At 43.9% G+C, this 43650-nt stretch carries 24 protein-coding genes and 2 tRNA genes (1 of these 26 only partly in view); 7 read left to right on the top strand and 19 right to left on the bottom strand.

The genetic code is table 11. From position 1 onward, the window contains the following. Positions 1-263 (bottom strand): transposase (locus tag BLS28_RS21745; protein WP_143020840.1); only part of this gene is annotated, 263 nt, incomplete at its 3' end. A 209-nt stretch (positions 264-472) separates the two neighbouring features. Between BLS28_RS21745 and BLS28_RS21740 the strand changes: the two genes are divergently transcribed. Both BLS28_RS21740 and BLS28_RS21735 read left to right on the top strand, forming a co-directional pair. Further along, positions 473-1075, top strand: coding sequence for a DUF1684 domain-containing protein (locus tag BLS28_RS21740; protein WP_091172283.1), 603 nt, complete (start codon positions 473-475; stop codon positions 1073-1075). Between the two features lie 406 nt (positions 1076-1481). Beyond that, the gene (locus BLS28_RS21735; RefSeq protein ID WP_091172280.1) at positions 1482-2369 is read left to right on the top strand and encodes a dienelactone hydrolase family protein; all 888 of its coding nucleotides are present in this window, start codon (positions 1482-1484) and stop codon (positions 2367-2369) included. 52 nt (positions 2370-2421) lie between these two features. On the opposite strand, the gene BLS28_RS21730 is transcribed toward BLS28_RS21735, so the two are convergent. From BLS28_RS21730 to BLS28_RS21720, 3 genes are all read right to left on the bottom strand, one after another. Next, a complete protein-coding gene (locus BLS28_RS21730) occupies positions 2422-2688 on the bottom strand; it encodes a DUF4342 domain-containing protein (protein WP_090534028.1) in 267 nt (88 codons plus the stop codon). A gap of 284 nt (positions 2689-2972) precedes the next feature. Further along, entirely contained in the window at positions 2973-4091 is a 1119-nt protein-coding gene (locus tag BLS28_RS21725; protein WP_091172279.1) for a Gfo/Idh/MocA family protein, read from the bottom strand. A gap of 131 nt (positions 4092-4222) precedes the next feature. Further along, positions 4223-6514, bottom strand: a complete 2292-nt coding sequence (locus BLS28_RS21720; RefSeq protein WP_091172277.1) for a GH92 family glycosyl hydrolase — start codon at positions 6512-6514, stop codon at positions 4223-4225. Positions 6515-6844: 330 nt separating this feature from the next. On the opposite strand from BLS28_RS21720, the gene BLS28_RS21715 reads away from it, so the two are divergent. Together BLS28_RS21715 and BLS28_RS21710 are read left to right on the top strand one after the other, a co-directional pair. Further along, entirely contained in the window at positions 6845-7903 is a 1059-nt protein-coding gene (locus tag BLS28_RS21715) for an alpha/beta fold hydrolase (protein ID WP_091172275.1), read from the top strand. Between the two features lie 511 nt (positions 7904-8414). Beyond that, positions 8415-8810: a DoxX family protein gene (locus tag BLS28_RS21710; RefSeq protein WP_091172274.1), complete on the top strand. Its 396-nt coding sequence runs from the start codon at positions 8415-8417 to the stop codon at positions 8808-8810. A 152-nt stretch (positions 8811-8962) separates the two neighbouring features. Here the strand turns inward: BLS28_RS21710 and BLS28_RS21705 are convergent, their stop codons facing one another. The 7 genes from BLS28_RS21705 to BLS28_RS21675 all read right to left on the bottom strand — a co-directional run bounded on the left by BLS28_RS21705 (position 8963) and on the right by BLS28_RS21675 (position 21262). After that, positions 8963-9379: an acyl-CoA thioesterase gene (locus BLS28_RS21705; protein ID WP_091172272.1), complete on the bottom strand. Its 417-nt coding sequence runs from the start codon at positions 9377-9379 to the stop codon at positions 8963-8965. A gap of 238 nt (positions 9380-9617) precedes the next feature. Continuing rightward, a complete protein-coding gene (locus BLS28_RS21700; RefSeq protein ID WP_091172270.1) occupies positions 9618-13880 on the bottom strand; it encodes an NACHT domain-containing protein in 4263 nt (1420 codons plus the stop codon). Between the two features lie 196 nt (positions 13881-14076). Continuing rightward, a tRNA-Asn gene (locus BLS28_RS21695) sits at positions 14077-14150 on the bottom strand. A gap of 87 nt (positions 14151-14237) precedes the next feature. After that, a complete protein-coding gene (locus BLS28_RS21690) occupies positions 14238-18386 on the bottom strand; it encodes a hybrid sensor histidine kinase/response regulator (RefSeq protein ID WP_091172268.1) in 4149 nt (1382 codons plus the stop codon). 342 nt (positions 18387-18728) lie between these two features. Then, positions 18729-19538 (bottom strand): 3-keto-disaccharide hydrolase, encoded by an 810-nt coding sequence (locus tag BLS28_RS21685; RefSeq protein ID WP_091172266.1) that lies wholly within the window; start codon positions 19536-19538, stop codon positions 18729-18731. A 224-nt stretch (positions 19539-19762) separates the two neighbouring features. Continuing rightward, positions 19763-20869: an acyltransferase family protein gene (locus tag BLS28_RS21680; RefSeq protein ID WP_091172264.1), complete on the bottom strand. Its 1107-nt coding sequence runs from the start codon at positions 20867-20869 to the stop codon at positions 19763-19765. A gap of 319 nt (positions 20870-21188) precedes the next feature. Continuing rightward, a tRNA-Asn gene (locus BLS28_RS21675) sits at positions 21189-21262 on the bottom strand. A gap of 316 nt (positions 21263-21578) precedes the next feature. Here BLS28_RS21675 and BLS28_RS21670 point away from each other — a divergent pair. After that, complete coding sequence (locus BLS28_RS21670) at positions 21579-22493, top strand: PfkB family carbohydrate kinase (protein ID WP_091172319.1); 915 nt, start codon at positions 21579-21581, stop codon at positions 22491-22493. A 279-nt stretch (positions 22494-22772) separates the two neighbouring features. Here BLS28_RS21670 and BLS28_RS21665 read toward each other — a convergent pair whose 3' ends face one another. The 8 genes from BLS28_RS21665 to BLS28_RS21630 all read right to left on the bottom strand — a co-directional run bounded on the left by BLS28_RS21665 (position 22773) and on the right by BLS28_RS21630 (position 36490). Then, positions 22773-23954: an acyl-CoA dehydrogenase gene (locus BLS28_RS21665; RefSeq protein WP_091172317.1), complete on the bottom strand. Its 1182-nt coding sequence runs from the start codon at positions 23952-23954 to the stop codon at positions 22773-22775. Positions 23955-24324: 370 nt separating this feature from the next. Beyond that, on the bottom strand, positions 24325-26757 hold the full coding sequence (locus BLS28_RS21660) for a bifunctional YncE family protein/alkaline phosphatase family protein (protein ID WP_256337506.1): 2433 nt from the start codon (positions 26755-26757) through the stop codon (positions 24325-24327). 262 nt (positions 26758-27019) lie between these two features. Further along, positions 27020-28009: a family 43 glycosylhydrolase gene (locus BLS28_RS21655; protein ID WP_218134493.1), complete on the bottom strand. Its 990-nt coding sequence runs from the start codon at positions 28007-28009 to the stop codon at positions 27020-27022. Between the two features lie 40 nt (positions 28010-28049). Further along, on the bottom strand, positions 28050-28634 hold the full coding sequence (locus tag BLS28_RS21650) for an RNA polymerase sigma factor (RefSeq protein ID WP_091172259.1): 585 nt from the start codon (positions 28632-28634) through the stop codon (positions 28050-28052). A 253-nt stretch (positions 28635-28887) separates the two neighbouring features. Further along, positions 28888-32994: a hybrid sensor histidine kinase/response regulator gene (locus BLS28_RS21645; RefSeq protein WP_091172258.1), complete on the bottom strand. Its 4107-nt coding sequence runs from the start codon at positions 32992-32994 to the stop codon at positions 28888-28890. A gap of 97 nt (positions 32995-33091) precedes the next feature. Further along, a complete protein-coding gene (locus BLS28_RS21640) occupies positions 33092-33352 on the bottom strand; it encodes a hypothetical protein (protein WP_143020838.1) in 261 nt (86 codons plus the stop codon). A 158-nt stretch (positions 33353-33510) separates the two neighbouring features. Next, entirely contained in the window at positions 33511-34533 is a 1023-nt protein-coding gene (locus BLS28_RS21635) for a substrate-binding domain-containing protein (RefSeq protein WP_091172254.1), read from the bottom strand. Positions 34534-34609: 76 nt separating this feature from the next. After that, entirely contained in the window at positions 34610-36490 is a 1881-nt protein-coding gene (locus tag BLS28_RS21630) for a glycoside hydrolase family 97 protein (RefSeq protein ID WP_091172252.1), read from the bottom strand. Positions 36491-36699: 209 nt separating this feature from the next. Between BLS28_RS21630 and BLS28_RS21625 the strand changes: the two genes are divergently transcribed. Both BLS28_RS21625 and BLS28_RS21620 read left to right on the top strand, forming a co-directional pair. Beyond that, the gene (locus BLS28_RS21625) at positions 36700-38184 is read left to right on the top strand and encodes a glycosyl hydrolase family 28 protein (RefSeq protein ID WP_176844533.1); all 1485 of its coding nucleotides are present in this window, start codon (positions 36700-36702) and stop codon (positions 38182-38184) included. Between the two features lie 572 nt (positions 38185-38756). Then, positions 38757-43650, top strand: partial view of a cellulose binding domain-containing protein gene (locus tag BLS28_RS21620; protein ID WP_091172248.1) — the 5' portion only. The gene runs 2276 nt beyond the window's last position; the window shows 4894 of its 7170 coding nt (coding positions 1-4894); its start codon is at positions 38757-38759; its stop codon lies off the right edge, out of view.

Below are 43650 nucleotides of genomic sequence, written 5' to 3'. Positions count from 1 at the left end.
CTTTCCTGCTCCACTTCTCGCAGACGTACCTTCATTCGTTCATATTCTTCTACCGATACAATCGGCGTTTCTGACCCTGGCGATTTCAGCGCCGATGATCCCGTTGTTTCTTTATAACGGCTTTTCCATTTGTGGATCAAATTCTCCCTGATCCCCAACGAAGCGGCCACGTCCACAACCGAACGACCACTAAAAACCATCTTCAATACATCCGACCTAAAATCCGCATCGTAAACACGGCGGCTTGACTTTTTCTTGTCCATTGATTTGCTAAGTTAAGCATCTCGACTGTCCGGCTTTACCGATGCATCTCACATGTTATGTTATTGTCTCCCGTCACAGTCTGTCCCATCAGGGTCCTCTGCGAGAGACCCTGATGGGACAGAAGCCTGGAATTGCTTCGTGCTTCGCAAATGACGCTTTTTTTTGAATTGTATCTAAGTTATCTTTGAGCCTAATCCCTGCACCACACATGAAATATTTCATTGTCCTTTTATTTATCTTTTTCATTGGCCAACACAGTTTTGCACAAACTCATAAAGAGCAAATTGCTGCCTTCAGGCAAAATTATAAGGATGATTTTTTAAAAGACCCGCGATCTCCGCTTAAACAGGATGACCTGCAATTTTTAAGGTTTTATGATGCCGATAGTATCTACCGCGTAACTGCTAAAGCTGAATTATTGACTAATCAATCAACTTTTATTATACCTACCTTCAGCGGTGCAGGTAGCCAATATGTACGTTATGCACAACTTTCGTTTAAGCTTAAGGGTAAACCAATGCAGTTAACCATTTATAAAAGCATCGCCCTGTCGCAAAACCCTGCTTTCAGCAATTACCTGTTCCTGCCTTTTACCAATGCTACAAACGGCTCTGAAACCTATGGCGGAGGCCGCTATATCGACCTTACCACCAAAGACATTAAAAACGGATCGATTGTTATAGATTTCAATAAAGCCTACAACCCATACTGCGCTTTCAGCAGCGGCTACTCATGCCCTAAACCGCCTGACGAAAACCGGATTGATATGGCTGTTGAAGCGGGTGAAAAAAACTTTGGGAAAGGGCATTGATCCAAATCTGCATTAAATAAGCACATTAATTGTTTTTACCTTATAAAGATACCTGCATCGATGTGCGCTCCCGGTGATGAAGATGAAAGGTTCAGGTAATCTTTTGGTATGCCTCTGGTTTGTACTTCGCTCAGGGCAACTTTTCCAACTTTTTGGATATTTTGTTCTATAGGTTTATTTAGCCGGTCGGGCTTTCCAGATCGCCAATATAAACAGTGCCGTTAGTGCCGTTCTGCATTTATAATACGATAATTTCTTTCTTTTCTTCAGGCGTCCCGTAGCGGGTAAACATTTCGGCCATAACGGTGGTTGGCCTGGCAATCAACACAAAAAACATTACCGGTAACGAGACTGTTACACCCTAAACAAAACCTAACCGGTAAATTTGAACAAAGCCTCCGGAAATATGAACCAAATCAGCAAAGAAGATATCAAACAGGAAGTGTTCGACCTGTATGATGATTACGCACATAGCCGCCTCGACAGGCGCTCCTTTGTGCAAAAGCTCTCCATGTATGCAGTGGGCGGCCTGACCGTAACCGCATTAATGAGTTTCCTGATGCCCGATTATCAGGGTGCCATACAGGTAAAATCCGACGATCCACGTTTAAAATCGGGCTATATTAATTACCCTTCGCCCAAAGGCGGCGGTACAATTAAAGGCCTGTTATCAGAGCCCGCAGATGCAAAGAAGAAACTGGGTGGCATAGTGGTAGTTCACGAAAACCGGGGCTTAAACCCTTATATTGAAGATGTGGCGAGAAGAGCTGCCCTTGCAGGGTTTATTACCCTTGCACCCGACGCCCTAACACCGCTTGGCGGCTATCCCGGCAATGATGACGAAGGGCGTACCATGCAGGCCAAACGAAATAAAGGCGAAATGGAGGAAGATTTTATAGCTGCCTATGAATACCTGAAAAACCATAAAGATTGCAATGGTAAGGTAGGTGTTGTAGGCTTTTGTTTTGGCGGAGGAATTGCCAATATGATGGCTGTACGTGTTCCCGATTTGGCTGCCGCCGTTCCATTTTATGGAAGTCAGCCGGCTGTTGAGGATGTCCCTAAAATTAAAGCGCCGCTATTGCTGCATTACGCGGCCCTGGATACCCGGATTACAGATGGCTGGCCGGTATACGAAAAAGCGCTTAAAGAGAATGGCAAAAAATACCAGGCTTATATCTATGAAAACGCAAACCACGGCTTTCATAATAATACAACTCCACGTTATGACAAAGCCGCGGCAGAACTGGCCTGGAAAAGGACTATAGATTTTTTTAATGAGAATTTAAACTAAAGACCTGAAGTTTCAGGTCTTTAGTTTCGCAGGATCATATTGTGAAGATACCTTATTCTTTGGGGGTATCTTCTTTGTCTTCCTCTTCCCGTTCTACCGTTATAGTACATTCTGTAACCAGTGCGGCCAGGGTACCTACGGCAGCAAAAACCGGTGCCAGGATCATCCCGAAAAGGCCAACACTTAACGGAAAAGTCATTAGCTCTTTACCGTGCTTGTCTGAAATGGTGATCCTGCTGGCTTTACCTTCGTTAATTATCTCTTTTATCTTTCCCAATAACGCTTCACCGTTAATTGAAAATGTTTCTTTGGTGCTCATGTTTTTTCTAAGTTTTTATATTTAGATGAGCATACCAGCGGCTTGTTACAGGTTTGGCTAAATATGCCAATAGCAGGTGGAATATTAATTTCCTTACTGCAAAGGCTTCTCAATTGGTTACAAAAAAGCAAACCCGTCATGTCGAATTTATTTCGGCACCCCATTTCCAAAGTAAGCGACGGACAGGTCTGCAAGAATTAATTGTGAAACCTGGCAAGCGTGAATATCCAGTGAGGTATCGAAATAAATTCGGCACCTACGTATGTTTTTACCTTTAAATGTTATTAAACACTTACCTCCACCTTCTTCCCGGTTTTAACAGCAAGGTAAATGGCATCAATAATTTTAAGGTCTTTCACTCCTTCTTCGCCGTTTACCGGTACAACGGGCTTTTTATTATTAAATATAATCTCGCACATTTCATCCATCTGTACGGTTTGGTGTGTGGTAACAGGCTGGTTAAGTTCGCCCAAATGGGTGCGGCCTTTAATTGGCCCGTAGCCGGTAGAAGGCTGCATTTCGGCAAAGCCTTTTTCTCCATCAAGAAAAAATCGGTCGAGATTGTTCATATTGTAGGTTGACAGACAGGACGCAACGGCCCCGCTTGGGAAGCCGAACTGGAACTGGATGGTTTCATCAACCCCCTCTTTAAATTTCACTGTATCGGTTTTAGTTTCCTGGGCGGTAACCCATATCGGTTCTTCACCGGTCATATAGCGGGATCCGTTGATGGCATAGATCCCAATATCCATCATAGAGCCGCCACCGGCAAGCTTTTTATTCAACCGCCATTGTGTGGGATCGCCGATGGTAAACCCGCATTGCCCCTGAAAAAACCTGATCTTCCCAAACTCGCCGTTTTGCCTCATCCTGATCACTTCAAGTGTTTTTGGTTCAAAATGCATCCGGTAGCCAACCAACAGCTTTACATTGGCCTTTTTACAGGCATCAACCATCTCCTGCCCCTCTTTGGCATTCACGGCCATTGGCTTTTCGCATATAGCGTGTTTACCGGCTGCAGCTACCCTGATCACAAAATCGTGGTGCAAGCCATTGGGTGTAATAACGTATACCGCGTCGATATCGGAGTTATTTTTGATGTTGTCGAAATTCTCATAGTTGTAGCAATTTTTTTCGGGGATGCCATATTTGCTTTGCCATGCTTTAACTTTTGATGGGGTTCCGCTAATTACCCCAACCAGTTTAGCTTTGGTACATTTCCGCATAGCTTCTGCAACTATGGTTCCATAGCCTCCAAGTCCCATAATAGCCACGCGCAATACCGGGCCGTCATAAACCTGTTCGGTTTTATCTGTTCCTGCCGCCCATCCTGAGTATGGCACAAGTTGCAGGGCCAGGGCCGATAAGCCCAACTTTTGTAAAAAATCACGACGAGAATTCATAGGTATGTTTTTTGGTTTATGACAATTTACATATTTCCGGGTAAACTGCACCTACGTCATCTGATTTTTACTTAATCTGCCCAATGAACATTTCTGGGTTAAGGAATAAAAAACGCGGGATTGCGCATTTATCACATCCCCTTAGGTTGATTTAATGGTTTAACTGCCCAGTTATTTCCCGGTTGATCGTTCAGATATATTTCGAGCTTACCGCCTTTGCTGATATCGTTGTAACGGATAAAATTATTAGGCATTATTTTACCATTCAATTTTACCGAGCGGATATACATTGATCTGGGGCCCGGTTTATGACAGATGATCTCGAACTTTTTGCCATTTTGAAGCGTGATAGCAATTCTATCAAACAAAGGTGAACACAACAGGTACTCACCCGAAACCGGGTTTACCGGGTAAAAACCCATCGCAGCGAACAGATACCAGGCCGACATTTGGCCGGCATCATCATTCCCTCCCAAACCACCCGGACCATCACTGTATTCTGTCGCCAGGATCTTGCGTACGGCGGCTTGCGTTTTCCATGGCGATGATGTGTAATTATACATAAAAGGGATCTGGTGTCCCGGCTCATTGCCATGCCAGTATTCGCCTTTTTCAAACAGGCTATCTAACGACTGTTCCAGTTTCTTCGCACCACCCATCAACTTTGCCAAACCGGGTACATCCTGCGGTACATAAAAGGTGTATTGACGTGCGGTACCTTCTGTAATATAAGTCGCCTTTTTATCAGGATCAAAGGGGGATATCCATGTACCATCAGCATGCTTGCCGCGAACAAAGCCACTTGTAGCATCAAATACATTGGCATAATATTTTGCCCGTTTGGTGAGCGTGATATAGTCAGCAGATTTTTTTAAAGCTTTTGCAAATTGCGCCAGCGCGTAATCATCATAAGCATACTCCATTGTGCGGCTTACCTGTTCCATTTTATGAAAGGCATCGCGTACGCTATCTTCCAAGGGGATGTATCGGTATTTTAAATAACTACCCAATGCCCTGCGGCCCTTGCCTTCTACATAGTCGACCCGGTTGGCAGGTAGTTCAAACGCGTTATGCCTTAAAATTTGGTAAGCTTCTTTAGCGTCAAGATCAGTGATCCCCTTTAAATATGCCGAACTGATTACAGAAGCCGTATGATCGCCGATCATTTCGGATGTATAGCTATTCCAGCAGGGGAAAACAGGCATCCACCCGCCTTGTTTACCTTTCAAAATCAGTGATTTTGCCAGGTTATTGATTAAAGATGGGTTCAGGATCTCAAACAGCGGCAACTGTGCCCGGTAAATATCCCACATCGAAAAATCATCATAATAATTGCCGCCTGATAATTGTTCAATTTGATAATCGCCGGCAAAACGGGGGTATCTGCCATCAACATCATTAAAAAGACGCGGATGCTGCATGGCATGGTAAAATGACGTATAAAAGATCCGTTTATCCTGCTCATTTTTAGTTGAAATGTTGATTTGCCCTAAGGCCTTTTCCCATTTTACCCTGCTGCTTTCTACCATCTTATGAAAATCAAACCCCGGCATCTCGGCCTGCAGGTTTTTGCGGGCGCCTTCCAAACTGGCAAACGAAGTGCCTATCCTGATCGTTAGCTTTTCGCCTTTATTGAGCTTAAATCCGGCATAAACCCCTGTACCAGCATCGTTTTTGATACTATCTGCAATAAATATTTTATCGCCATCAAAAGTGCCCGTTTTACCTAAACTCCGTTCAAACCTGATCACAAAGAAACCGCTGAAACCTGCGCTTTTCCCCCATCCCTGGTAAATACGGTGAGCAGGATTATAACCCGATATTTCGCCTTTTTGTTGATCCACTTTTACAAAGCCTTCATGATAATCGCTATTAGCTTTGATCAATAAATAAAGGCTGTCGGCCTGCTGCATGGTAAACTGCATCATGCCGCAACGCTCTGTGGAGGTTACCGCAGCATTCACTTTATACTGATTAAGATTTATGCTATAAAGGTACGGCGACGATAGTTCATCAACATGTTTAAATGCAGCACTATAATTAGCTGTTGTTAGCTTGCCTGTGATGGGCATAATGGTAAAGCTGCCATAGTCCTGCGTACATGAACCGCTTAACCAGTGCGAACCACGGAGGCCGTTGAACAGGCTGTCTTTATAATAATATGGAGGTACGCACTTGGTTTCGCCGCTCTCGGTTTCGGGTGTCCATTGTGTCATGGCAAAGGGGGCAGTAACCGCGGGAATAGTGTTGGCAAACCGCGTATCAGCCGCCTGTCCATGTTTTAGTGCGGAAGCTGTAGTGGCAATAGCTGTACCGGCCATGGGCTGTACATATCTAACCAGGTTTTGGGCAAAAACCGGCCACGGAAACAACAAGAAAATTATATAAATAAACCGGTTTGCAATTTTGGAGATGAACTTCATTTTCAGACAGCGTATTAACAAGAAAATTTCAGCAAAATACAGCAATCATTGCTAATTGTTACACGCACGAGCAAAATAATGAGGTATAAACAACCTGGCCATACTGTAAACCGTAAGGATTAGTCGTTACTGCGCTCCAACCAGCACTGCCACTTCCAACTAATTTCAGATAATGGCAAATCTGGCGGGGAATATGTCCAACTGAAGTCACCATTTGCCCGGTTCATGCATCAACCACTTCCATAATCCTGGTACTGGTGTACTTTTGTTATGCCCGACGATGAGGAAAGCATCTAAAGGCGAAATATTAATCAAACCAATCCGAAAAACATGAACAACGAAACAACATTCAGCCGTCGCCGCTTTCTGGGTATCTCCGCATTAACAGTTGCAGCAGCAGAGTTAGGCGGTCTCGGTATACTTAAAGCCGAAACCAAACAGGCAGATTCACCGGCACGGCAAAACAATACTCTTTTTTCTACAGCTTCTTTCGACTCGATCAAACAGATAAATGCAGGCCTGCTTAATATTGGCTACGCAGAAAGCGGCCCGGCAAACGGACAGCCTGTTATCCTGCTTCATGGGTGGCCATATGATATACATAGCTATACTGAAGTATCAGCCATACTTGCCAAAGCCGGCTACAGGGTTATTGTGCCTCATTTGCGCGGCCATGGCACAACACAATTCCTTTCGGCACAAACTTTCAGGAATGGGCAACAGGCAGCAATAGCTACCGATGTTATCACGCTGATGGACGCCCTGAAAATAGACCGTGCAATTATTGGCGGGTTTGACTGGGGCGCGCGTACAGCAAATATCGTGGCAGCATTATGGCCCGAGCGCTGCAAAGCAATGGTTTCGGTAAGCGGTTACCTGATAGGCAGCCAGGAAGCAAATAAAAAACCATTGCCGCCCAAAGCAGAACTATCATGGTGGTACCAGTTTTATTTTAGTACCGAGCGCGGCCAATTGGGCTACGAGGCAAACAGGCGTGACTTTAACCGGCTCATCTGGGAAACAGCATCACCTAAGTGGAAATTTGACGACGCTACTTTCGCGCAAACCGCCCCGTCTTTTGACAACCCCGACCATGTTGCTATCGTGATCCATAATTATCGCTGGCGCCTGGGCCTTGCCCAAGGTGAGGCAAAATATGATGACATGGAAAGAAAATTAGCAACCGCGCCTCCTATAACTGTACCTTCCGTAACCCTTGAAGGCGATGCCAACGGTGCTCCTCATCCTAAGCCTGCTGATTATGCTGCCCGCTTTAAAGGTAAATATGCACATCACACTATTACCGGGGGAGTAGGCCACAACCTACCGCAGGAAGCCCCTAAAGCTTTTGCTGACGCCATTATAGAAGCCGAAAGTTTTGCCAGATAAATAATCCCTCTTTTGAAATAACACGGTAACCAGGATAGGAAATGTTAAAAACGCATTTCCTATCCTGGTTTTTTGTTTACTTAAAAGCAGGTGCTCACACCTTTCTGCCTTTCTAAAACCCTTTTGCACCTCTGGTGCAAACATCGTTGAGCTCAAGTGCTTTAACCCGACAAAGAAGTGCCTGAACCGGACATTTCAAACATTGAAAAATTAGGCCCGGGCATTGCATGTTAATCCATTTAACTGCAGGATAAAACCCGTCTTTCCGCCCCCGTCGTGTTTGGTTTATACGCCTATCACCAGGATCGCTACAACCATTATCGACAGGACAAAAAGCTTTATGTCAGGCTTCAATTAGCATATTGAAGCAGTTTGTATCAATGACATATGCAAGTTGGGGCCCGGATTGTCCGGCCGGCAGCTCGGTTTGTCTGCTTCATCCCGAAAGTGGTTAGATCTCCGTTGATTTTGCCACAATTTTGAGCCATCAAACAACTCAAAACTACATATCATGACAACAAAAACAGTAAAAACAATCTATTGGATAGGAACAGCAATGACTTCATTATGGTTTGCAGCAAGCGGATTTGGCGAGCTGACCAAAAACCAGTTTGTGTGGGATATCACCTTAAAACTGGGCTATCCTCCACACTTTATTTATATTCTTGGTGTCGCTAAACTATCGGGAGTAGCAGTTCTTTTAACACCTAACATATTGCTTAGATTAAAAGAATGGGTATTTGCAGGTATTTTCTTCGATATTATATTTGCTTTTTTGTCTAAAATCGCTGTGCTCGGTTTTCCTGCCACCATAGATGCCATCGTTGCATTTATCATGGTAACGGTTACCTACCTGATGTTCCGTAAACTTTATCCGGCTACATACACAGCTCCTGCCGCTGCATAAAATGCTAAGTTGCAGCAGGCCGATTCATAATACATCGGTTATTTCAGGCTTTAAGCAATCTCAAAAGAGGCTATCCCCATAGATAGCCTCTTTTGCATACACATTACCCTGCCGCATGATTATCCGGCAAGGGCCGGCGCTCTGCCGGTCGCTTAATCTTCAAGAACAGGGGCATCCTTTATTTTTTCCAATACCGAGGCCGGTAAATACGGTCTGCCGCCTGTTGCCGGCACACAGGTGCCCGTAAATACAGCTTTAGTCATTACCTTATTGTTGCATATTATCGATTGTTTAAAGTGCAACTTGGGTAAGCCCCCTTTATCAGTATACAAGGTGCAGGTAACTTTAAATTCATCACCCTTTTTAAGTGATCTGAGAAAGCTGATGCTATAATTTGAAAGTACCATGTAAATGCCGTTTTTAGCTTCGGCTTCAAAATCAAACCCCAATATTTCCCTGATATAATCATGCCTGCAATATTCCATATAAAACGGATAATATAAACCATCCATGATCTCCTGTACATCTATATGCTCATCTTTGGCAATATATGTTTTTGAGTATTCCATAATAATTAACCTTTTTGTTGGATTGCAAAGCTATTGAACCTTTTGGTTTCAGGAAACGGGAGATCTGAATTTTAATAGATCAATCCGGGCTTTTTCAATGTAAACTGGGGCGCTCAATTCCTTGTTCGAAAGTAAAAATAATAATGATTATCAATGCTTTTATATAATATTTTGTCAGAGTACTTTGATATTTAAACATATATTACCCATTACATCTTCATGGTAAGACTGTATTGTATTATTGATACAGTTTAGCCACTTCAGATAAGGCATCTTGTATATCATTTGATTGCGACTGAGCCAAATAGAAGTTAAACTCCATTCGCTCAATCATTGGATGAAGAAAATTAACGTTCTTAATTTGTCCGTCGTTATTCTTAATGAAATCTTCAAGCGCAGTTTTTACTTTGGACAGGTTTTCCTCAGAAGTTAATCCAAGGTTATATAAAGTGTCAGAAACGATACTATCAAAACGATTAAAGTCATCCTGCTTAAATTCTTCCTGATTGGCTTTTTTAAGTAATTCCAATAAGATAGGGAGAAATTCAATGTCCTTGATTTGACGCATTATCTGCGATTGATGATAAAAATCAAAATTTGGACTGGCAGTTTCAAGAAGATAGTTTAAATAGGAAGCTGTACCCTCCTTATCGCCTTTCTCTGTTAAGTAAGTGGCGGCACGAAACTTTTCTTGTGGCTGAAGATAACCATTAGTTAACTTTTCACTTAAAAACTTCCGCAAATCGGCATCGATAGCTGTGTAGTCTTTGATTTCACGCACAATGTCCCACAACATATCGCTGTTGGGCGTCATTTTTAATCCAACCAATAACAGTTCCGGGTTGCCACCCTGTTGCAAAAATATTTTTAATACCGCTCGTCGAGAATATTCAGATTTGCGATTATCAAACAAACTGTTAATAATACTTCCGATCGTATTTGGAATGTTATTTTCGAGCGCATATATCGCGTTATTTCGCCAAGACTGATCGTATTCAATCCCTGCTAATAAATTATCATGTACCCGGGCTTGTACCGCATCTTTACCCAACTGATTTTCAATTGCACTAAATTCTAACCCTTGATATTCGTTGTTTCTAACTTCATCGAACAAAGTAAAGTCAAGTAGCTTCTCTGCGACTACAGGGATTTTATAATTTTTTATAAACGCCCATAGTACCATCGCTAACTTACTGTAAGTAGTACGGTTACTACTTTCAACTCTGATCGCGTTAGCAATATCTGTATTCACAATTACGTGTTGTACCCAAGCTGTAATTGTCTCTATCTGTTCTTCGCTAACTAAAATATCTGGCCGGCTGTTAATCTTGTCTTTAATTTTTGAAAATCTATAATTAGCAAAACGTTCTTCATCGTTCACAAATTTCAATACCGATGCTAAATCAGCACTTTGTTTATCACGGGTAAACTCTATTAATAATTCATGAATAGCTTCGGGAACGTGATAATTTCTATCATTACGATTATATTGAAATTGCCATAAGGTATCCCAATCCAAGTCAGTAATTTCATTTGTCTGAAAAAATTGAACAAGTTCATTGGTGAAAGCGTCTACATTAAAATATAAGTCAAAGCTCTTTTGCTCATTTTCTAACCGAATCTTAGCATAATCAATATCATTAAAATTGTTGAGTACCTGCGTTTCTTCATTCAATTTCTCAGTAAGATATTCCAATTCAGCGTTCTTATCCGTTCGGTATATATTCCACCGAAGATTATTATAGAATTTTAACAAATCTTCATTAGTGGCGTTGTGTGTGTTATATTGGTCAATGACATAATCGATATTTTCTTGATTAACTAAATGCCTCAGTAGTAAACCTTTTTCGTAATCCTCGATTTTCTTATCGCTAAAGATCCGCTGAAAAACAGCATTAGTTTGCCCGGTTTTTTGAAAATATACTGATATGGCTTGCGCGGTAAATTCTTCTGAATGCCGGCCATAAGCTAGATAAGTTCTGTAGACATCTTCAGAGAGTTCAGGGTGGGCTTTATAGATGCTTGCAGCCCTCCCGATTAAATTTTCAAGTATTTTGTTTTTCTCAAAAAAGTTTATGATGCGACGGTCATAAGGGTTCTCAAACAACTCAAGTAATTTTTTAATGTTCGCAGCATCTTTAATGTTAGTTAAACCCTCTCTTAACAGTATATCTTCGTCCATCAAACTTACTTGTCCACGATCGTTTGGGTCTAATTCATCCACAAAACCACTTATAAAGTATTCTACATAATCATCGACCATACCAGTTTCAATGATAACCCGGTATAAGGCTGAACGAATATATTGATTACTGCGTTTGCCGAACAGTTTCATCAATTCGGCAATCATTTCTGCATTTACTACCCCCAAGGAATCTAACGCATAAATACCGCTGTGTACGATATGTTGATCGTCTGTATTTTCAATAATATGTTGCCATATCGCATCCTTTGTTTTGTTGAGATAATCGCCGCTCAGCTTAAAATACTTAAGAATATTCATCGCGTTGAAGCGGGTTGTATGTGCATTTTCGTTGTTATTAAGTTCAGCAACCAAAAAATCAACCGCGTCGTCACTTTCGCCAAATGTTGCTAACTCTAGATCGGAAAATTTATTAGAGCGCAACCACACACGTTGCGCTTTGTAGTGATTGAAAATCGTTTTAAAAATCTCGAACCTTGTAGCTGAACTTACTTTGTCAGGTTCTACACGTACTAACACTTCAGGTTCAATGGTCAATATCCAGTCGATCAAATCATTCCGCTTGGCGTCTGGTAATAAACTTATTAGAAAAAATAATGTATTTAACCAACTTGGTTTGATACGCTCGTTTTTGAAGGATAGAAAAGTCTTTATACGCTCCAAATCGAAAGCTAGCAGCGCTTTCGCCGCAAGGAACTCTTGAATATTATTATGTTCAAAACCCCAATTATTCGTGCCATCCTCCATGCTACGGAATGCTGTTGAAAATTTTACCAATTGCAGATCTTCAGGGGTTGGCAGCACTTTCAATAGTTCATTAAATGAAAGAAAATTACGCCCTAAATATTCCATACAAAGCGCAATCTTTTGAAGTAGCTGTAAGATATGTTCCTTATGGTCTTTCAGGTTGGTGGTTAATTCAAAATGTTGTTGATCCAGCGTAATACGTTCGTCTAATAGTATATTAAGCAAATCAACACGATTAAGAGCCAAATCGCCCCGTTTCTTAAATTGCTCTAATAATATTCTTAAGAAGAACGGTTGGCTCGTGAACTCCTGGAACCCACGATCATAAGCTCCCTTTCTAAACGCTTGATAGTCCAGTTGATATTGTTCTTCCGCAAACCCTTTTGTTTGCGCGTCACTAACTTGTGCCAGAAAATAGATGCCAAAATCAGGCAAAGTACCACCCGAATGCTTATCCGGTAAATGATAAAAATTGGTTCTGCAAGACACTACGATATGTGCATTTGGAAAGTCTTCTATAAAACTTAAAATTTTCCTGACTGCCGTGTTAAAATGCTTAGGCTGAACTTCATCCAATCCATCCAAGATTATCAGTGCGGTATTTTCTGGAATATCAGCCCAACCAGTTGGAAGAAAATCCCGGATATCTTCTTCTACATAAGTATTCATCCGACTGTAGACAGGTATAAATGGAGTTTTTTCGGTAGCATAAAAGTGAGCCAATTTTGCTAATTCGGTTGATTTTCCTGAACCAGCATTACCTAATAGAACGACTAGTTTTTTTTCCTTGACCAACTTAATTAATTCCAGGTCACCAGTTCGTTCTATGTAAGCTGTTACAGGATCTTTCTGTCCCTCAAACGATAATAATATCCGGGGTATAGTCGTGTCTATTTTGGGTGCCTTAGTGATAAACTCTGCAGGATTTCGTAGAGTAGCCGGCATAGCTTCAGATGAGTGTGTACTTAGAAATGCGGCTTTTTCATTGATAAGCTCTTGCTGATCTACTTGTTCCGCGCGGTTCATTAAAATCGTAGAGATCTTATTATAAAAATCATGCGTCGGTGTAATCGGGAATTTCATAACCCACCCCAAATTGCAAACCTCTTCATAAAACTCCTGAACCTGCAAAAGTTGTCTGGTTTCTGAAGCCCCGCCTTTAATAGCGCTCGGCGCTTTGAATAAAAGGTAAACATTTATGTTTTCGCCTGCCTGCTTACGTTGATAAGCAAAGCGAAATTCTTCTTCAGTACCGCTTAAATAGGCTTTACCTGTTAGTGGATCATCTGCTCCACTTGGAGTACCAAAACGCATCCATAACAGACCAATATAAATATCATAGTCCGAGAAAATCATATTGATTTGTTCTTGGGGTCGGCCATCCATATCGGCAACAATATCCCTGAAATCTAACACCCGAAACCTGACCTTCCGTTTGTTATTCATATTGAAGTTATTCAGGTTCTCACAAATCGCTTTAATAGTATCTTTCTCCGGTGTAACATCACTAGGACAAGAGACAAAAACTTTTATTTCGAGGGTATCGACCATGACAGGTTTACATTTCTGGTAAAGATAGCTGTTTTGGGATGTTTCTAACTATCTCCTAAAGTTCAGTATACATCCACACATTGTTATTAATCTATGAATGGTTAATTTTAGGTTTTCGCGCGTAAAAACGTAATTAGCGATCATTTACGGAAAAAAAGAAGGGCAAGCGACCGTTTTTCGTGCTTGCCCATTAAGGCTCCTGAGGCTGGGCTCGAACCAGCGACCCTCTGATTAACAGTCAGATGCTCTAACCGGCTGAGCTACTCAGGAGTGTTGTCCGGTTGGGGATTGCAAAAGTATAATTTTCATTGATATTTCACAATTTTATTCAACTTGTTATATTCTGCTGTTTCAGCGTTACGTGGCACTTGTATTCTTCCCTGCCCATTTTACAAGTTTTTTAACCAGATCATCCAATTTAAATGGTTTACTTATATAATCGTCCATACCTGCATCTATACAAATTTGCAGATCGGATTGGAGGGCATTGGCCGTCATCGCTATAATAAAAGGCCGTTCGGGGAAACGTTTCTTTATTATTCGCGTGGCTTCCAGGCCGTCCATTTTGGGCATTTGTACATCCATTAAAATAACATCGAATATTTTTTTATTAACTAAATCCAAAACCTCCAGGCCGTCTGCTGCCAAAGCGGCTTCATATCCTAACTTACTCAATATCTTCATGATCAGTTTTTGGTTCATCCGGTTATCTTCGGCAACCAAAATCCTCAATGGGTAACTTTCTGAAAAATTATCAGGCAGTTTATGATTTGCAGTATCGCTGTGCAGCGGCTCATGAGTGGTAGAATTTACATGCTTGCCAAGTTCCTTTATAATGTGCTTGTATAAGTTATGCTGTTTTGCAGGTTTGGTTAGTATAGAACAAAACAAACCGGGGTTATCTTTATGGAAAACATAGCTGATGGAGCTCAACAGCATTATAGGTAATTCGGGGTATTTGGCCCGTATTAAGGTTGCCAGTTCAATCCCATCCATAAAGGGCATTTGCATATCGGTAATAACAAGCTTAAAATCATGCTGCTGCCGCGCCAGGATCTCAAGAGCCTGTTCGCCTGATTTGGCTACTACCGGGCTTAGTTGCCACTGCTCCAGCTGAGCTTTTAAAATCCGGCAATTGGTATCATTATCATCAACAACCAAAATTTCACTCTTTTCAAAACCCTGCATGGTGTGGTTTATTTGTACAGAGTCCTGCAGTAAACTTTTTTGCGAGTGAATAGAGAACCTGAACGTACTTCCTTTATCAACTTCACTTTCTACGCTGATTTTGCCGCCCATTAATTTTACAAGTTGTTCGCTTATAACCAGGCCAAGGCCTGTACCTCCGTATTGCCGGGTGGTTGACGAGTCAACCTGCGAAAATGCTTTAAATAAACGGTGCAGCTTATCGGCAGAAATACCAATGCCGGTATCTTTTATCTCAAAACCTAATTCGATGTGGTTATCATCCGATATGCTGAGCAAATGCACGGCTACATAAATTTCACCCTTTTTGGTAAACTTGATAGCGTTACTGATTAAATTGATCAGGATCTGGCGAAGCCTTAAACTGTCGCCAATAATTTGCGCCGGTACATCATAGTCAATCTGGTAAACCAGGTCCAGCTTTAGGTGGGCCGCTTTTAAGGCAAAAACATCAAAAACTTCTTCAATACAGGTGCGCAGGCTAAAATCCTTTTCCTCCAGCTCCATATTGCCCGATTCTATTTTCGAAAAATCTAAAATATCGTTAATCACCGCCAGCAGATCTTCACCGCAGGTTTGTATAGATTCGGCAAAAGTTCGCTGCTCCTCGTCCAAAGGAGTTTCGGCCAGCAAGGAAGCCATTCCGATTACCCCATTCATAGGTGTGCGGATCTCATGGCTCATCGTAGCCAAAAATATGCTTTTAGCCTTGTTAGCTTCTTCGGCCTCAAGGGCTAATTTTTTTTCAACTTCTATGGCACGGGCCAGCTGCCCGGTACGTTCTTCTACCTGGCGCTCAAGCTCGGCCTTTTGCTTTAATATAGTACGTGTGCGGATAAGATAAAATGCCGGGCCGCTGATAATAAACATTAAAGCCACAATTAATTTAAACCACCAGGTAAGCCAAAAAGGAGGCTTAATATTGATGATGATAAATGTGCCTTTGTTATTCCATTTGCCATCATTATTTGATGCCTTAACCCTGAACGTGTAACTACCCGGATCAAGGTTGGTGTAAGTGGCCGTTCTTTTATTGCCAACATCATTCCATTCTTTATCAAATCCTTCCAGCTTGTAGGCATATTGGTTTTTTTCGGGGATGGTATAATTCAGGGCCGCAAACTCAAATGTAAGTACCGATTGTTTGTACGATAGGTTTATGGAGTCTGTTTCGCTGATATCTTTTTGAAGCGGGGAGTTTTTAGCCCCGGCGTTTACCTCCTTATTGAAAATCTGCAGCCCGGTAATATAAACAGGAGGTACGAAGTCATTATCTTTTAAACTATCGGGATAAAAAGTACTGAATCCGTTTACGCCGCCAAAAAACATTTCCCCGTCGGCAGTTTGAAAACACGAATGGCCTTTAAATTCATCTCCCTGCAATCCGTCAGAAATGTCATAGTTTCTGATGGCTTTTGTTTTCGGATTAAACCGCGAGATCCCCTTGTTGGTGCTTAACCAGAGGTTACCTTTGCGGTCTTTCAAAATCGCATAGATCACATTATTAGGCAAACCCTCTCTTTCGGTGTATATAGTAAATGTTTGGTTATGCTTGTTAAACAGGTTAAGGCCGCCGCCGTTGGTACCTATCCATATATCACCGTTATCGGTTTCGATAATCGACTCGACAGTGTTGTTTGATAAGCTGTGTTTATCCCTTTCATCGTGCGTGTAGTGCGTAAAGCGGCCAGTTTTAGGGTTAAATACATTCAACCCGTTATCATCAGTGCCTATCCAGATATTGCCCTGTTTATCCTGAAACACCGATGTAACAATATCACTGCTTATGCTGTTGTTATCTTCCGGGTTGTTCCTGTACCGTGTAAAGAGACCGGTTTTTACGTTATAATGATTAAGGCCCCCTTTCCAGGTCCCTAACCATATATTGCCGTCACGGTCTTTATACATATTGTTGATATCTGAAAGGGAGAGGCTACGCGGATTATTTGCCTGGGGCATGTGATGTATAAAGGTTCTCTTTTTTTTATCAAACAGGTCAAACCCGCCAATGTGATAACCAATACCAATAACATCTTTATTTATTGGTACTATAGCCATTACATAATTATTACTTATGGTGTTGCTGTTATTATCACTATGCAGGTAATGAACAAAGGTCTTTTTCTTGCGATTAAATAAATTAAGGCCGCCCCCATCGGTGCCTATCCAAATATTTTCGTCACTATCATCACCGGAGATGGCCAGCACGTTGTTGTTGCTCAAACTATTCGGGTTGTTGGGGTTTTGACTGTAGGAACTAAATTTATCGCCAAAGCCAGGCAAAAAATCAACACCGCCCGAATAAGTGCCTATCCAGGTATTCCCTGTATCATCTTTATATAAACAATAAACCGAGTTACTGCTCAGGCTGTGATGGTCGTTTGCGTCAAATTTGTAGCAAGTAAATTTATTGGCCGGATAATCGAGCACACTTATGCCGCCATTTTCGGTCCCTATCCAAAGCTTCCCGTCGCTGTTTTCGAGTATCGAAAGAATATCGTTATGGCAAATACTGTTGCTGTTATTAGGATCGTGTTTGAAATTTATAAACGAATTATTTTTACTGTTATATAATGCCAGGCCTCCTCCATGTGTACCTGCCCAAATATTGCCTTTGCTATCTTTGTATACCGCTTTTACCCAGCTGGCACCGATGCTGTTTTGGTTTGCAGGATCATGAACATAACCAATAAACTTACCGTTTTGCGGATTAAAGTGGTAAAGCCCATCGTCGGTACCTACCCATAACCAGCCATTATTATCCTCAGTAACCTGGTAAATGAAATCGTTAGCTATACTGTTTGTGCCATTCGCGGCATGTGTGAATCTTTTAAATGAACCATTTGCAGCATTAAACAGATATAAACCCTTGCTGGTGCCCAGCCACATCCTTTTTTTACTATCCAAAAAAACAGACTGTACAGCAAAAGTTAAATGATTGGAATAGTGGATAAATGTATTTGAGGCCCGGTCAAATCTGTCAAGCCCGCTTTCGGTTCCAATCCATAAATTATGATAACTGTCTTCCGTTATGGCTAATACATAGTTATCATTGATGGTTGCTTTATTATTCTGGTCGTGCTTATAATGGGTAAACTTATAACCGTCGTATTTATTAAGGCCATCTTCGGTGCCAAACCACATAAAGCCGCGACTATCTTTAATAATGGTTACTACATGGCTTTGGGAAAGGCCTTCGTTTGTACTAAGCTGTTTAAATTTAAGGGCTGGTGTTTGCGAATAGGATAATCCGGAAAAAAGCAGGTATAAACACCAGATAAAAAGCAATATTGGCCTCATTATTATTTTGCTGGTAGTTTTATCGTATTTCTATTCGGTTGATGTTATAAGCCAAAACAAGCATTGCAGCGGCTAAATAAATGCCTCTTAAGTTGCGGAACTTTTTAGTTGGGTTTCAGGAATTTAGTCTTAATAAGTTCTATCGGGCAAGAATTTATATTGACAAAGCCGCCTTTAACGTTCATAATAATTCCGGGTTACCAGGAGCTTGTTTTAACTTAGTCCTGCTTGCCAGTGATACGGTATTTACGGGAAATAGTTTCGTGTAACGTGTTGTTTTTGCCTAATTAACGGCTGTTGTTAACTCAGGAGAAATATAACGATCCGGCTTTCGTTTACATCCTACCGGTCAGTATCCGGCAGCTGTTTAATCTCTATATTCCTGAAATCAACCGGCTGCCCTTCGCTTTGCAGAGCAATAAAGCCGCTGCTCAATAATTTCCCATCCTGCTTATACTTCGGATCGTAGCCATGTGCCACGCCGCCGCCAATGGTAGGCTTTGAATATTGAAGTACGGTATCGCCGTTGATGATATGAGTAATTAATTTGTTGCCCTGAACAATCAGCTCGCCTTTTACCCACTGGTCACCGTCATAGGTTTTTGAAGTAGAGTTGATACAATGGTCGGGCGAAACTTTTCCTTTATAAACAACATCGGTGCCGGGCGAGCACATGTTTCCTGTTGGCCTTGGTTTCCCGTCGCCCAGGCCGCCTAATAACTGCATTTCTATCGATATCGGCCAATCCTGGTCCTTTAACATAGTTCGGGGATCCTGTGAATGAAACATGACACCGCTGTTAAGGAGTGTATAGTCTGGCGCGCCTTTTTGCTGTTTACCAACAAAGCGGTATTCAAACCGCAGGTGATAGTTCGAGAACGGGGTTTTGTAATACAAATGACCAAACTGATCGTTGAAATCGCCGTACTGATCATAGCTAACCCTGATCATGCCGTCTTCTACCCGAAAGGTATTGCCATAATTTTCGCAAACCAGGTGGTGATTGATCTTTACAAACCAATCGTTAATGTCGGTCCCGTTAAACAGCTTCGTCCAGCCCTTGTCGGCATTGCCGGCGTCAGCCAGCTTTTTCGGCCCGGCGCAGCCCAATATGAGGAGGCAGGAAAACATAAAAACGCGTGTTATTTTCATAGGTGGTAAGGTATTATGCTTTTATAGATAAATTGAATGCTTTTGTTCACTAACACTTTGCTAACCGGCATTTCGAAAGTTAGCTCAATATTAATTTGCTGATCCTGCCTTACAGGAAGTTTTATCTCCTGTGCTACGAATTTAAGAAATTCAGGCCATGTTTTAATGCTTTAATGCTTTGCCTGTCAAGGTACGCTGAGGCCGCTTTTGTTCAAGATCTCTTTTTAGCCAAGTTTTTTTCGCAGCCAGTTACGAACCGGCTCATCATACCATTTCAAAGTAATATATGCCAGGAAAATTGCACCAATCAAAATAGCTAAGGCATAAGGCCAGGCCTGTACTATGGTTATGCCTTTATGATTGCTGATCCATGCCACGTAAAAATAAACCAGCGGATAATGCACCAGGTAAAGAGGATAGGATATATCGCCGAGAAACCTGCATACCCTGCTCTCCATTTGGGTATGGACCTTACCGCACGCGCCAAGATAAACGATAAGCGGAAATATGATAATAATGCAAACGGACTCGTAGATCCCGTTCATCCAAAGATGGGCAGCACCGCCGATGCGCGGCATATACATTACTATCGATATTAAAACACTGCACCATAAAAATGCGTGCCTGATGCGGGCTGGTTTAGCAATACGTGAAAGCAACAGGCCGGCAAAGAATGGATATATGGTGCGGGTAATGCCAACGCGTACCTGCTCCACATTAAGTGTCCAGCCGCCGCTGACATCTCCATTGGTGATAGCCAGGTGCGCAAGTGCTACAGCTGCAACGCATACTAAAACCGACAATGTAGTTTTTGAAAATTTCCTTATCCAAACCGCATAAAGAATGTTAGCGATGTATTCAAAGAACAATGACCATCCTACGCTGTTAAGAGGATGCATTTCCTGCCAGCCGCGAATATCCAAAGACAGCGGTACCGGCAGGATGGTATAACCGATCAGCATTACCAGCAGCATCTTCCAAACCGGTACAGTATGAATGAGCGGCCACAGCGTAGAATCTGTAAAATAAAAACCTATGGCACCCAATGTCATCCCAAGAATTACCATAGGCTGAAGTCGCTCGATACGGCGTTTAAAAAAACTGCCGATTGTCATTTTATGCCAGCGGTCGTCATAAGCATAACCGATAACAAAACCCGACAGCAGGAAAAAGAAATCGACAGCCAGGTACCCGTGGTTAACTATAATATCCAGATGACCGCTCGCCAATGGTTCGGTTAGGTGAAAGGTAACTACGATAATGGCTGCAACACCGCGTAAGCCATCCAGTATCGGGTAATGTGGTTTGGTAATCAGTTTATTATTGTCCATGTATAAGATTAGAGTTGGTAGATATTGGGCCGGACGCTAAAGCATGCGTTGCCGATGTTCAGCGGGTATTTTTCTTTCCTGTGCATGTACAGGCCGGTAAGACCAATGACTTAAATCGGTTAGATTGGTTCATGAACAATATATAATTGAAGTCTTATTCAGATCGTAAAAATAAGTGAAAGTGATGCCGGGATATCTTCATATCGTGTCAAAATACACGCATATCGTCTCATTTTCGCATGTTTTGGGATCATCGCCTGCAAAGTGATCTGCAGAATATCAGATATAAAAAAAGCCTCACAGACATGTGAGGCTTTTGCTCCTGAGGCTGGGCTCGAACCAGCGACCCTCTGATTAACAGTCAGATGCTCTAACCGGCTGAGCTACTCAGGAATCTAATCCGGTTTGGAGTGGGGCAAAGGTAAAAACTCAACGGATATTTCACAATTTTTATTAAAAAAAAATTAAAATATTTTTCACGGGCTTTTTTAGCCCCTGATTATGTGCTACTTAAAACCCAAAGACACACTGCGGCATTTTTTAGCGATGGCAATTCTTTCTGCAGAGCCCCTTTTTTCTGCCGCCAGGTTTCTGAAACTGCTTAAATTATATTTTCTCCAATGAAAATTGGCATCGCAAACTGGCATCAATGAATGATTATCCCTTAATTTTCACAATATTTGCGGCAAAAAAATATAAATATCTTTACATGAGTTTGTTAGTTATTGGCACTGTGGCGTTTGATGCCATTGAAACCCCTTTTGGTAAAACCGATAAAATTGTAGGCGGCTCTGCAACCTTTGCAAGTTTGGGCGCTTCTTACTTTTATGATAAAATAAAAATTGTAGCGGTTGTTGGCGATGATTTTCCGCAGCACGAGATTGAGGACCTACAAAAGCACAACGTTAATACCGAAGGCCTGCAGGTAAAACAGGGCGAAAAATCATTTTTCTGGAGCGGGCGTTACCATAACGACATGAACAGCCGCGATACCCTGGTAACCGAGCTTAATGTATTGGAAGCTTTCGATCCAATTATCCCTGATAGTTACCAGGATTGCGAATACCTGATGCTGGGCAACCTTTCTCCACAAGTGCAGCAAACTGTCATAGCGCGCCTTAAAAACCGCCCTAAGCTTATTGTAATGGACACCATGAACTTTTGGATGGATATTGCCCTTGATGAGCTTTTAAAAACCATCCAGCTGGTGGATGTGCTAACCATTAACGATGCCGAAGCCCGCCAGTTATCAGGCGAATTCTCATTGGTTAAAGCCGCCCGCAAAATATTAACCATGGGCCCTAAATACATCATCATTAAAAAAGGCGAGCACGGTGCATTGCTGTTCCATGAAGATAAGATCTTTAGTGCCCCCGCCCTTCCATTGGCCGAAGTATTTGACCCCACAGGCGCGGGCGATACTTTTGCAGGCGGCTTTATTGGCTACATGGCCAAAGTAGGTACCATTAATTTCAACAACATGAAAAACGCCATCATTTTTGGCTCGGCCCTGGCTTCATTCTGTGTTGAAAAATTTGGTTCAGAAAGATTAAGAAACCTTAGCGAAGAGGAAATAGCCGCCCGGATCCAGGAGTTTGTAGGCTTATCTAAATTTGAATTGTAAGATAGCTGCTTAAAAACATCAATTTTCAATGTAGAGACGCATCACACGCATCTCCCGTTTGCAATTCAAGATGGATAGTAACGCTCTTAAAAGCAGCTTGCCCTATGAGAAACGCATGTGATGCGTCTCTACAAAAAAGAACTTTTATAAAGCATTTTAGGGTATGTTCAGAAGAATCTCTAAAATACAAAAAATAAACCCTCTATATGTTTTACATACAGAGGGTTTACAAATAATATAATTGTAAATCAATAACTACAGGCAGAATAACCGGGTTCCCTATCCTTTCAACACTTCCCTGCTAATCACTATCTTCTGGATCTCACTCGTGCCTTCGCCTATGGTACAAAGTTTGGCATCGCGATAAAACTTCTCAACAGGGAAATCCTTGGTATAACCGTACCCACCGAAGATCTGAACAGCCTCGGTGGCCGTACGCACTGCCGTTTCTGAGGCAAAATATTTGGCCATGGCCGATTGTTTTGTGACCGGCAGGTGGCGGTTTTTCAGATCGGCAGCCTGCATGATCAGCAGTTCGGCTGCTTCAATTTCGGTAGCCATATTGGCCAGCTTAAATGCTATCCCCTGGAAATTACCAATGGGCTGTCCAAACTGGCGGCGTTCTTTGGCGTAAGCAACCGCCGCTTCAAAAGCACCTTTTGCAATCCCTAACGAAAGCGCCGCTATCGAAATCCTGCCGCCGTCTAACACGTTCATAGCCTGTTTAAAGCCTTCTCCTTCAACACCCAGCAAATTTTCCTTTGGCACACGGCAGTTATCAAAAATAAGCTCCGTGGTTTCTGAGGCACGCATACCCAGCTTATTTTCTTTTTTGCCATGAGTAAAACCCGGCGTACCTTTTTCAATCACCAGCGCCGAAATCCCATGCGAATCGCCTTTGTTGCCTGTACGTACCATCACTACCGCCACATCGCCCGATTTACCATGGGTTATCCAGTTTTTTGAGCCATTCACTACATAATGGTCACCATCCAAAACGGCGGTGGTGTTCATACCCAGCGCGTCCGAACCGGTGTTGGCCTCGGTTAATCCCCAGGCACCAAGCCATTCGGCAGTGGCCAGTTTAGGCAGCCACTTCAACTTTTGCTCTTCATTGCCAAAGGCAAGGATATGTCCCGTACAAAGCGAATTATGGGCGGCAACCGATAAACCTATAGCACCGCAAACTTTGGCTATTTCACTGATCACGGTTACATATTCAAAATAGCCGAAACCCGAGCCGCCATATTGTTCAGGCACAAAAACGCCCATCATGCCAAGCTCGCCCAATTGTTTAAATAAGTCGACAGGGAAAACCTGGGCTTCGTCCCATTCCATTACATGAGGTTTGATATAACGTTCGGCAAAGTCTTTGGCCATCTGGCCAACCATTTGCTGATTTTCGTTCATGGCAAAATCATACCCATCTGTTGAGGGGGTATCGGTTAACAAAGTATCCATACATTTATAATTGGTTACTACAAAATAACGCATAAAAAACGAGATTGGTTTGCCCGTAAAAGCCTGCAAATCAAGAACAATTTGGTATTGGGTATGAATTATAGGTTTAGTTAAAATAGAGTGGTTTCGGGAAGAGGAAACTGATGAAAAATATTTTTCAGGAATTGTTGGAGCAGGGATTAACCTGGCAGTCCCATAGGGGCTTTTGAAGCTTTAAGTCAGCCGATAGGCCAGGTGGTACATCACTTTGCAGGTGAAATACCGTCAATTTTTATGAGCTAACCTAATCTCCAAACCTCTGATGAGGCGGGAAGCCTGATAAAAATGACTGGACAATTTTTTCATTCATCCTTATCAGGCTTTTCTTATGTTAATCATCATCGTCTGCTTTTTGAACGGCCTTTACAAAGGCTGCCCGTACCGGCGTGGGCACAATTGTATTTTCTCCTTTAATCGCTTTCCATATCATGTTGTTCATGATCTCGTCGGGTACCCGGTCAACTGCCGAAAAATCAAGCCCCCTGGCCATTGCTGCAAGCTTTGTGCCCTTAGGATTAAGTTCATTAAGGTTAATATTTGAACGCAGGCTGTTAAATGGTTTGGTATCGGGCGTTCTATTAAAACAACGCCACATGGCTGTAGCCGATGCATCATATTGCGTCATAGGCGGCAGCCCGAGAATCAGCTCGATAGTACGCAGCACCGACGAAGTGGAATACATGGTGTGGTCAACAAAATTACGTTTTACAAATCCCCCCGCCATATAGGCAGGTGAACGATGGGCGTCAACGTGATCAGGGCCATTCTGTGCATCATCTTCAAGTATAAAAATCACGCTGTTTTCCCATATCGGGCTTTTACTGATATGCTCCACCAGCCGGCCAACAGCAAGATCATTATCCGCCACATGGGCAAAGGGTGTCGGCCTGCCCGGGGTGGTGCCCTCCGTATGATCTGACAGCATCCGGATGGTATTTAGCCGCGGCAAGGCATTGTTGCGCATCAGCGAGTCAAAATCATGTTCCCAGGCCTGGTACCGCAAGGTGTCAGGGTCACGCAGGTCGCGGGTGGGATAGGCTTTTGTAAAATGGTCTTTCAGGATAGGTATCTGCGGCGTATTATCTGCATTGATAAACTCGCCGTAAGTACGGAAAGTTACGTTGAACCGGTTGGCCTGGTCCCAGATGTAGAGCTTATTTTTTGCAGTGAGGCCTACAGCACCCGGGCCGCGGCCGCCATAACTGGTAGGCCAGTTTTTTTCCATATAATCAGTAGCGTACGCGCCCAGGCTCCAGTTATGCCCGTCGGCGCTAACCTCACCGTCTACATAAAAATTATCCAGCAGCACAAAGTTTTCGGCCAAAGCGTGATGATTGGGCGTAATCCGTTTGCCAAACAGCAGCAGGCTGGTATCGCCATTGCCTTTCGGCATATCTGACAGTACCTGGTCATACGTCCGGTTTTCCTGGATAACATAAAAAACATATTTGATTGGCGATGCAGCTCCTACTTTAGCCGGAATGGGATTGCCCTCTTCGCTATAAGCCCCTGTTTCCTGTTCCCGGTGATAAGGTGTATTACGAACTACTGCCTGCGAATAAACCGCCAGCTGCTTATCTGTTGGCGTGGGGATGATGCTCAAAGTACCCATTAATAAGCCGCCGCCGATATATTCTGTACGTGCGGGCCTGAACGGATCGCCTCCATGCAGTACAACGGTTTGACTTTTGGCTGCCGGGTTAGGCCCATGCGGATTAGGCAGCGACGAAAAGCCTTTAGCATTGGCTACGTACAATTTATCATCAATAACACGCACAACGCTGGGATACCAGCCCGTGGGCACAAAACCAAGCGACTGACTGGCACCTGGCTTTGTTACATTAAACACGGCCAGGCAGTTATTATCGGCATTGGCAATGTATAATGTTTTGCCATCCTTACTCAGGGCTACCGAGTTACTGGTGGTACCGCTAAGCGGCGTAGGTGATACTGCCGTGTTCAGGGTTTCAAGTACTTTACTTTTGCGCACGTCAATTACCGATACTGTATTATCGTTGGCGTTGGCTACATACAGGTATTTTCCATTCCGGGAAATGCACAGGTCATTGGGGTTATCCCCTACCGCAATTGCATCTGTGAGTTTATTTTCTTTTGTATCAAATACAGCTACCTTATCGCCACCCCAAAGACTGATGTACAATTTTGACATATCCGGCGATAACAGGCAGGTATAAGCCTCTGTGCCCAATTTAACCTGCTGAATGACTGTTTTTGTTTTGAGATCGATAAGGTACAGGCTGTTATCCAGTTTGGTAACTACATATAAAACACCGCGCTTATCATCAAGGGCCAGCCCGGTAGGTGAAATGGATACCGAATTGGGCTTTTTGCTCCATGCTTCGCCCAGTTTTATGGTATCAGTCGCCAGCAGCTTATCATTATTGATGGCGTAACGAATAATCCAGTTATTGTCACCTCCTGAGGCGTAGAGTGATTGCTCGTCTGCACTAAAAACCAGGCCTCCCCAGGCTTTGCTGATCAATACTTTGTCCAGTTCACGATCTGTACGTGCGTCTAAAAGCTGAATGGTTTGAACACTCTGCCCATTATTGGTAACCGCGGCATAATGATGGCTTTTGCTCACAACGATATTCAGGGGCAGATCGCCCAGGGGAAGGCTCTTGCCAACAGGTGTTAATGACCACCCATTGGGCAATTTTACCCGTTTATTTTCAATAGCGGCAAGCTCTTGCGCCCGAACGAACCTGCTGCAGATAAGCAGCAAAACGATTAGGCAGAGCATTTTTTTTAGTGACATAAGATAATGATATGCCGGTAAAAGTAGACCACCAATATTAATACATTATTAAATCATGGGCGAAGATCACCAGCTTGATTGTAACAAAATGAATGGAAATCAGCGGGCGCTAACCGGTACCAACTTTACCGGTCAAAAAACGGCGCAGCTCAGGCACGTGCCGGGCCGGTAAAAACGAAAAAGGGGCACCCCTGCCCCTTAATCTATTAACTAACCTTATGAAGAATGAATTGTATAAAAATGCTGATTAATTTGCAGTGCCGTTTTTCACGTCGATCTTAAACGGAGCGGGCTCAGGAAGCCAAAGCTTACCATCCCCGATCTGAACAGGCATCCATAAATACCGGGAATTCCATTGTTCTTTCGGCTTCCAAATATCCCCCAGGAACAATACTGTCGTATCCTTCTTCCCGCTAACTTTGAGTAATAAGGTAGATTGCGAACCATATGTGTTTTTTTCCTTCGGCGCTATGTCTTTAAACTCCGACCACGGGCCTTTCAGGGTTTTTGCTGTTGCATACCGGTTAGGATTGGGCTTCCAGCCGGTAAGCGCGGAGCCTATTGCGTAATAAAGGCCATTATAATGCACTATAGCCCCACCTTCCATATGCTCGGCTATCAGGCACATCTCCCGGTCAATGCTGAGGCAATCCTCCGAAAGCCGGACGATATGAAACCCGAGCGGACGGTCTTCGAAAACAAGATATGGCGTACCATCATCATCTATAAACTGGCCAATATCCCGGCTTTCATGCTCCAGGGGTCTGAAGCTTTTCAGGTATTTAAAATTACCATCAGGGCGGTCGCTTACGGCGATGCCAACCCGAGCAAACTTATAAGTTGCATTGTCAAGATGGAAATACATGACATATTGCCGGCTCTTTTTGCTGTAGAAAACTTTGGGCCTTTCCAGAACCCAGCGCTGCCCCAGGTTTTCGGGATCGGTCATCTGAACAACATCACCTTTGAATGTCCAGTTCGTCAGGTCTTTTGACGCATAACAGCTAACATAACGTTTATTTGAATCCAGTCCCCGACGTCTTTCTTCTCCATACCAGTAGTATGTGTTCTTTATTTTTATAATCCCTCCGCCATGCGCCTGGATATGTTCTCCCCGGTTATCGGGCCAAACTTCTCCGGGGTTTATGATTTTTTGATGCTGTGCATATACCTGGCCTGTAATCAGCAAAGTCATGACAGCCATGGTTATTCTTTTTAAAAGTATTTTTTTAATCATTCGGTGTTTTTTGAAAGTCAGGAAATCTTATATAATGTTTTTATGAAAGCACCAGTTCGGTTGTGGCTATCTTACTGCCTTCAGAAAGTTTAATACGCAGTTGATTGATGCCCCGGTGTACATGATTAACTACCGACTGATATTGTAACCCCGTTACTTCAGCAATCTGATCGTAATTCCAATTATCAAAATATCTTAAAAAGATCATCTCCTTCTGGCGCCTTGGCAAGGTATTCAAGGCAAGCGCAAGCATGTGCTCCACTTCTCTCCCGGTTTCTTCCAAAACAAGCACATCTTCCCTCGAAAAAACAATATCGATATCATGGCTTGCGGATAAGCCTACAAACTCGGGCCGCGAGGCCTTTAAAAAGTTAATGGCAAGTGACCGTGCCGATTTAAAGAAATAGTATTTAACATTTTTAATAGGTCCAAATGTTATCCTCCGCTCCCACATTTTTATAAACAGTTCCTGTAAAACATCCTGGGCTGCATCCTCATCTTTAATAATTTTATAGAGGTAGAAATACAAACCGGAATACAGTTCGTCATGTATCCTGCCAAAAGATTTGACATTTCCGTGGAGGGCTTCTTCCCACCATGTAGTTAGCTGGTTACAATTGTTCATATTGGCTTTAAAAACTGGTTTCTCTTTAAATTGGTCGTTGCCGACTTTAGGAACCTAAGCTGAAAACCGATTTACATAATCGATTAAGTAAGTTTGCCTATGGTTCTAATAACTGGTTTATATAAGCTAATATGAATAGATTTTATTCGGCAGATGGGACTCAAATTGGTCATTTATGCGGTATAAATTCGGCAATTTATCAATTTACTCAATTGATTAAGCAATGGAGAGAATACACATAAATAACTCAATATCAGTTAATTGTGTTTTTATTTTTCTTAAATACAGGTCTTTTTTGCTTAAGAAAGTCTGATGGGTTAGCGCCGAACAGTTTAAAAAACTGATCGCGGAAGTATTTAATGCTGTTAAAGCCTGTTTCAATGGCCACTTCATTAACATTCATATCCGACTGGATCAGCAGCTCAGCCGCCTTTCTGAGGCGTATGTAGCGGATGAAGCTATTAACGGTATGACCCGACAGCGATTTAATTTTGCGGTAAAGATTTGAATGGCTCATGCCGATCTCTGAAGCCAGTATTTTGATATTGAAGTTTTCGTCGGTAATATGCTGCTCAACTATTTCGATACATTTTTCCAGGAAGTTTTTATACTCATCCGAAATAGTGACGTTAACCGATTTCAGGGTAATGGTATTATAAAAATAGCTTTGAAGGTTACTCCTGTTTTGCAGCAGATTGGCAATACGCGCAACCAGTACATCTTTATCAAAAGGTTTGGAAATATAGTCATCGGCGCCGCTTTCCAGTCCTTTGATCTTATTTTCGGCAGATGAACTGGCTGTTAGTAAAATCATCGGGATATAGCTCAATTGCTGGTCCTGCTTAATGGTTGAGCAAAGTTCAATGCCATTTAAACCAGGCATCATTACATCGCAGATAATAAGATCGGGTTGCTTTTCTTTCGCTTTCTGTAAACCGGTCAAACCATTATCTGCCTCGTAAACCCTGTAACGGCTTTCAAGAATGGAACAAATGTAAGCCCGGATCTCGCTGTCATCATCAATAACCAGGATCCTTTGCTTGTCGGTAAAAATCTTATCAGCTTCAAAATCAATATCATTAATTTGGCTGGCTTCAGCTATCGCCGGCTGGTCTTCCACCATTTCACGAAGCAAAGGCGATAAATCAGCGGCATCGGCTGCCGCTGCCACATCCGGCGAATAATGAGCTTTACCCTTTAACAGGGTTAAACAAAAATCAGAGCCCTTACCCGGCCCACTTTCAAACGTTAATGAGCCGCCGTGATCTATGGTAAACTGGCGGGCCAGGAATAAGCCGATCCCAAAGCCTCCTTTTGCCGCCTGTCCATGCGTATTTGACCTGTAAAACTTTTCGAAGATATGCTTCCCCGCTTCCAGAGATATTCCGGGTCCATTGTCAATCACATTGATCACCACCTCATCCGGTCCCGATTGCAGGCCAACACACACGGCTTTCCCGGCCGGCGTATATTTAATAGCATTGGATATGAGGTTAAACAGGATAATCTCGATCTTTTCCCTGTCTCCGTAAATCAGTACCGGCTCTTCCGGCACGTTTAATTCAAAACTGATACCCGAAAGCCTGGCCTGCTGCACAAAACATAAAAATACCTCCCGGCAAACAAGGGTAATGTCCATTGGCGCAATTTGCAGGATCCCAGCGCCCGAATCGGCCTTACGAAACAGCAACAGCTGATCAACAAGGCTTAACAGGCGCCTTGAATTACGATAAACAATATTAAGTTCCGCACGGTTCTCAGGGCCAATTTTCGCAAGCAAATCCCTTAAGGGGTTGATGATGAGCGAAAGGGGCGTACGAAACTCATGAGAAACACCCGTGAAAAACTCTACGCGCCTGTCATTCAATTCGCGTTCCTTTTCCTGCAGGTCGCGCTGGTGTGCAGCGGCGGCATTGGCCAGTTGTACTTCATATTTAAGCCGTGTTTCCCTAAACCTATAACGCAGGTACCAGTAAACAACTGCCGCAAGCAACATCGCATAAATCAGGTAGGCCCAGACGGTACGATACCAGGGCGGCAAAATAATGATATGAAGATGGATTTCCCGGCTAATCCATTGCCCTTCGGCATTAGTACAGTTAATTTTTAATGTATACGTACCGGGCTCTAAACGGGTATAAAGCGCATTACGTTGCCTCCCTGCGTAAATCCATCCCCTGTCCCAGCCCTGGAGCATATAACGGTAACCGATCCTATCCTGCGCGGTAAATTCGATAGCTGCGAAACTAACGGCTATTGATGCCTGATCGTAAGGAACCTCTAACGACCGGATAACATTCCCAGCATCCGTCTTCACATAGTCCGGATAAGTACTTATGGGCTTATTGTTAATTTTAATATCAGTTATAACAATGTTGGGGATATCATGCAGGGGCAGGATTGCCTGCGGATGAAATATCGTGACACCATTGATCCCCCCAAACGCAAGCTGACCATTGTTTAGCCTTAAGCCCGCGTTAAAGTTAAACTCATTGCTCGCCAGGCCATCGCTTTCAAAAAAATTGGTAAAACTAACGGCTTTGGGATCAAATCGGCAAAGCCCGTTGTAAGTGCTTAGCCACAAACGCTTTTGCGCGTCTTCCAAAATGGCCAGTACCGTATTATTACTAAGTCCGTTACTGGTGGTATAGTGGTGAATGATTTTTTCCTTAGACGTTGAAAAATACAACAAGCCGGCTTCTGTACCCAACCACATGTCGCCGTTGCCTGCTTTCTGCATTGATCTTACCGCTTTACCTACCGGATAAAACTTACGTGAGTTGCTTTTTTGATCAATCTTATAAACCCCTTCGAAATTTCCAGCCCAAAGGTTTCCAAAATGATCTTCGCCCATTGAAAGGATATTGGTCAGTGCCGCGTCATACAACCTGAATTGGTTATTATGCTTATCATATAGAAACAGCCCGTCCTGTAAGCCGCTGGCCCAAAGATTTCCAGCATGGTCCAGGTACAGGCACCAGAACACTACCCGGCTGGCAGCTCCCTGCCTGTCTACACCCCGAAATATAGTGAATGTATTGGAACCCGGCTGGTACAGGTTAATGCCGCCCCCATAAGTGGCAACCCAGATCCTGCCTTCCCTATCCCCGGCAATACTGGTTACAAAGTTTGAGCTTAGGGTGCCGGGGTGTGAGGCATCATGGCGAAAATTAGTAAAGCGATGGGCCTGCCGGTCCCAAATGCTCAATCCGCCGCCATCGGTACCTATCCACAGCCTGCCATCGGGTGCTTCATATAACGATTTAACAAAGTTACTGATAAGGCTGTTGGCGTTCAGGTCATTATGCCTGATATTTATAAAACGTTCTTTTACCTCATCAATAACATTTACTCCGCCCCGTAATGTACCTATCCACTTTCTGCCTTCGCGGTCTAAAAATAAAGCATAAACAGCATCACTTGAAAGTGAGTGCTCGTCACTCCCCGCAGGCAGATAGGTAATCTTGTCGCGCCCTTTATCCATGATCTGGATCCCGCCGCCATCGGTACTCACCCAAAGTGTACTATCGGGCATGACTTGCAGGCTCGTTATCCTGCCCGATTTGAAAGGCCCGTTAAACTCATCAAAAAGACGGTCATATTGCCCAGTTTTGAAATCATAATGGTGCAGGCCCTGGGTTGTGCCTACCCATAAACCATTGCCTTCGGGATAAATACAGGTAGCGCCGGTAACCGAAGTGTTCAGTAACTTCAAAGTACCGTGTACCGCATCATACGTAAAAAGGCCCGCGCCGCTGATCAGCGCAAAGATTTGGTCGCCTGGCCCTACATACAACGCGCTAACGTTATAACTCTGTACAGCTTTTCCGTTATCATAGTATGGTATAACATGGCCGGTTCGTTTGCCCTTATCAATAACGATAAGGCCGTTGGAAAGGGTGGCAATGAAAATACGCCCGGAGCGGTCCGTTTTAATGTCCCTTACAAAAGATGTCACGGGTGTTTCTTTGCCGCCCAAAATTGCATACGCCGGAGAAAACTCTTCAGTTACCGGGTTTAAGATACTTATGCCCTGGCGCGTACCTACCCATAAATTATTGGCCGCATCCTCTGCAATACAATTAATAAAATTATGAATAATTGAATGTTGCTTTTCGGGCTGATTGCGGTAAATACGGAAGTCATATCCGTCAAAACGGTTCAGGCCGTCGTAAGTGCCAAACCACATATAGCCTGAATGATCCTGGAAAATGCACCGTACTTCGCTGTTGGAAAGCCCGTCTTTGAGGCCAAGCCGCTGTATATTGGGTAAAGCAAGCGCCGCGGCATTGCTATTTAAAATCAGTGTTCCTAAAATAATTACACAACACCAACGTGCGGCTGCTTTAAAAGGCCGCATACAGGAGGATGCCGGTTGTTGAATACTGCTCAATTTGAATATAAGTGCCGCGAAACATTTGGTTCGTGTTTCAAAAACTGTCCCGCCAGGTTAAACATTACTCCTGGCGCTTCTTTTTAGGTTCCTGATTTATTTTCTGAACAATTGAATTCCAGCTTTTTTTGATCGTTTGTTCGTCTGCTTTCGGATTCTTTATCTGAAATAGCTCTAAGGGTTCCGCTTCGTTTCGCTTTTTTTTCATAAATCGATACACTATCATGTCTGCACCCTGTAACATTTTACTCAAAACAAAAATATAATTATCTGACAAATAAAGAACAAGGATTATATCCGTGCCCCAACCGATCATTTTTCTCAATATTCCCTGCTGTTTATCATTAACAAAAAGGGCTTCCTTTCAGAAGCCTTATTATAACCAACTTTGCTAAACCGGACGGTTTATTAGGGGAGAGTTATAACAAAGACAATCCCAAACAGGTTTGATACTCATTTTTTTTAATTTTTTTTTCGGATAAATTAAACCGGTAACCTTACGGATGAATCCCTTATGATCAGTTTGGTTTTCAATAAAATATTTTGCGAATCGATTATGTGGTTATCCTGAAGCTCTTCCAATAAAATTTTGGTAACCCTGAGCCCGATCTCTTTAATTGGCTGGGCAACAGCAGTTATGGCCGGGTTAAAAAGGGCAAAATTGTTAATATCATCAAATACAGCAACACCGATGTCCCTGGTAATTATCAGTCCTGATTCTTTCAGGGCCTGCAGGCCGCTTAAGGCGAGATAGTTGGTCGCAAAAAAAATGGCATCTATATCCTTTTTACTTTTCAGGAGGCTTTTAAGGTTCTGGATGGTTTTGTGTGGATCTTCATTATATATAATTTCTTTTAGGATAGGCGGCAGCCCGTGTTTTTGGAGGGCCGCGTGATAACCGTTAACACGTTCGTTCATTTGATCCTGCCCGGCCGCAAGCGTAACCATGGCAATGTTACGGAAGCCGTTATCTATCAAATGTAAAACCGCAGTCTCGCTGCCGCGAAAGTTATCGACAAGTACTTTGGAACATTGCAGATCAGGCGAGGCGCGGTCGAACACCACTACCGGGTAACCTTCCTTTACAAGCTGGTTGATATCATCTTCCAAACCTGCAGTAGGCGCCAGGATGTACCCATCTACCTGGTAATTTTTAAAAGTTTGCAGCAGGTCGCGGGCAATAACGGTCGAATTTTCAGAACTGCCATAAATAACGCGGTAACCTTCTTTATAAATATGCTCTTCCACAACCCTCGCAATGGCCGAAAAAAAAGGATCGCTGATATCTTCCACAATCATGCCCACCGTTTTACTTTTTCCCGTCCGCAGGCTGGCTGCCAGCCGGTTTGGCCGGTAACCTACCTTTTCAACAAACCTCAGTATTTTATTTTCCAGCGCCACGCTGATGCCATATTGCCTCGCCTTGCCATTAAGAACATAGGAAACAGATGCTTCTGACACTTTTAACGCGGCAGCAATATCTTTCAAAGCCAATTTTTTCTTCATTTCGCCCAAAGCCGGGTCCTCCTTAAGTCAAACTAACACAATCATTAATAATGCCGCACAACAACATCTCCGCCCCCTACTTTATTTGAGGTCTTATGATAACGGCCTGGCCCCCTTTTGCATCCAGGTCAACAACAAAAGCATCATTGTGCCTGAGCTCAACCTTTTTTACCTGTATGCCGCCCTGTCCGTCATCGCCATAAACAGTAGCGGTGTATACCTGATTTTTTTCCAGGAAATCGAGCTTGAAGCTTCCTCCCCATTTCTGAAGACCTGCAGCGCTGCCCAGGTACCAGGTACGGCCCTTACGACGTGCTACGGTAATGCCTTCGCCTATCTCTCCCTGCACATATTTACTTTCATCCCATACGGTGGGCACATATTTAAAAAATTCAATATCCGCCTCATCCCGGTAATCCTGCGACCGCCCGTACCAGAAAATCGCCTGGAGCGGGTCAAAGTATACAATGGTCAGGGCCATTTGCTGAGCTTTGCTTACCCGGATATTTTTACTGTAATCATTCACCCTGTTGGGGTAGCAAAAGGTAAAATCGGCAGGGCCGGCCAGGTAACGCGTAAACGGCAATACGGTATTATGGAAAGCATCGGGACTGTTTTCGTCGCCCCTGATCCCTTCCTGGCTCAGCACATACGGGTACCGGCGACTCAAACCTGTGGGTTTATAATGATCATGTACGTTAAGTACCATGCCATAATCATTTACTTTTTTTACGGCCGAATCAAGCCAGGCAAGGCCTTTCTGCGTGCCGCCATCTACAAACCCAAACTTTAGCCCGCTAACTCCCCACTTTTTATAAAGCGGCAATATGGTATCTATCTTAGCTTTGAGCCCCACATAATTTACGTATAAAATAACACCGATGCCTTTTTGCCGGGCATGGGCAATGATATCCGGCAAGTGGAAATCAGGCAGGTATCTGGTAGGATCAGAAGTAGTTCGAAATTCGGCACCGTACCAGCCTGCATCAACTAAAATGTATTGAAAGTTCATTTTTTGAGCAAAATCAATTCCATCAAGAGCGCCCTGCGTATTGATAGGTACCCTGAAAACCTTTCCGGGTTTTACATAATCGGGTACCTCATTACTAAGCGGTTTAACCAGTTTAAGATTAAGCTGACTAAACGCGTGCAAACCTATGGCAGTACTACTGCAACTGATGGTTCGCCAGGGAGTAATGAGACTATCGGTGAACCGGATTAATGAATCCTTCCGAACCGATTGAACGCGATGGTCGCGGTAAATGGTATCCGTATAAAATTGTAACGACAGGCTATTGGGGCGGCTGCCGTGAACCAATACGCATTTGGTGTAATTGCGGTTATCGGCTTCGCCGATACTTATATATGACTGTGCGGCTGTAAGCGTTGAAGGAAGGTCACTGGTACCCGGCAATGAATCGACCATAACCGGCCGGAAAACAGATTCTTCGTGATACTGGTAAATGCGATAGCTTGTTGCAAGGTTAAACTCCGTTAGCTCCGATTTAAGTTGTACAATACTATCACCAAGCTGCTTACAGACATACCTAAACGCCAGGCTTCCATCATATACCCTTACGATTATATCATAATTACCTATGCCAGAGGTGCAATGAAGCGTGAGCTCGTTACAATGGTTTACCAGGCTGGCATCCTCCCCCAGCGGCCACAAAAACTTTTCATTGATTTCTTTTTTGGCCGATCCCTTTAACGTGATACCCTGAACTAATGAAGAACCGGTAGTTTCGATCCCCAAACGCGACCAGTTAACAATTAACCGTGTATTGAAAATTAACCGATAATACAGCTGCCCTTGCTCATCCAGTGAAAATTGCGCCCGCGTACGGTTATCTGGTGAATAAAGCAGTGCAACAACCTTTTGCTTTGCGGACACAGCATTATTGCAAAAGGGAGAAAGGGCTATAAAAAAGGCAAAAAAAAGGTATTTATTCTTCATTGTTCAGGATACAGGGCAACAACAGTAATAAGGACAAGCAATGCTATTAAATATACTCAAAGAGATTAGTGATTTAGTTCAAATTGTTCCTAGGTATCTCATTAGGGCACATTATCTCCGGCAAATGCAGTTATTTTTTCGATATAGTTTTTTTATTGAGTATGAGAATCCGCCTTTATTGTCTTCCTCTATACACTATAAAAACTTCTATGAACAAATTCCTGGCACTGGCATGTGCAGTCGTATTTTTATTAAAAACAGTCAAGGCAGAAATCATAACTTATAAAGCACCCGAAAGTAACTTAGTTAATCATACAATTAAAGTAGATGTGCGGCAGGGTACAGGCAACTGGCAGCCCTTAGATGTATATAACGCCGATGTTGCGGCTCGTTTTGACACGCAGCGCATTATTAAAAAAACCGCTTTTACTTATTTTGATTGTTCCGGTTCAGTAAAGCTCCGGGTTAAGCTAAACCTGGGGAATATCAAAGAAGTAAGGATCAGACCTACCGCATACGGCATCAAGCCCGAGGTTAAAGGCAACGTTGTAGAATTTGAATTAAGCGCTTCGCAATATGTTTCGTTAGAGGTAAACGGCAACATTTTTGAAAACCTGCAGATTTTTGCCAATCCTATAGAAAGCAGCCGTCCCACAAAAGCCGATGCGCAAACACTTTATTTTGGCCCGGGCATCCATAAAATCGGCCGGATGGTGATCCCCTCGGGTAAAACCGTGTATGTGGCCGGCGGCGCTATTGTTGAAGGCTCATTTGTTATAGATCATGCAGAGAACGTCAGGATCTGCGGCCGCGGAATCCTTACACAACACCCGGTACAGGACGACAGCGTTAAACCACAAAATACTACAGGAACACCCTCAAAATTAAGGAACGATCATTTGATCATCCAGTACAGCAATACCATCAGTATCGACGGGATCATTGAACTCCCAACGGGTTATTCTATTTTGATGGGCGAATCAAAGCATGTGAAAATAAGCAATTTCAAAGCTTTTAGTTCTACCGGTAATGCCGATGGCATAGACATTTTCTGTAGTCAGGATATTAAGCTCGATCATATATACATGCGAAACTCTGACGATTGTATCGCTATTTACGGTCACCGTTGGAATTATTATGGCAATACCTCCGATATTACAGTTAACAACGCCATTTTATGGGCAGATGTAGCCCACCCGCTACTGATAGGCACCCACGGCGATACTGACCACCCGGACACATTACAGAATATCCGGGTTCAAAATATGACCGTACTTGACCATAACGAAAACCAGCTTGATTACCAGGGCTGCATATCACTTAATGCCGGCGACAGCAACCTGATCAGGAACGCCAGTTTTGAAAACGTGGAGATTGAGGATATCCGCAAGGGGCAACTGTTTAATTTAAGAGTGATGTACAACCGAAAATATAACACCTCTCCCGGGCTGGGGATCGAGAACATACTGTTCAGGAATGTTAATTATAACGGGACGCGGGCTAATATGTCTGTTATAGCCGGCTATGATGACAAACGCGGCATCAGGAAAGTTATATTTGAAAACCTGAAGATAAACAGCACCCTGATATTCGATAAGATGCCGGGCAAACCCGGCTTTTATAAAACAAGCGATATGGCTAACATATTTGTGGGTGAACATGTGGACGGGGTCCAGTTTCCGCGCAAGGATTGAGGGTAAGATTGACTACCTGTCCTTGTGTGCAATCTTTTATATCTCCACTAATATTTTTAAGGTATTAAATTGTGCGATTCCCTTCTTGGGAAACTACTGTTGTGTACACTTCTTTTCAACTAAAAGAAAATGTCATTTCAATAGAGCTGTGGAGGCCTGAGCGAGCGAGCAAAGGAGATCTTATACGATATGCCAAGTAACGTGAAAAGCTCGCGGACATGGTGTAGAAGATTTCTCCTCCCCCAACACACTTTCCCGACGCTACGTTCGTCGAAATGACACCGTTTTTCAATTGATAATAAATCATTGAAGGAGTGTACAGACAATAGCTCAAGAAAGGAATTGAAAGAATCTTTAATTACTTCTACAATACTTACCCATACACAAAGCAGCTTATTCCAAGCGCTTTAACGTCATAAAAATTTCAAAAAACACCAGTTTGCTGTGAGTATCATTTACAGCAGTCATTGTCTTTGGTGTGTCCGATTATAAAACTGTTTTGTTCCACGCTCTTACACGACTTCCAAACATACCGGAACGGCAGTAAATATGTTTACCTAAACAATTAAACCATGAAAAAACTTTTTACGCTTTGTAATTATTTGACAGGTACGCACCGGCAGATAAGGCTGCTGTTGTTTTCGCTGTCGATGTTTGTCACGATGGGTGTATGCGCCCAACCTTTTGTCCATCCTGGCGTGGCCTTTAACCGGGCCGATTTGGATCAATTGAAAGCCAACATTAGCCGCGAACCATGGCTATCCGGTTATAATGCATTTAAAAACGGCTCGCATTCACAATTGGGCTATGGGCAAAAGGGGCCTTTTGCAACTGTTACAAGGGCGCCAAACCTAAACAACAGTGCCTGGATTGAAGACATGCAGGCTGTTCACAACCTGGCCTGGATGTGGTGGTTTACAGGCGACTCAACTTATGCCCGCAAAGCTACTAATATGTTGGATGCCTGGGCAGTAACCAATACTACATGGGGCGGCGGAGAATCAATGCTGGATATTGGCGACTATGCGCAGTATTGGGGCGTAGGTGCTGAAATCCTTCGTTGTACTTTTCCCGGTTGGACCGCAGCCAACACACAGCACGTAAAAAATTATTTTGCTAATGTTTTATTCCCTACTTCCTGGGTACCAAGCCCCTTGCGCGACGCGAATAAAGGAGCCCTCCAGTTAAAAATAGCTCTTGCCGCATCCGTTTTTTGTGATGATGTAACCCGGTTTAACCAGGCGGTGGAAGTGTACCGGATGGATGCCGGAGGAGGTATGCGCAATTCGTTGCCCGGTGGCGAAGTTGGGGATTCGGGCCGCGACGACCATTGGCGTGTGCAGGCAGCCGCACTGGCCTGGGGTGCAGAAGTTGCCTACAAGCAAGGTGCAGATATGTTTGCCGAATTGGATAACCGGGTATTGGCTATCGGTGAACTGTATCATAAATACGCTTTTGACGGAGCAACAATGACCTTTATCCCGCTGGGAGGGTATGCAAGTTATTGGACTAACTGGGGTATTCAGCCCGGAGCGAGGGTTGGCGACATGACTAATCTTATTTACAGCGCTTATGCTGTACGCAAGGGAATACCTACCCCTAATACCGACAGGATGAGAGCCGCATTAATGCAGCCCGGTGCCACCAATTATTCTCCTGCCGGCGGCAATTTCTTATACCTGAAATCATCAGATACATCTACCGCGGTTAAGTTGCCCCAGGTATATTATCCTGCTGATCATGTGCAGCCGGTGAGCAACCTTACCAATATTGATATCGGTAATACCGGGTTGGCGGGCAGCGCTGCCTACAATAACGGGGTTTGGACACTTCAAGGCGCCGGAACTTCTACCAGTAATGCTTTTAGCTTTAATTTTAAGAAAATTAGCGGCGATGCCGGACTGGTAGTAAAAGTTGAGAATATGTCGTTAAATACCGGTGGTTGCGGGGTCATGCTACGCCAATCGCTGGCGCCCGGTTCGGCTTTTTATGATATTTTCCTTAAAGCGACAGGCGGTGCCGGAAACCACTACCAACCCAAAGCCCCCTGGTGGTTAAAAATTGAGCGTGTAGGCACCCGCATATTTACATACCATTCGCAGGATGGCATTAGTTGGACCGGTCTCGGTTGCTGGTATTCTGCAACAGGTTTCCCCACGGATTTGTATGCCGGATTTTATGCCCTTTCCAGTAATAACTCGGCGCTAAATATAGCCACGTTCAGTAATGTAGCCTATAGTCAATCTGCACCTGCCGGGTCTCCGGAGATTAGCAGTGCTACCACAGCCACAGCTACCAGTGGTGGGCCTTTCAGTTATAACATCGTAGCCAGTGCTAATCCATCTTCTTATAGTGCCAGCGGCTTGCCGGCAGGGCTTAGCATTGATGCGGCCACCGGTATCATCTCGGGTACACCTACCGCGTTAGGGCAAAGCGAAATTACCATAGCCGCCACTAATGCCAGCGGCACCGGCACGGCAACCCTCATGCTGAATGTGGTCAATAACCAGGCGCCGGCAGCGCCCGCTTCAGCTGCGGCGGCGGTTGTTAACGCTACACAAATTAATATTTCCTGGGTAGCTTCAGCCAATGCTACCAGCTATTCGGTAAAACGGTCGTCATCATCCACCGGGCCGTTTACCACTATACAATCAGGTATAACCAACACATCATATATTGATGCCAGCCCTGTACCCGAGGTAAACAATTATTATGTAGTGACCGCGCTTGCCGGAACATTGGAAAGCGGAAACTCAAATGTTATTTTTTCATCAGTACCACCGGCTGCCCCGGCGCAGCCTGCAGCTGTTAATAAAAACAAGGAAGTTGACTTGAGCTGGAATGCAGCAGCAGGTGCGGCTACTTATAATGTAAAACGCGCTACGATAAGCGGCGGTCCTTATACTACTGTAGCCAATGTTTCAACTACGGCATACGCGGATCTGAATGTAAGCAACGGAAGCCCATACTACTATGTTGTTTCATCTGTGGGCCAAACCAAAGAAAGCTCCAATTCGGCCGAAACATTTGGCGTACCCGGCTCAAGCACTTCAACATGGAGCCAGCAGCCCGAGTCCGACTCGCTTACCCTGGCCAGCAACTGGCAGGAAAACGCGACACCGGTTAATCCAGCCATTATTACTTTTCAAAATAGTGCAGATACCGTACTGACCAACGACATCCCAAACCTCGTAGCCTCGAGAATCCAGTTTAATGCAAACGCCAGCAACTATACCATTGACGGCGCAGCAATTCATTTGCGAAATGACCTGGTTAATAACAGCTCTGGGTATCAAACCCTGAAGATGCCTGTAACGCTCGATACGTTACTCAATGTAAACACCCCCAATGTAAGCGGCACCGTATCATTAATCGGGCAAATAACAGGCACAGGCAGCCTGCTCAAGAACGGTATCGGGTTCCTGTACGCAGGAGGCAATAACACCTACTCCGGCGGTACTATCCTCAACGGGAACGGGCAAAGCTGGCCGCCAGTTTATGGGATGGAAATATCCGGAACAAGTACAGGAGCGCCCTCCGCCCCTACATCAGGCCCGCTCGGTACCGGAAAAATAACCATGAACGGCGGCGCGCTTTTTTCGGCGAACGGTGATGCTACCTTATACAACGATATTGAAATCGCTGCCGGAAAAACCAGTTATTTTTACCAAACCAGCAACGCATTGAACCTTTACGGGCGGCTTACCGGCAGCGGAACAATTATTCAGGATGGTAACGTATATGCCGGTTTACATTTGTTTGCCGATAACAGCAGCTTTACCGGGTACTTTGTATCCAAATTACGCAGCGGCAACTCACGTACCCGTTTTGAAGTGCCGCAATCAGGCAGCGCGAATGCATCATGGAACCTCGACGCCAACGGCAATGATTGCCAGGGCATCATGTTCCCTACCGGCACCATCAGCTTTGGCTCATTGAGCGGCAGGGGCGCCATCCGTACAGATGGTGGCGGCAGCCCAACCATCAGCATCGGTGCACTGAATATAACTACCAGCTACGGCGGAACGATGACCGGCAGTATGAACGTAGAGAAAGTTGGAACAGCTATTCTGACATTTACCGGTAACCAGGCTTATTCCGGAACAACGACGATAAAAAACGGCACTTATTTGCTCAATAACGATCCTAACAGCGGCACATTCACCAGTCCGGTGGTTGCAACGGCCGGCACGTTTGGCGGCAGTGGTAAAAGCACATCATCGGCTACTATCGGTACCGGTTCGGGTACAGGAGCGGCATTGGCACCTGGTAACCAGTCCATTGGCACCATAAAAGTGGGCACCCTCACCATGAATGCCGATGCCACCTATAGAGTAGAATTAAGCACCAGTTCGGCCACCAGTGATAAGGTAAGTACAGCCATTGTTAATTTAGTGAACCAGCCTAAACTACAGATCACGGCTATCGACTCGACCAGCCTGGCCCAGGGAAGTTCGTTCACTATCATTGATAACACCGGAAGTGCGGCAATATCCGGTACATTTAAAGGTTTGCCCGAACTTGCCCCGATAACTGTTGGTAATTTCACGCTTCGCATCAGCTATAAAGGCGGTACGGGCAATGATGTGGTGCTCCTGGACGACCGGCCATTACCGGTAATTATCACCAGCGCGCCAACGGATACCACGCTGATAGGAAAACCTATGACTTATACGGTAACAGGAATTAAGTCGCCCAACCATTTTTCGGCCAGCGGATTGCCGGCTGGGTTACAAATTGATTCTTTATCAGGCAAAATTTCAGGAAAACCAACAGAATCAGGCACCTTTAATGTAAGCCTGTCGGCAGGCAACGGCAGTACAACAGGTACTTCCACATTGGTACTCACGGTACTTAGCAGTGCTGTAAACTCTTTGACAGTTGCCGCGGGCGATGCCAAAAACATCCTTGAATGGCAATCACTTCCAGGCTACAGTTATAACGTTAAACGTTCAACAACTTCCGGCGGGCCATATACCGCACTTGGCTCGGTTAGTAACCTTACCTTCACCGACAGCAATGTAAGCAATGGCACAACCTATTTTTATGTTATAGCCCCTGCAGACAGCACCGGCGAAGGTACCCAAAGCACAGAAGCGGTTGCTAAACCCAATGCCGGGCAACGCGACTTTTATCAATTTGATGAGGAAAGCAGTAGTAAAGGCATTGATGCCTGGGGCGCCAATCATGCTGCACTCGCGGCAACAGCAAGCCGTGCTGCGGGTAAATATGGAAAATCTTTGCTGCTTGATGGTTCTGCGAACGCTTATGCAACATTGCCTGCCGGTATTTTCAGTACCCTGAACGATTTTACCATATCTGCCTGGGTGCGGATGGACGCCATAAGTACCTGGATGCGTGTTTTTGACTTTGGCTCAAGCACTACCCAATACATGTTCCTTACTGTACAGGCCGGTGTTACCAACGGGCAGTCAACCATTCGTTACGCTACTAAAAACGGCTCGG

Source organism: Mucilaginibacter gossypii (assembly GCF_900100945.1).
Lineage (GTDB): Bacteria > Bacteroidota > Bacteroidia > Sphingobacteriales > Sphingobacteriaceae > Mucilaginibacter > Mucilaginibacter gossypii.
This window is presented reverse-complemented; position numbering and strand designations above follow the sequence as displayed.

Excerpts from the sequence above, each read along its gene's own strand:
- BLS28_RS21700 (WP_091172270.1), bottom strand. The coding sequence starts at position 13,880 with ATGGTCGATACCCTCGAAATAAAAGTTTTTGTCTCTTGTCCTAGTGAT.
- BLS28_RS21740 (WP_091172283.1), top strand. The coding sequence starts at position 473 with ATGAAATATTTCATTGTCCTTTTATTTATCTTTTTCATTGGCCAACAC.
- BLS28_RS21650 (WP_091172259.1), bottom strand. The coding sequence starts at position 28,634 with ATGAACAATTGTAACCAGCTAACTACATGGTGGGAAGAAGCCCTCCAC.
- BLS28_RS21635 (WP_091172254.1), bottom strand. The coding sequence starts at position 34,533 with ATGAAGAAAAAATTGGCTTTGAAAGATATTGCTGCCGCGTTAAAAGTG.
- BLS28_RS21715 (WP_091172275.1), top strand. The coding sequence starts at position 6,845 with ATGAACAACGAAACAACATTCAGCCGTCGCCGCTTTCTGGGTATCTCC.
- BLS28_RS21735 (WP_091172280.1), top strand. The coding sequence starts at position 1,482 with ATGAACCAAATCAGCAAAGAAGATATCAAACAGGAAGTGTTCGACCTG.
- BLS28_RS21625 (WP_176844533.1), top strand. The coding sequence starts at position 36,700 with ATGAACAAATTCCTGGCACTGGCATGTGCAGTCGTATTTTTATTAAAA.
- BLS28_RS21645 (WP_091172258.1), bottom strand. The coding sequence starts at position 32,994 with ATGCGGCCTTTTAAAGCAGCCGCACGTTGGTGTTGTGTAATTATTTTA.
- BLS28_RS21660 (WP_256337506.1), bottom strand. The coding sequence starts at position 26,757 with ATGCTCTGCCTAATCGTTTTGCTGCTTATCTGCAGCAGGTTCGTTCGG.
- BLS28_RS21710 (WP_091172274.1), top strand. The coding sequence starts at position 8,415 with ATGACAACAAAAACAGTAAAAACAATCTATTGGATAGGAACAGCAATG.
- BLS28_RS21720 (WP_091172277.1), bottom strand. The coding sequence starts at position 6,514 with ATGAAGTTCATCTCCAAAATTGCAAACCGGTTTATTTATATAATTTTC.
- BLS28_RS21665 (WP_091172317.1), bottom strand. The coding sequence starts at position 23,954 with ATGGATACTTTGTTAACCGATACCCCCTCAACAGATGGGTATGATTTT.
- BLS28_RS21630 (WP_091172252.1), bottom strand. The coding sequence starts at position 36,490 with ATGAAGAATAAATACCTTTTTTTTGCCTTTTTTATAGCCCTTTCTCCC.
- BLS28_RS21705 (WP_091172272.1), bottom strand. The coding sequence starts at position 9,379 with ATGGAATACTCAAAAACATATATTGCCAAAGATGAGCATATAGATGTA.
- BLS28_RS21655 (WP_218134493.1), bottom strand. The coding sequence starts at position 28,009 with ATGATTAAAAAAATACTTTTAAAAAGAATAACCATGGCTGTCATGACT.
- BLS28_RS21730 (WP_090534028.1), bottom strand. The coding sequence starts at position 2,688 with ATGAGCACCAAAGAAACATTTTCAATTAACGGTGAAGCGTTATTGGGA.
- BLS28_RS21685 (WP_091172266.1), bottom strand. The coding sequence starts at position 19,538 with ATGAAAATAACACGCGTTTTTATGTTTTCCTGCCTCCTCATATTGGGC.
- BLS28_RS21680 (WP_091172264.1), bottom strand. The coding sequence starts at position 20,869 with ATGGACAATAATAAACTGATTACCAAACCACATTACCCGATACTGGAT.
- BLS28_RS21725 (WP_091172279.1), bottom strand. The coding sequence starts at position 4,091 with ATGAATTCTCGTCGTGATTTTTTACAAAAGTTGGGCTTATCGGCCCTG.
- BLS28_RS21670 (WP_091172319.1), top strand. The coding sequence starts at position 21,579 with ATGAGTTTGTTAGTTATTGGCACTGTGGCGTTTGATGCCATTGAAACC.
- BLS28_RS21690 (WP_091172268.1), bottom strand. The coding sequence starts at position 18,386 with ATGAGGCCAATATTGCTTTTTATCTGGTGTTTATACCTGCTTTTTTCC.